Consider the following 50,775-nt stretch of genomic DNA (forward strand, 5'->3'; position numbering starts at 1 on the left):
GGGTGTTGGTTCGTTATGGGTGGCGCGACCTGGGTGCGCGTCCGTTGTTCTTTCCAGCGCTGAGCCTCTTGCTCGGCGCCCTTTGGCCAACCGGAACAGAGAGCTTCGCCGGGGTATTTCTCCTCTGCGCGCTTTGTCTGGGAGGGCTGGGCATGGCGCTCGGTCCGCTGCCTGGAGCGCACCTGGCGGTGCTGGGCGCGCTGGCCCTGACGGGCGCGGGGCTTTCCGGTCTTGAAGCGCGGGTCGACGTGCCGCCCTCTCTGAGGGAGGGCGGCGGCGCGGTGCTCGAGGGAGAGTTGGAGCGCGTGGAGCGCTTCGACGGAGCCGTCCGCCTGCGGCTCGCGGTGGCCCGGGCAGGGTCCATTCCAGACTCCCTGGTCGCGGCCCGCTTTCGTGCCAGCCTTTCCGGGCGGGGTGAAGGTCTGGAATTGCAACCCGGGCAGCGCGTGCGGGTGGAGGCGCGGCTCGCACCGGATGCCCCGCCTTCGAATCCGGGCGAGCGGGACTTCGCGTCGTCGCGGCGGCGGCAGGGCGTGGCCTTCACGGGCGGGTTCGTTCCGGGGCGCGTGCTGGTGCTCTCCCCTGCCCCTTCGTGGCGGCTCGCGCTGGAGGACGTGCGGGGACGGCTGACGACGGCGGTGCACGCGGTGGCGCCTTCACCCGACGCGGCGGCGCTGTTCCTCACGCTGGCCGCCGGACAGCGCGCGGACCTGGACGCGGCCTGGGAGGATGCGTTCTCGCGGGCGGGGCTCGCGCACGTGCTCAGCGTCAGCGGGCTGCATGTGGCGGCGCTCGCGCTGATGACGCTCGCGTTGCTGCGGCGGGGCCTGGTGCGGCTGGGCGGGAGATGGCGGACGCGGGAGGCGCGGCGGTGGGCGGCTCCGGCGGCGGTGCCCTTCGTCTGGGCCTACGTGGTCTTCACGGGCAACCAGGCGCCCGCGGTGCGCTCGGCGGTGATGGCCACGGCGGTGCTGCTGGGCCTGGCGCTGTGGCGGCGCGCGGATGGGCTCAATGGGCTGTCGCTCGCGGCGCTGGTGCTGGTGGCCTGGGCGCCTTCCAGCGTCGTGGACCTGTCACTGCGCCTGTCATTCCTCGCGGTGCTGGGGCTGGTGCTGCTGTCGCCCGCGCTGCGCGAGGCCCTGCCCCTCGCCCCGCCGGATCCCTCCGAACCGCGCCGGCTCAAACGGTGGGCCGCCCAGGCGCGCGAGACGGTGGCGCAGACCCTGTGCGCCAGCGCGGCGGCGACGCTCGTGGGGTTGCCCGTGGTGGCGGCGGCCTTCGGCCGGGTGAGCCTGGCGGGGCTCGTGTCCAACATCGTGGCCCTGCCCCTGTGCGGCGTGCTCACCGGGCTCGCGGCGGGCGGTGCGGCGCTCTTCGTCGGGGTCCCCGTGGTGGCGACCCCGGTGCTGTGGGCGGGGGCCTGGGCATCGGAGCTGCTGCTCATGCTGACGCGGGGCTTCGCGGCCGTGCCCTTCGCGGCGGTAGAGGTGCCTGGCCTGGGACCGTGGCTTGGCGGGGCGTACGCGGTGGGGCTGGGAGGCTGGGCGCTGGGAGTGGGACGCTGGCGTTGGCTGGGCGTGCTCGTTCCGGGCACGGTGCTGGGCGCCTTGCTGCTGCCCGTGCTCGCTCCGGAGCCCGCGCTGCGCATCACCTTCCTTTCGGTGGGCCAGGGAGACGCGGTGGTGCTGCGCTCCCAGGGGCACCATGCGCTGGTGGACGCGGGTGGCGTTCCAGAAGGCGCGGACACCGGGGAGCGTTTCGTCCTGCCCTTCCTCAAGGCGCAGGGCGTGTCACGGCTGGACCTCGCGGTGCTCTCCCATCCGCATCCGGACCATGCGCTCGGGCTGGTGTCGACACTGGGCCAGGTGCCCACCGAACGCCTGTGGCTTTCAGCGGGAAGCACGGACGGCCCGCTGTCCCGGCGCATCGTCGCGGCCGCGAAGGGAGCCCAGGTAGAGGAGGTGCAGGTGGGGCATCCCGCGTTCGTCCTGGGCGAGGCGACCCTGGAGGTGCTGGGGCCGCCCGTGGACCGGGAACTGATGGAGGGCGCGAACGACCGGAGCGTGGTGCTGCGCGTGCGCCATGGTGACGTCACCGTCCTGCTGGCGGGCGACGTGGAGGCGGACGGCGAGGCCGCGCTCGAGGAGGCGCTGGGGCCGGTGACGGTATTGAAGGTGCCACACCATGGCTCGCGCACGTCGTCCACCGCGTCGCTGCTGGAGCGCACGCGGCCGCGTCACGCGGTGTTCTGCGTGGGCCGGCGCAACCGCTACGGCTTTCCCCATCCCGAGGTGGAGGCGCGCTACCGCGCCCTGGGCACCGAGTGCTGGCGCACCGACCAGGACGGCGCCATCACCCTGGAGAGCGACGGTCAGGACGTCCGCCTGGTGTCCTTCCTGCCGCGCGTGAATGCCAGTCCCCTCCCCGTTGCCGGAAGCGAGGAGCGGGCCCAGCTTGAGAGGTGATGATCTCCGATGACCTTGATCTGCGGCAACTCACCGCTGACCTGAAGGCCCGACTTGGACCGGGCGAGCCCGTGGGCTATCTGCGCGGCAAGTCCCTCATGCGCGACCTGCTCCTCGACATGCGGACCAACCGGTTCTCCGAGCTGGAAGCCGAGGAGCTCGTCGACACGCTGGAGTCCCGGGGCTTCGTGCGCTTCCTGGGCGACCCGGCGGAGCGCTCCGTCGCGGACGCACCGTGGGACATCACGCCCCACGCGTAGCGCGTCCTCCTACTGGAAGACGAGCCACGCGAAGCGCGGCAGGGCGTGGAAATCACCAATGAAGAGGGGGGAGAAGGCCTGGCCTTCCACCTGCCTGCGGTCGTGGTGCTCCAACCGGTAGAGGTTGAAGCGCCAGCGCTCGCCCGGCTGGGGCGGGACGTGCGGCACCTCCGCGAGCCGGTTGAACGGGATGGCCATCTCCACCGTCCAGCCCTCGTCGCGGTCGGACGCGTCGTCCAGCGTGCCGCGCACCTTCACCGCCGTCTTCATTCCTGAGTCCCACGACAGGTCCATGCCCTGGCGCCGCGCGGGGAAGTACGCGTCGAAGATGACGTTGTGCGGGGACACCTGCAGCTCGTTGTACGTGCGCCCGTCCGCGTTGGCGTCCAGGAAGACCTCCACGACCTCCTGCTCGTAGATGGAGTCGTCGCGGTTGCGCAGCGTGCCCCAGATGTCCGGGTCCTCCACGTCGAAGGCCACGTACAGGTTCGCGTCGTCGTAGACCATGCGCGCCTGGGTGCGCAGCCGCAAAGGCCGGCCATCGAAGCTGCCCACGAGCGTCACCGGCTTCGCGCCCTTCCACGCCTCGTCGTCCAGCGCGCCGTCAACGACCGGTGCCTTCTTCACGCGCGTGACGGTGTACTCGGGCAGCGCGGGGGGCTCGCCGCCCAGGAGCGGGCCGCGCACGCGGTTGTCGCCCAGTTGCTGGCGCGGATCATCCACCGTGAGCCGCTCGTCGTCGCTCCAGAAGCCCAGCACCACACGGGCGGGAGCGGCCGGCATGGCGACGGTGTGCACGTCCTCCAGCACCTTGCCCACGGGCCAGGTCTCCAGCGGCGCGGCCCCGTCCTGGAACTCGTGATCCGCGTTGGCCAGCATCTGGCCGCTCTCCGGATCCACCACGTGCGCGAAGAAGTGGAACCCTCGCGGCGGCGGGCGCACGGCCTGGAAGTAGTGGGCCATGCGCACCGGCTGCCCCGGCGCGGGCCGCTCCGGCGTCACGCGTGAGCCCAGGTAGACGACGGCGCCGCCCGCGAACGTGGCGCCGCTGCGGAAGGTGAGCCCCTCCGGAGCCGCGTCGAGCGTGCGCAGCGTCATGGGCGCGGGCAGCTTGGGTGCGCGGTGGGCAGGGCCCGCCTGCTCATCCCGGCATGCGCCGGTGGTGAACAGGAAGGACGACAGCAGCGGGACGAGGGCAAGGGAGCGGAGGCGCATCGAAGTCGCGGAGTCTACCCCTCCCCGTCCTCCGGGAAGCGTTCTTCCTCACGTGGGGCAGCGCGCTTCCCATGCATGGGCTACCCGTCCGCAAGGGAGGGCAGCCGAGCCTGCGGCCCCTCGAGGCCCGGTTGGCATGGACGAAAGGGCACCCCACTTTTCGGTCCAACACAGGGAGGGGACCACATGAGCAAGGGATTGTTGGCCGGTGCGGCGGCGGTAGCGGTGTTGGCGGCGGGCTCCGCTCAGGCGGCTTCGACGGAGCTGCGCAGGTCCGCGGACATGCGGGGCCTGACGTTCCTCGTGGGCGGCGGTGTGGAAGGCTACACCAGCGGGCTCCGCGACCAGATTGATCCAGGCCTGGCCTACGGCGTGACCATCGCCATCAAGCCGACGAACGTGCTGGGCCTGGAGTTGGGCTACACGGGCGCCATGAGCGAGTTCAACACCGGCAGCGTGCTGGCGACGAACGCCAACGGGCCGGACATCGTGCGCAACGGCGCGCAGGCTGCGGTGACGCTGGGCCTGTCAGCCACGCCCATCCAGCCGTACATCATGGGCGGCGTGGGCCTGAGCCGCTACAACGTGCGCGCGTTCGCTCCGGGCTTCCAGGACGACACGGTGGGCAACCTGCCGGTGGGTGCGGGCCTGCGCCTGCACCTGGGCAAGTTCACCGCGGACGCGCGCGTGAACTACAACTTCCTGTTCGACCAGGAGTTCGCCCTCACCGTGCCGCCGTCCGACGTGGACCTGGGCGGCGATGAGACGTTCAGCAGCGGCGGCCGCTACATGGGCACCATCAACGTGGGCGCCACCTTCTAAACGGAAGGCCATGGCCCCAGCCGTCCCGGCCTCCGGACATGGGAGGCCGGGGATGGATGGGGCCTGGGGGGCAACCTCGCGAAAACGCGACGTCCGGTGGCAGGCGTGACGCTTGCTGCCGGACGTTCGCATGCGCTTCGAATTCGAGCACCTGGGCACCCCCACCCCGTTCGAGCTGACCGAGGGCCACCACCTGCTGGGCGGCGGCCCCGATGACCATGTCCACCTGGAGGGCCTGCCTCCGGGACTGCTGACGCTGCGCATCGGCTCCGGGCGCCTCATGGTGGAGGCGGTGCGCAGCTTCACCGTGAACGCGGTGCGCGTGCTGCCCGGCGTGTCGCGCCTGGTGGTGCCCGGCGAGGTGCTGGGCCTGCCGGACGGGATGTGCCTGCGCGTGCTCGCCGAGCCGAGCGCCCCACCGCGCGCCGTGGGCACCGTCGCGGTGCTCAAGGGCCTGTTGACGGATGCGGAAGCCCCTCCGTCCCGCGCCGCCACCCTCACCTGCCTTACCGGACTGGACGTGGGCCGCTGTCACGCGCTCGCGGAGGCGTGCACGGACATCGGCCGGGGCGATGCCATGGCCCTGCGGCTGCGCGACCGGGCCGTGTCCCGGATGCACGCGCGGATCCGCCGCGAAGGCACTGGCTTCGTGCTGGAGGACCTGGGGACGCCCAACGGCGTGTTCCTCAATGGCGTGCGGCTGGAGGCCCCAGGGCCGCTGGCGGACGGGGACGTCGTGGAGCTGGGGCGCTCGCTGCTCCGCTTCCAGGCGGCGTTCGATGAGGGTTCTGGAGAGGCCCTGCCCGTGCCCCAGCCGGTGGCCGCCACGGAGGCGCTGGCTGAAACGGAGATGCCGCGGCCTCCGGAAGGGAAGCCACGGCGCCTGGAGGGGTGGATCATCGCTGGGGCCGTCGCGCTGGCCCTGGGAGCCCTGCTCGCCGCGTCCTGGGTGGCGGCGGCAGGCTGACCCGAGTGCCCTACGCCGGCAGCGGCGAGAGGCCCGCGCGTTCCACCAGGAGCCGGGCCAGGTACTGGTGGTGCCGGAAGAAGCTGGTGAAGTGCACGAAGCCCTGGCTGCCCCGGATGGCGTAGACCGTCACCGGCCCGGGGAGGATGTCCACCTTGCGGATGTCCGCGAAGGAGAAGCGCCGGGTGCGCACCATGCCCCGGCAGGTGATGCCCCGGGCGTCCACCTCGATGCGGGTGCGGCCGTAGTAGGCGAGGGCCACCGCGAAGAAGACGACGAAGAAGGCCGCGGACAGGAACGTCTGCAACGGCACTCCGTCGAAGTGGAACAGCCAGGCGAAGACGCCCAGCCAGAGCAAGCCTGCCGCCGCCATCAACGCGGCGAGCACCTTGCGAGGGCGAAAGACCTGGTGCGGCTGCTTCCCCTCCACCGTCCGATCGCGTCCGTCCATGCCCTTTAAAATAGTGGGCCGGACAGCCCCTCCAGAGGTGCCCGTCTGCACACCAGGCAGGCGGTCAGCGCAGGCGCTCGGCCTTCTGGCGGGACTCCTCTTTCAGCTCGGGGCGCACGTCCGCGGCGGTGGAGCGCGCGTAGCGCTCGTAGAGGTCACGGGCCTCCAGGTTGCGGCCCAGCGCGCGGTACGCCTCCGCGAGGCCGTACAGCGGCGAGGCCGACTCCGGCTCCAGCTTCAGCGCGAACTGGTAGTCCGCCGCGGCCTCCGCGTAGCGCCGGAGCCCGATGTTGGCGCTGCCCCGCGCGATGTACGCCACGGTCAGGAGCGGTTCCTGCTGCAGGGCCTGCGTCAGCGTCTGGAGCGCGGGCGCGTAGGCGCGCTGGCTGATGTGCTGGACGCCCTGCTCGTAGGCGCGGCGCGCCTGGGCCCGCGTCGTGTCCGCCACCGGCCCTGAACCGGGCAGCTGCCCCACGGCCTGCGGCGACGCGCCGGCCTCCGCCTGCTTCGTGCGCGCCCGGGTGATGTTGTCCTGCGCGCTCTGGCGGATGGCCGCGTCCTGGGTGAGGCGCGACGCGGCCTCCCACTCGTCGATGGCGCGCGCGTAGTAACCGAGCACCGCCAGCGCGTTGCCCAGCTTGAAGCGGGCCTCCACGTGATCCGGAGCCGCGTGCTCCGCGTCGAGGAAGGCGAAGGCCGCCTCGCGGTAGCGGCGCTCGCGCATCAGCGCGTCCCCGTCGCGGATCCGCGTGGCCGCCAGCACGGCCTGCGACGTGCGCTGGGCCGGAGCCTCCGCGGGGCCGGGCTTCGTGTCGGTGGCAGGGGCCGGCGCGCGCGCGGCCGGAGCAGCGGGCTTCGCCGCCGAAGCCGGGGGCTGAGCACTCGTCCCCTGCGCCCAGGCCGGCACCGCCATCGTGCCGAGCCACACCACCGCCGAGATGCCGAGCTGGAAGCTGCGCGTGCGAACCATGTCCCTCTCCCGTCCTGGCCCCCGGCGGGCCAGGACCACTTCGGCCTGCGTCCTTCCTAGCTGCGGAAGGGGTTCTGCAGGAGCACCGTCTCGCCGCGGTCGGCGCCAACGGAGACGCACACCACGGGCACGCCGCTGACCTCTTCCACGCGGCGCACGTAGCGCTTGGCGGCTTCCGGCAGCTCGTCGAAGGTGCGCACGCCGGCGATCTTCTCATCCCAGCCGGGCAGCGACTCGTAGATGGGCTTCACGCGCGCCAGGTCCTCGTAGTCGCCGGGCAGCTCCGTGACGCGCTGGCCGTCCAGTTCGTACGCGTTGCAGATGCTGAGCGTCTTGATGCCGCTGAGCACGTCCAGCTTGGTGAGCGCCAGGCCCCACAGTCCGTTGACGCGCACCGCGTAGCGCAGCACCACGCCGTCCAGCCAGCCGCAGCGGCGCGGGCGGCCCGTGGTGGCGCCGAACTCGTCGCCCACCTTGCGCAGCCGGTCCCCCAGCTCGTCGCTCAGCTCCGTGGGGAACGGGCCTCCGCCGACGCGCGTGGTGTACGCCTTGCTGATGCCCATCACCTTGTCGATGGCCGTGGGCCCCAGGCCCGAGCCCACCGCGGCGTTACCCGCCACGCAGTTGGAGCTGGTGACGAACGGATAGGTGCCGTGGTCCACGTCCAGCAGCGTGCCCTGCGCGCCCTCGAAGAGGATGCGGGCGCCGCGGCGGACCTGCTCGGAGAGGAAGAGGGACACGTCGTGCACGTAGGGGCGCAGCCGCTCGCCCAGGGCGGAGAACTCCGCCAGGATCTGCGGCGTCTCCAGGCGCGGCACGTCCACGCCCGCCTGGGCGCAGAGGTCCTTCAGCTCCTCCAGCGCGGCGGGGAGGCGCTCGTCGATGCGACGGCGCAGGCGCTCCGGGTGGAGCAGGTCGCGCACGCGGATGCCCCGGCGGGCCACCTTGTCTTCGTACGCCGGACCGATGCCCCGCCCCGTGGTGCCGATGGCGCTGCCGCCACGGGCCTTCTCCCGGAAGCTGTCCAGCAGCTTGTGCCACGGGAAGATGACGTGGGCGTTGTCGGAGATGAGCAGCTGCGCGTCATCCTTGAGGAAGCCGCGCGGCTTGAGCGCGTCGATCTCCCCGACGAGGACGGCGGGATCCACCACCACTCCGTTGCCAATGACACACGTCTTGCCCGGGTGAAGGATGCCGGACGGAATCAGGTGCAGGACGGTCTTCTGTCCCCCCACCACGAGCGTGTGGCCCGCGTTGTTGCCGCCCTGGAAACGGACGACCACCTGGGCGTGCTCGGTGAGAAGGTCAACGACCTTGCCCTTCCCCTCATCTCCCCACTGCGCTCCGATGACGACGACATTCGGCATGGTGCCCGCCGCTTAGCACGCGGGAGGGGCCGGGTGACAGTGTTCCGCGAAGCCGCAGTGAAGGGCCTGGCAGGCTGCCTTGTCCCACCCCGGCCATGATCCTGAACATTCGGCCTGGACCAGGGCCCGGACGCCCTCGGCCAACCGGCGCACGGCCCCGGCGTCAGCGGATCCGGCCGGGAGGAATTCCGGTTCCGGGGACGCGTCCCCCAGGAAGGCCACGCCCACCCGCACCGGCACCCCTTCGCGAACCATGCGCGAAGACGCCAGGGACAGGGCCGTCAGCTCATGGACACACGCGGCAGGGCCCCGGGGGGGACGGGCGCCCGGGCGCAGGAGCACCGCCACGGCCTCGCCGTCCGGCGATTCCCAGAGCAGGTCCACCGCCCCTTCCACGCTGGCGCCGTCGTCCAGGTCCAGCACGAAGTCCAGGCCCCGGTGGATGGAGGATGCGGGCGCCGCCGCGAGCTGGCGGGCGAAGACCGTGCCCAGGAAACGCTCCGCGGTGTCGAGCACGCCGCCCAGGTCGTCCTCCTCCGGATCCCGGCCCGCGCTCCGCAGCAGGTTCTCCAGGTGCGCGCGCCGCTCGGAGGCCTCCGCGTCCGGGCCCGCGAGCGACAGGTCCACCTCCCGCAACAACCGCGTCACTAGCTGGTCCGGCCGCTCCACGGGCAGCCAGCCCTCGGACTCAACGAAGAGGGGCGCGGCCCGCGCGGGGGCCTCCCAGGGTTCGGATCCGACGGCGAGCCCCAGCCGGTGGAGCTGGTGGTAGCGGCGCGGACACGAGAGGAAGTCCTGGACCGCGCGCACGGAGGCGACCGCCCGGGCGTCGGTGAAGCGCTCTTCAGACGCTTCATCGAGGGACAGCCGCTCCAGGGCGGACTCGATGCGGATCCGTGCCTGTTCCCGCTGCGCCTCCGTGGGCGGCTCCGGATCCGCGGGCGGAGGCAGCTGCTCCACGTCCACGTCGTTGGCCAGTGCACGCAGGTCCGGATCCACGTCCAACCGGCGGTCCACGCGGTGCCACCACGTGTCGGTGCCCGCGCGCTTCTCCTCCCCGCCCGACAGCACCAGCAGGTCCTTGGCGCGCGTGAGGGCCACGTAGAGCAGGCGCAGGTATTCGGCGTCCTCGCGGGCCTTCAGCTCGGCGCGCACGGACTCGAAGCGTTCGGAGGTGAAGGTGTCCAGCGAGTCCGGCATCCAGGGCCGCAGGGCCAGGCCGAAGGACCGCTCGAAGTACGCGCGGGCGGACGTGGTGCGGCGGCGTCCGCCCATCCCGGGCACCACGACCACCGGCCACTCCAGGCCCTTGGCGCGGTGGATGGTGAGCAGTTGCACGGCGCGAGGGTCGCCCTCGTCCAACAGGTCCGCCTGCGCCTCGTTGGGGTCGGAGTCCGCCAGCTGGCGCAGCTCTCGCGCGAAGGCCACGCAGCCTCCCGTGCCGCGTTCGTCCCGCCGCGCCGCCAGTGACAGGAGCTTCTCCACGTTGGCGCTCGCCTGCTCCGCGTAGGGCGAGCCCGCCAGCGCTTCGCGGTACCCCGTCGCCTCCAGCGCGGCTTGCAGCAGGGCATGCACGCCCAGCCGGTCGCGCTCCTTGCGCAGCACGGGGATGAGCTCAAGGAAGCGCGCCAGCCGCGACTGCTCACGCGCGGACATGGCGGCGCGGACCTCCGGGTCCTCCAGCCGGGGCGAACCGAGCGACAGCGGCAGGTCCCCCGCCAGCCGGAACAGCGACGCGTCCGACAAGCCCACCAGTGGCGAGCGCAACACCGCCGCGAACGCCAGCGCGTCGTCCGCGTCCGCGAGCAGCGCCAGCAACGAGGCGAGGTCGCGGACCTCCTGCGCTCCGTAGAAGCCCCGGCCGCGCAGCACCCGGTGCGGCACGCCGTGGCGGATCAACGCCTGCCGGTACTCCTCCAGGTGCGTGAAGGTCCGGAAGAGCATGGCCACGTCGCCGCCGCGCGCGGGACGCAGGCCCTTCTTGTCCTCCGCCATCACCGTCGGCGGAGCATCCGGCGCGAGCATCACCCGCAGCCTGCGGGCCACCGCGTCCGCTTCGTACTCGCGAAGCTCCGGCGCCGTGTCGGCCTCCGGCAACGTGAGCCGCTCCACCACGGGTCCCTCGGCCAGCTCCGGGCGCGTGGGGGACAGGTCGTCCGTCTCGGGCTCGTAGACGACCTCGAAGGGCCGGGGCGTCTCCTCCTTCGCCACGAGCAGTCCGGCGAACGCGCGGTTGAAGAAGGACAGGACGCCCGGCAGCGAGCGGTAGTTGTTCTGGAGGAAGCCGCGCATGCCGCCCTCGGCTTCGATCTTGTCCGCCAGGACCTTGAAGACGGACACGTCCGCGCCGCGGAACTCGTAGATGGACTGCTTGCGGTCACCCACCGCGCACAGGAACGCGGGCTCCAGCGGCAGCGAGGCCACGAGGTCCGCGTCCGGCGCCAGCTCGCGCGGGCCCCCTTCGCGCTGCTCCGACAACAGCAGCACCAGCTCCAATTGCAGCCGGTTGGTGTCCTGGAACTCGTCCACCAGCAGCGCGCCCTGCCGCTCCTGCACCTGCTGCCGGAACTCCGGATGGTCGCGCAGGAGGTCGCGCGCCTTCACCAGCAGCGAGGTGAAGTCGAACACGTTGCGCCGGGCCAGCTCCGCGTCGTGCCGCGTCTCCACCTGACCCAGCAGGTCGCGGAAGGTCGCCTCGAACGGGGCCGTGCGCCACGCGGCATAGGCATCCTCCAGCCGCCGCACGGAGCCGTCGCTCTTGCCCTTCACCTTCCAGAGCAGTTCCTTCAAGCACGCGCCCGCGCCCTTGCGCAGGTTGACGAGGTTGCGCGGCTCCGACAGCAACACGGACCGGAGCAGCGGGAAGTGGCCCGGCTGCATGAACGTGTCCGGCGTCATCCCCTTCAACGCGGGCTCGCACGCGTTCAGGAGGCCGCTCCACTCGCCCTTCGTGTCCTGCGCTCGCGCCTCCAGGCACAGGCGGCGGCAATCCTCGATGAGCGCTTCGAGCTGTGCCTTGTCCGCGACGCCGTCACCCACGCGCGCCGTGGCGGCCTTGAGGCCCTCCTCGCGCAGCGTGCCGTAGACGTCCATCAGCGCGGCCACGAGCCCGTCGGAGAACCCGGAGCCGGAGAAGCCCAGCTCCGCGCACAGCTCGCGCACGCGCGCGTCGCCGCCCTCCAGCGCGTCCAGGACCACGCGCTCGGTGACGTCCTCCAGCAGGCCCGCGGCCTCCAGTTCGTCCAGCACCTCGAAGGCGGGATCGATGCCCACCGCGGGCGGTGCGCGGCGCAGCAGCTGACCGCAGAGCGAGTGGAACGTGCCCACCGTCGCGGCGCCCAGCTCTTCACGCACCTTGCGCCACGCGTCCTGCGTGGGGAACGGACGGTCCAGCCTCGCGAGTGACGCGCGCAGGTCCTTCTCCGCGTCCTGCGGCACGTCCCCCTGGGCCAGCGCGTCCAGCCGCTCACGGACGCGCTTGCGCATCTCCGCGGCGGCCTTGTCCGTGAACGTGAGCATGCACAGCCGGGAGGGACGCAGCGGCTCTGCCTGCCGCGCTCCCGCGAACAGGTGCAGCGTCATCGTCACCAGGCTGTACGTCTTGCCCGCGCCGGCACCCGCCATCAGGGCCAGGTTCTTCTCCAGCGCGAGCATGTGGGGCGCGGTGTCGCTCATCCGCTCCCCTCGTCCGAGATGCGGCGCTCGGTGATGCGGCACACCGCGCGGTAGCCGCACTTGCCGCAGTCATTGGGCCGCGCCGGGAAGTCTCCCTTGCGCAAGCGGCGCACCAGGTCCTCCACCGCGTTGGGCAGGTTGAGCCCGGCGGCGTCCGCCACGCGCTGGCGCACCTCCGGATCCGTGGACAGCAGGTCCTCCAGCTCCGCGGGCGGCAGCACGGCGGACAGGTGGATGGCGTCGCCGGTGCGCAGCGAGAACCACGCCGCGTTCTTCGCGCCCACGTGGCCCGCCACGCGCGCGGCGTAGAGGTACAGCGGGAGCTGGAAGTCCGAGCGCAGCAGGTTCTCCTTCAGCGTGCGCTTGTCCAGGCGGCCCGTCTTGTAGTCGATGACGCCCACTTCCCCGGAGGCCGTGTCCAGCCGGTCGATCTGCCCCTCGAAGACGATGGCGTCCTCCGCCACCATCAGCTTCACGTCGCTCCAGCGCTTGTCGTCGGCCGCGGGGCCGAAGCGCAGCTCGAAGCCTTCGGGCACCATCGGATCAAAGGGCAGGCCGCGCCGCGGATCCGCGAGGATGCGCCGGGCCATCGCGTGGGCCTTCTCTCCCGCGAGCTTCCACAGCTCGTGGTGGCCCACGTGGTTGAGCTCCGCGAAGTGCCGGCTGGCCTTCTTGACCGCCTTCTCCAGCACGTCGTCGGGGATGTCCTCCGGCGCCTGGCCCAGGAGCTTCTTCTCCTTCAGCGCCTGGAACACCTCCTCCATCACGCGGTGCCAGAAGGTGCCGCGGCCCCGGGCGTCGAACTCCTCGCTGGCCACCACGGGCTCGGCCACCTTCAGGCCGTACGCGATGAAGCCCTGGAAGCCGCAGTTGCCGAACTTCGACAGGGCGCTCGCGGACAGCGGGCGCTCCAGGCCGAAGTGGAACGTCTCGCGCAGCTTCTGCTCCAGCGCCGGGCCCTGCACGCCGCCGGTGAACTCGCCGGGCAGTTCGTCCTCGCGGCCGAAGAAGCGCAGGCGCGCGGCCTCCATGTGGGCCAGCTCGCGCGCGGTGCGGAACCAGTCGTCCGTGCCGAAGCGGTCCTTGAGCAGCTGCCCCGCGGGGTCGGGCTCCGTGACGCGCAGGTTCGGGAACGACAGGCCCGCCAGTGCCTCCAGCGCCACGGTGCGCCGCAGCTCCGGCAGCGTGAGCACCTCGTCCAGCGGCAACACCGGCGGCAGCGTGCGCGTGGCCCACTTGTGGCCGGTGAGCCTGCGCACCTCCTCCAGGAACGCGGACGGCACCTGCTCCTGTCCACCCGCGGCCTTCACCGCGAACGACAGGCTCAGCGTGCCCTCCGCCGCCGCGAGCGCGCTGGCGAAGAGCAGCCGGTCCTCCGTGAGGCGCCAGGGTGCGCGGTCGTCGAACTCGCCTCCGGTGAGGCGGAACACGTCGCGGGTCAGGTGCTGGTTGAGCGCCACCCGCTCCGCGTCCCCCAGCAGCGGCGACGGTGGATCGCGCCCGGGCAGGCGGCCCTCCGTGAGCCCGGCGACGAAGAGGTGACGGAAGGTGCGGCCCGGCACCTCCGCCAGGTCCAGCACCTCCACCGCGCCCGTGGACGGGCCTCGCGCGGGCAGGTGCACGTCGCGCAGCGCGTCCGTCAGCCAGCGGCCCAGCACGCGCCGGGTGATGCGGGGACCTCCGCCCACGGCCTGGAGCGAGCGCAGCAGCGCCTCCATCCGCTGGCGGAACGCCGCGAGCGCCGCGTCGTCCCGGGCCCTCGCGTCCTCGATGCGCGCGCCCAGCGCCCCGGCCTCGTGGGACTCCCTGGGCCCCGCCGAGTCCAGCAGGCCCAGCCGCTCCACCACCTTCCACCACGCGGCGACCGATTCCGCGGCCGGGGCCTCCTGCGGGATGTGGCGGCATTCGTCGATGAGCCGCATCACGCGGTCGCGCAGGGCGCGCACGGCCATCACCTTGACCGCGTCCTCCTTGCGCCTGCCGCCCTGCGCGGCCATCCGGCGCGCGAGCCCGTCCAGGCGCACGTCGTAGGCGCCCTTGCCTCGCGTCGCGCCCAGGCGGTCGTCGCGCGCGGCGGCGAGCGCGAAGAGGGTCGCGGGCGCATCCGGTCCTCCGCGCGACAGCGAGGGCACGTAGCGGCTGGAGACGAGCTCCGCCACGCGCTCCGCCGGGAAGCCGTCCTCCGTCAGCACCGGCAGCTCCAGCGCCAGGCGCACCGGCCCCGCGAGCGCCAGCGGCTCACCCCAGGGCAGGCGCGCCGGCACGCCCAGGTCCCCCAGCGCCTCCGCGAGCCAGCCCGCCTCCGGGCCCAGGTCGCGGTACGCGATGGCGATGTCGCCCGGCGCGCTGCCCGCGTCGATGAGGCGGCGCACGTCGCGGGCCACCACGCGGGCCTCCTCGCGCGCGGACGTCGCGTTCCACACGGACAGCCCGTCCACCGCGTCCTTCAGCACGTCGCGCGCGGCGCGGGGCGAGAACAGGTGCCGGCCCAGGTCCGTGAAGGGACGGCCCTCGAAGGTGACGTCCGCCTTGAAGAGGTCCACGTGGGGCATGGTTTCGCCCCGGTTCTCGAAGGCGCGGAACAGCGCCGCGAGCGCCGCGTCCGCCACGGGCGAGCCACCCACCGGCGTCTCCACGCGCAGCGACACGCGCCGGGCCTCGCACGCCGCAGCCAGGCCCATCAGCAGCTCCAGCTTCGACGGGCGCACGTCGTAGACGCCGTGGAGCACCAGCCCCGTCACGCCGTCCCAGCCCGTGGGCCACGCGCCACGGTCCAGCGCCTCGCGCGCGCCCCGGAGCACGTCCTCCCGGTCCGCGAGCCCCAGCTCCGCGAGCCGCTGTTCGTACAGGTGATAGAGCCGCGCCAGGACCCTCGCGCGGGTGCGGCGCTCCGGCGGCAGCACCTCCGCGGCGTCCTGGAGCTCGCGCGGGGAGAGCCGGCCCGCCTTCAGGTCCAGCAGCACGTCCGCCGCGGCGCGCGCGAAGGCAGGCTCGCGCACGTAGTCGCCAAACGGCGTGGTGCCCAGCGTGCCGCCCAGGCCGGACACCACGGCCCGCGCCGTCATCGCGGGACAGGGCCGACGGTTGAGCTCGCGCGCCCCACCCAGCGCGTGGACGAAGTCGTCCCACGTGAGCAGGTGGGTCCCCACGGCGATGCCCCGCGCACGCCGCTCCGCCCGCAGGGCAGCCTGGCGGCGCGCGGCATCAGGGAAGACGTGGAGTGTGCGGCCAGGGCGGGGCATGCGGGGCGAGGACTCTAGAACGGCCAGGGGCGCCGTTTTCATGCTCCTTTCAGCGCATTCCCACACCCTGGCCCGTTGTCCGCCCGCCTGCTGCCCTCGGAACCCGGGAAGTCCGAGGGCGCGCGCCTTCTACCCGACCCGGGACAGCGACGTTCAACCCGGAGGCGCTTACGGCTCCGGACCCGAAGCCGGGCGTGCCGGCCCCACGTCACGGATTGCGGCAAAAGCGTGGAGCGCCCTTATGCTCTGCCGCCCCATGCCTGCCTCCTACCGGACCTTCGTCACCTTCTGCCTGCTCCTGCTGGCGCCGCTGTCCCCTGCCCTCGCGCAGGACGCCTCCGACGCGCCGCGCGCGCTGCGCTTCAACTGGACCCGGGACGGCATCATCACCGGCACGGCGGGCGTGCTGTGGATCTCCAGCGAGACGGTGTTCAAGGACAACCTGGCCCCTGCGCAGTGCCGCTGGTGCGACCGCGCTCCGGATGGCACCGACCGGCTCAACCGCCTGGACCGCTGGGGCCGCGGCATCGCGGGCAACACCGAAGCGTCGCGCAAGCGCGCGGACACCTGGAGCAACATCGTGGGCTTCGCGGGCCTGCCGCTGGCGCTGATGGGCACCCAGTACGCCGTGGGGCACAGCAGCGGCGCCCCCACGGAGTTCTTCGCACAGGACGCCACCATCATGGTGCAGAGCGCCGTCCTCGCCTCCGTCGCCAACCAGGCGGTGAAGTTCGCCGTGGGCCGCGAGCGCCCCTTCGTCCATGTCCTGCCGGACGCGGACAAGGGCCTCACCGCGCACCCCACCGACAACAACCTGTCCTTCTACAGCGGCCACACCAACCTGGCCTTCTCCCTGGCCGTGTCCGCCGGCACCGTGGCCTCGATGCGCGGCTACAAGCACCAGGCCATCGTCTGGGGCGTGGGCCTGCCGCTCGCCGCGTCCGTGGGCCTGCTGCGCATGGGCGCGGACAAGCACTACCTCTCCGACGTGCTCACCGGCGCCCTGCTGGGCACCGCGTTCGGCGTCGCCGTGCCCCTGCTCCTGCACGGCCGCGTGGACGACACGCCCTCCCCCACCACGCGAGCGTCCACGGTGTCGGTCAACCCGATGCTCGGGACGCAGATGGTGGGCCTGTCGGGCGCCTTCTAGGCACGCCCGCCGCCGGGCGCGCACCAGACGACACTTCAGCGCCGCGCTGGGATTGTTCACGGCGTCGCTTTGTCACAAGGGGTTCCTGGGCATGGGGACCCGCGAGTCCCTACGCTTCTCCGCAGACGAGGCCGCGTTAGCGCCAGAGGCCTCCGCCGCTCATGCCCACTTCGCGCCAGCCTTCCGCGTCACCGCCCGCGAACCGCGTCGACGCCATCGTCGTGGGGACGTCCGCGGGCGGAGTGGACGCGCTGTCGCACCTCCTGCCCACCCTGCCCCGCGACTTCCGGCCCGCGCTGCTCGTCGTCGTTCACATCCCGCGCGACCGGCCCAGCCTGCTGGTGGACGTGTTCTCCCCCCGATGCGCACTGTCCGTGCATGAAGCGGCGGACAAGCAGCCCATCCAGCCCGGGACGCTCTACTTCGCGCCCCCGGACTCCCACCTGCTCGTGGTGGACCGGGATGCGCACGGCCCCTCGCTCGCCCTGTCCGCGGACGCCCCCGTGCACTTCTCCCGGCCCTCCATCGACGTGCTCTTCGAGTCCGCGGCGGCCGTCTACGGCGCGCGCCTGGGCGGCGTCCTCCTGACGGGCGCCAACGCGGACGGGGCCCTGGGGCTCCAGGCGGTGCGACGGCGGGGCGGCGTCACGCTGGTGCAGACACCCGCTTCCGCGAAGGCGTCCACCATGCCCCGGGCGGCGCTCGCGGCGGGGCCCGTGGACTTCGTGCTTCCTCTTGAACAGATGCCCGCCGTCCTGCGGGCGTGGGGAGAAGGCGGTGCTATCTGACCTGTCTGTTCTCAGCAAGGAGCCCCAGTCCGTGGCCCTCCGGGTGAAGTGCCTGCTCGTCGATGACCTGGAGGAGAACCTCCTGGCGCTGTCCGCCGTGCTGCGGCGCGACGACGTGGAGGTGCACTGTGCCCACTCCGGCGCGGAGGCCCTGGAGTTGCTGTTGCAACACGAGTTCGCGCTCGCGCTCGTGGACGTGCAGATGCCGGAGATGGACGGCTTCGAACTGGCGGAGCTGATGCGCGGCTCCGAGCGCACCCGCGACGTGCCCATCATGTTCGTCACCGCGGGCACGGGTGACCCCCGGCACACCTTCAAGGGCTACGAGGCGGGCGCGGTGGACTTCCTCTACAAGCCGGTGGAGGCGCGCGCGCTGCGCAGCAAGGCGGAGGTCTTCTTCCAGATGCACCGCCAGAAGCAGCAGCTGGCGCAGCATCTGGACACGCTCGCGGAGACCCTGCGCCTCAACGAGATGTTCACCGCGGTGCTGGGCCACGACCTGAGAAACCCCCTCTCCGCCATCCTCACCGCGGCGGAGCTGCTCCAGCGCCGCTCGGACGACGAGGCCGTGAAGAGGACGGCCCTGCGGATGACGGCCGCCGGCAAGCGCATGGGCCGGATGATTGAGGACGTGCTGGACCTGGCGCGCGCGCGGCTGGCGGGTGGCATCCCGCTGCGCCGGGGAGAGACGGACTTCGGGCAGCTGCTCCAGCGCATGGTGCAGGAGCACCAGGCGGCGTGGCCGCGCCACCGCATCGAGGTGCAGCAGGACGGCGACCTCGTGGGGGACTGGGACGCGGACCGGCTGGCGCAGGTGGCCTCCAACCTCATCGGCAACGCGCTCCAGCACGGCGCCGACTCGGAGCCGGTGCGCATCCGCGTGGACGGCACGCACGACGACGCCCTGCGCTTCACCATCACCAACGTGGGCGTCATCCCGCCCCACCTCCTGCCCTTCCTCTTCGACCCGTTCCGCGGCGGCAATCAGCGCCGGGGCCGGGGCGAGGGTCTGGGCCTGGGGCTCTACATCGTCCAGCAGATCATCCACGCGCATCAGGGCGGCGTGGAGGTGCTCTCCGGAAGTGGGCCCTACACGGAGTTCCGCGTGGAGCTGCCGCGCAAGGGCGTGGAGGTCGTCAAGCTGTAGCGCCGTTGTCCGCGGGCACGCTGCCCGGCGGCCCGTCCGGCTCCAGCGGCGGCAGCGTGTGCAGCCCCCAGCGCTGTCCCGCCTGCCACGCGGGGACACCGGATACGCCCCAGCCGGCGCGCTGGGCCTCGCGACCCTCGAACTCCAGCCAGAAGACAGCCGTGTCCGGCCGGGCCGCCTGGTCCAGGCACGCCACGCGCGACAGCGTGCGCCCGTGCGACTCCAGCGCCACGGCGAAGGGCTTGTGCGAGTGGCCGCAGAGCACCCACTTCGGGTGCACCGTGTCCACCAGCTTGCGAGTCACCGGGTTGCCAATCCACGGCGAGGGCAGCGGCCGCGTGGGGGCCAGCCGCTCCTCGCGGGCCCGCTGCACGATGCCCCGGGGCCACTCGTGCACCAGCAGCAGGTCCACGTCGCGCAGGGCGGACACCTGATCCACCTCCTGCGCGCGGAAGTAGCCCGCCTGCTTCGCGGTGTCCAACGACGTGGGCCGCTTCAGCGGCTGGCCGATGAAGCGCGGCGCGTGGATGCCGGACAGGTACGCCACGCGCAAGCCACCCAGGGTGCGCAGGCCCGCGCGGCCCAGGTAGTGGACGTCCGGGGCCAGCTCCCCGCCTTCGGGCAGGTCGTGCAGCGCCACGAAGTCCTCGTTGTTGCCGCCAATGAAGTACAGCGGCCGCTTCAGCTTGCGGATGCCGTCCGCGTACTCGGCGAACTCCGCGGGCATGGAGCGCTTGGCGGCCTTGCGCCGGTGGTCGTCCGCGTGGCGGAAGGCCTCCACGTCGCCCACCGCCACCACGAAGTCCACCCGCCGGCCGCGCGCCTGCTCCAGCGCGTCCAGCCACGCCTCCACCCGGTGGAAGCGGCCATGGATGTCACCCAGCGCGGCGACAAGGAGGGAGTCCTGCGGCATGCCCTTTACTCAAAGCCTCCCGCCCCGCCCTGTCGAGTCGTCCCCCCTCGCCACTTTCCGGTGACGGACGAATGGCCGCCCGGGCTACGGGCAGCCCAGCGGGTAGGTCACCTCCACCACGGCGCCCGCGGCCGGGGCGCGCATCCGCTCGAAGACGATGGCGTTGGCGCGCGCGTCATACGTCCAGCCGTCCGTCACGGGCACGCCGTCCACCCGGACGGTGATGGCGCCCGGGTCCTCGGGCAGCTCCGTCAGGGGGAAGGTGCGGTTGGGGCCGAAGGCGCTCTCCGACAGCTTCTCCAGCGACGTGGCCCAGTTGGGCGTGCAGATGCTGTCCACCACCCCGTTGAGCTTCCGGGCCAGCTCCATGTAGCGGCTGCCGGAGCTGCTGGACGTGGTGCAGGTGGACAGGTCCTCCGGGCCCACCACGGCGTTGAAGCTCACCTTGGCGGCGTCGTTGCCCTTCAGCGCCAGGAGGTAGGTTTCGTAGAAGGACACGGGCTGCGCGCTGAAGTCCTCCTCGTCCGACAGCACGATGACGGCCAGCTTCGCGTCCTCGCGCAGGAAGCCGCCGTTGCCGTCGGCGGACTCGGGCGTGCGCGGGTCGTCCAAGTCGTAGAGCAGCGGATCCGACAGGGCGCGGTGCGTGGCATCCAGGCCCTGCTCGTTCCAGTGGCACACGCCCACGTGCGTGTTGGTGGCGAAGACGTCCGCCGCGTTGGGCGTCTCCGGCGTGATGATGCGCGGGCTGGAGCCGTCCACGGGGAACAGGCGCCCGTTCTCACCGCCCAGCGCGCCGCCGGGGCACTCGGCCCAGCCGCCGGGGGACGGGTCCAGGCCGGTGGTGGTGACGCCGATGCGGTAGTCCACCTGCGCGGCGGTGGCCTGCGACAGGAAGGCCGCGAAGTTCTCCCCCAGGCTCTGCTGCTCCTCCATCATGGAGCCCGAGTTGTCGATGACGAAGAGCACGTCCACGCGCGCCTCCGCCTGCTGGACGAAGCGGTCCGTCTGGTCCGTCTTGTCCATCCCCCGCCCCACGAGCCCCGCGTTGTAGACGGCGCCGTCCTTCAGCGTGAAGCGCACCGTCGCCGCGTCCTCCCTCTCCTCGCCGGGCGCGTACTTCGCGGTGAGCTTCACGCGCCCGCCCGCCGGAATCGTGGCCGGCAGCGCTCCGGACACCGCGAACTCCTGGCCGGTCTGCTCCAGCTTCATGCCCGTCACCTTCACGTCCCCGGGGCAGTCGTTGTAGGCCATGAACTCGCGGGTGCGCGCGCCGCACGCCAGCCGGCTGACGCCGAAGTCCACCGTGGTGGGCTGCACGGAGAAGCACCCCTGCACGCCCCGGCCCACCAGGTTCACCAGCGGGTGGCCGCGCGTGGGGTGGCTCACCCAGCCCTCCGCGAGCCCCTGGAACTCCCCTTCCGTGGACGGCTGGAAGCGCACGATGAGCGTCGCCTTCTTGCCGGGCGCCAGCACGCTGTTGGGCACCGTCGCGGCGCGGAAGGCGGGGTCCGACCCCGACGCCAGCTGGAGCGCCGACAGGAAGCACGCCTCCGTGCCGGTGTTGCGCAGCGTCACCCCCAGCGCCACCTCCGAGCCCACCGGCACCTGGCCGAAGTCCAGCACCGAGGGCAGCGCGTACTCGCACGGCGCGAAGGCGCGGCCCTCGCCCGACAGCGTCACGCCGTCCGTGGCGCTGGAGCCTCGCTGGGTGGAGGTGACGGCCAGTTGCCCGCTGCTCGCGCTGCCCACGCCCGCGCGAGGGCTGAAGGTGACGCCCACCTTCAGGGTGCCGCCGGGCGCCACCGGCTGGCTCGACGGCGGCTGCGCGAGCGTGAAGTAGCCGCCCGCCTGCGTGGTGAGGTGGAGCCCGGCGACGGACGTCTCCTCGCGGCAGTGGTTGTTCACGGTGACGTCGCGCGTGGCCGTCATGCCGAAGGCCACCGGCCCGAAGTCCAGGTGCGCGGGCGTCACCTCCACGCACGACGCGCCGCCCTCGCCCGTCAGCGTCACCTTGGGGCCGGGCGACGTCGTCTTGGGCTTGCGCACGGCCACCTCCACGCGGCCGTTGCGCACCCGGCCGTTGGCCAGCGGGGTGAAGGCCACGCGCAGCTCCACCACCGCGCCCGGCGCCAGCACGTCGTTGGGGAGCGCGGGCGCGCTCACCACCTTGAACACGCCGGACGGATCCTCCAGCAGCGACGCGCCCTTGTAGCTGAGCGGCTCGTTGCCCAGGTTGCGCACGGTGATGCGCTCCTCGGCGGTGGCGCCCACCGCCACCCGGCCGAAGTCCACGCGCAGCGGCGTCACCTCCAGCGCGCCGGCGACGCCCATCCCCGTCAGCACCACCACCGCGGGCTCGCAGCCGTCACAGACGGCCACGTGCAGGGCCGCCTCCGCGTTGCCCAGCCGCACGGGGCTGAAGGCCACCGGCACCTTGCGCGTCTCATGCGGCGCCAGCGTGGACGGCAGGCCCGCGCCGGCGGAGAACTGATCCGCGTCCGCGCCCTCCACCGACAGCATCAGCGGGCTCTCCACGTCGGAGGGGTTGCGCACCGTCACCTCGCGCATCTCCACCAGCCCCAGGTTCACGTTGCCGAAGTCGAGCGCCGACTCCGGCACCTCCACCAGCGCCTTCACGCCGCGCCCGCTGACGGGCACCTGCGTCGCCGCGCCGCCGGAGGCGTCCGTGAACACCTCCAGCTGTCCCTGCACCGCGCCCTCCACGTCGGGCGCGAAGCGCACCTCAATCTCGTGCTCCGCGCCGGCCGTCAGCGTGAAGGCCTCGAACGCGGGGATGCTGACGTTGGGCAGCGACGAGCGCGCCCCCTCCACGCGGTACGGCGCGCGCCCCTGGTTCGCCAGCCGCAGCTTCATGGTCTTGGTGCGGCCCACCGCGGCGGGGCCGAACTCCAGGAGCTCCGGCCGCGCGGCGAAGCCCGTGCGTGCTTGCTGTGAAGTGGGCCGCTCACACGCCGTCACCGCCGCCACCACCACCGCCAACACCAGCCATCGGAGTCCACGCATACAGAGTCCCGTCCTTCCTACACGCGGCACCGGTGTCCCCCCACACAGCCCTGCTCGTGGATCCGGTCGTCATGGAAAGGTGCAACCCTGGTGCCTGGACGTCCCAACGAGGCGCCGTCGCGCTGCCAACACGGCAAACGGGCACCCACACAGGGGCGCGGCGGTTAACCGGGAAAGCAGGAGATTCCACGTTTCGTGGAAGCGGCTGCAAAAGCTTCAAAAACGGTCGGTGGCACACCGACTCCCTGCCCTCGGAGGCCGTGAGACTTCCAGCCGGTATGAGTGGAGCGCGCAGGACGGCCGGATGTCCGTCTGGTTGGGGGATGCGGGCGGGCGTCCCGCGTGTTTCTCAAGAACCGCTCCGGGCGTGCGTCTTTGCATGCACCGGAACACCCTTTCAGTGATAAAGCGCGCCCCCATGTCCGAGCCCGACGTCATCTCCATCCGTGGTGCCAGGGAACACAACCTCAAGACCGTCTCCCTGGACATCCCGAAGAAGAAGCTCGTGGTGTTCACCGGCGTGTCGGGCTCCGGCAAGAGCTCGCTCGCGTTCGACACGCTCTACGCGGAGGGCCAGCGCCGCTACGTCGAAAGCCTCTCCTCCTATGCGCGCCAGTTCCTGGGGCAGATGGAGAAGCCCCGCTACGACACGCTGCGCGGCCTGTCGCCCACCATCTCCATCGAGCAGAAGGCGGCCAGCAACAACCCGCGCTCCACGGTGGGCACCGTCACGGAGGTGCACGACTACCTGCGCGTGCTCTACGCCTCCATTGGTGTGCAGCACTGCCCCCAATGCGGCCGCAAGGTGGGCAAGCAGAGCGCGCAGCAGATCGTGGATGAGATCATGAAGCTGCCCGCGGGCACCAAGCTCCAGGTGCTGGCGCCCATCGTCACCAACCGCAAGGGTGAGCACAAGGACCTGCTGGCGGAGGCGCAGAAGCGCGGCTTCTCCCGCGCGCGCGTGGACGGGAAGGTGCGCGAACTGGAGGAGCGCATCGAGCTGGACAAGAAGTCCAAGCACGACATCGCGCTCATCATCGACCGTCTGGTGTTGAAGCCGGACCTGCGCACGCGCCTGACGGACTCCGTGGAGACCGCGCTGCGCGAGGGCAAGGGCACGCTCATCATCACGGATGAGAAGGGAACGCTCGCGTCCGACCGCGTGATGAGCGAACTGAACGCGTGCCCCGCGTGCGGTCTGTCCTTCGGGGACCTCACGCCCGCGTCGTTCTCCTTCAACAACCCGCTGGGCATGTGCACGGACTGCAACGGCCTGGGCACCCGTCCGGAGATGGACGCGGACCTGCTGGTGCCGGACCAGAGCCGCAGCATCCGCGACGGCGCGATTGAACCGTGGGCCAGCGGCATGAACCGCGGCGAGGGCTGGACGGCGGACTTCGTGGAGAGCCTGGCGTCCGCGTTCAAGATTGATCTGGACGTGCCGTACGCGAAGCTGTCCAAGCGGGAGAAGGACGTCCTGATGAACGGGGTGAAGGGCAAGTCCTTCACCGTGCAGTGGGGCGACAACGGCCAGTACAACATGGAGTGGGAGGGCCTGCTCGCCCGCACCATGCGCAACTTCAAGACCACGACGTCGGAGGCGCGCAAGGCGGAGCTCCAGAAGTACTTCAGCGACAAGCCCTGCCCGTCCTGCAAGGGCGAGCGCCTGCGCCCGGAGAGCCGCGCGGTGAAGGTGCATGAGCGCACGCTCGTGAACCTGAGCCAGATGACCATCACGGAGGCGCGCACCTTCCTCACGCAGATGGGCCTGAGCGCGCAGGAGGAGAAGATTGCCCAGGAGCTGCTCAAGGAGATCCGCAGCCGCCTGTCCTTCCTGGTGGACGTGGGCCTGGGCTACCTCACGCTGGACCGCACCGCGTCCACGCTGTCCGGCGGTGAGAGCCAGCGCATCCGGCTGGCGTCGCAGATGGGCAGCGAGCTGACGGGCGTCATCTACATCCTGGACGAGCCCTCCATCGGCCTGCACCAGCGCGACAACGGCAAGCTGCTGACCACGCTCAAGCGGCTGCGCGACCTGGGCAACTCCGTCATCGTCGTGGAGCACGACGAGGAGACGATGGAGGAGGCGGACTACCTGGTGGACTTCGGCCCCGGCGCGGGCGAGCTGGGCGGGCAGGTGGTGTCCCAGGGCACGCCCAAGCAGGTGATGGCGGACGAGGGCAGCATCACCGGCGCGTACCTGTCCGGACGCCAGGAGATTGAAATCCCGGAGACGCGCCGCAAGCCCAATCCCAAGCATCAGATCTCCATCGTGGGCGCGACGGAGAATAACCTGCGCAACGTGGACGCGGACATCCCGCTGGGCATCTTCACGGCGGTGACGGGCGTGTCCGGCGCGGGCAAGTCCACGCTGATCAACGAAATCCTGTACCCGGCCCTGGCGCGCGCGCTCTACGACAGCCGCGAGCCCATGGGGAAGCACAAGTCCATCAAGGGCCTGGAGCACCTGGACAAGGTCATCGACATCGACCAGCGGCCCATTGGCCGCACGCCGCGCAGCAACCCGGCCACGTACACCAAGGTGTTCGACGCCATCCGGGAAGTGTTCGCGATGACGGCGGAGGCGCGCACGTTCGGCTACGGCCCGGGCCGCTTCAGCTTCAACATCAAGGGCGGCCGCTGCGAGGCGTGCGAGGGCGACGGCGTGAAGCTGGTGGAGATGCACTTCCTGGCGGACGTCTACGTCCCCTGCGAGGTGTGCAACGGCAAGCGCTTCAACGAAGCCACGCTGCGCGTGCGCTACAAGGGCAAGAACATCGCGGAGACGCTGGACCTGAGCGTGCGCGAAGCGGTGGACCACTTCGGCGCGCACAAGGACATCATGCGCGTGCTCACCACGCTCACCGACGTGGGCCTGGGCTACCTGCGGCTGGGGCAGCCGTCCCCCACCCTGTCCGGCGGGGAGGCGCAGCGCATCAAGCTGGCGCGAGAGCTGGCGCGCGTGGCCACCGGCCGCACGCTCTACATCCTGGACGAGCCCACCACGGGCCTGCACTTCGAGGACATCCGCAAGCTCCTGTCCGTGCTCAACCGGCTGGTGGAGGCGGGCAACAGCGTGCTCGTCATCGAGCACAACCTGGACGTCATCAAGAGCGCGGACTGGCTCATCGACCTGGGGCCCGAGGGCGGCTCGGGCGGCGGGCAGATATTGGCCACCGGCACTCCGGAAGAGGTCGCGAAGGTGGAGGCCAGCCACACCGGCCGCTACCTCAAGCACGTGCTGGGCAAGGCGCGCCGGGCCCGGGTTGGCAAGCGCGTGGACGCGGCCTGAGGGGCCCCGGTAGGGTGGGGGCATGGCCGAAACCTCGACCGCCCCCACCGACCAGCGCTTCCCGCCCCAGATTCCCTACATCATCGGGAACGAGGCCTGTGAGCGCTTCAGCTTCTACGGGATGCGGAACATCCTCACGGTGTTCTTCATCGACTACCTCTTGCGCACGCAGGTGCCGGAGACAGGGCTGCGGGAGGCGCAGGCGAAGGGCCTGTTCCACCTGTTCATGGCGGGGGTGTACTTCTTCCCGCTCATTGGCGGTTACCTGGCGGACCGCTTCTTCGGGAAGTTCCACACCATCTTCGTGCTGAGCCTCGTGTACTGCGGCGGGCACGCGTGTCTGGCGCTCTTCGAGGACAACGCGACGGGCTTCTACACGGGCCTGACGCTCATCGCGATAGGCAGCGGCGGCATCAAGCCGTGCGTCTCCGCGATGGTGGGCGACCAGTTCACCCACAGCAACCGCCACCTGGTGAAGAAGGTCTACGCCATCTTCTACTGGACCATCAACTTCGGTTCGTTCTTCGCGTCGCTGTTCGTGCCGCTGTTGATGACGAAGTTCGGGCCGGCGGTGGCCTTCGGCGTGCCGGGCATCCTGATGTTCCTGGCGACGGTCATCTTCTGGGCCGGCCGCAAGCACTACGTGATGGTGCCGCCCACGGGCCCCAACCCGCACTCGTTCCTCAAGGTGGTGTTCAGCGCGTTCAAGGGTGACGCCCCGAAGGGCGCCCACTGGTTGGACAAGGCCAAGGCCGCGCACCCGCCCGAGGCGGTGGAGGGCGTGAAGGCCGTGTTCCGGGTGGCCGGGCTGATGCTGCCCTTCGTCCCCTTCTTCTGGATGTTGTTCGACCAGAAGGCGTCCACCTGGGTGGTGCAGGCGCGCGCCATGGATCCGCACGTGGGCAGCGTCGTGTTCCAGCCCAGCCAGATGCAGTTCATCAACCCGGCGCTGGTGATGGTGCTGATTCCGTTCCTCACCGTCATCATCTACCCGGCCTTCCAGCGCCTGGGCTGGGAGCTGACGCCGCTCAGGCGCATGCCCATGGGGCTGGTGTTTGGCGCGGTGTCGTTCGTCATCGCCGGCTTCTTCCAGGTGGTGATGGAGGGCGGCACGACGCTGAACATCGCCTGGCAGCTGCTGCCGTACATCGTGCTGACGCTGGGGGAGATCCTCATGTCCACCACGGGCCTGGAGTTCGCGTACACGCAGGCGCCCCGCGAGATGAAGGGCACCGTGCAGAGCGTGTGGCTGGTGACGAACACGCTGGCGAACGTGGCGGTGGCCATCGCCGCGGCGCTCAACGTCTTCACGGGCGCCGCCCAGTTCTTCTTCTACGCGGCCCTGGCGTCCGCGGCCGCCGTGGGCATGGCGCTGGTGGCCCGCAAATACGTCGTGCGCGACTACTACCAGACGGACGCGCAGGCCCCCATGGACGGCCGCAACCCCTCGGTGGAGCCGAAGCCGGCTTAAGGCCCCTCTTGCACGGCCGGGTCCACCGCGGGAGACGCGGTGGGCCCCCGGCGCGGAAGCTCCACCGTGAAGGTGGCGCCCTGCCCCGTCTCGCTTTCGACGCGGACCGAGCCCCCCAGCCTTTCAACAAGCTGGTTCACGATGTGGAGGCCCAGTCCCAGCCCACCGTAGTGGCGCGAGGACACCGCGCGCTCGAAGGCCCGGAAGATGCGCGCGTGCCGCTCCGCCGGGATGCCAATGCCTTGATCCTGGACCTCCAGGCGGGCCATCACGGCGTCCCCCTCCACGCGAAGCTCGATGGGCCTTCCTTCGCCATACTTGATGGCATTGGAGAGCAGGTTGGTGACGATCTGATCCAACCGCGACCGGTCCCACACGCCCGGGACTGGCGTGTCCGCGTGGACCAGGAGCCGGGTCCCCGACGTGGCCAGCTCGGGCGCGAAGCGCGCCGCGACGTCCCGCACCAGCGCGGCGAGGTCCACCTCCTCGAACTCCAGCTCCAGCCGCCCGGCATGGATGCGCGAGACGTCCAGCAGGGTGTTCACGAGCTTCGCCATCCGCTTCGCCTGACGCTCGATGACCTCCAGGGAGTGGGTCACGGCCTCCACTGACGCGGTCCGCAGCGCGCCAGTCCGGCCCAGGCGCATCAGCCCCTGCACCGACAACTGGAGCGAGGTGACGGGGGTCTTCAGCTCATGCGAGGCGATGGAGAGGAACTCATCCCGGAGGCCCACCGCCAGCTGGGCCTGCTGATAGAGGCGGGCGTTGTCCAGGGCCATCGCCGCGCGGCGGGCCAGCTCCTGCGCGAGCGCGAAATCCGCCGGGCCATACGGGCCACTGCCCTCCAGCCGGGCGAGCGTGAGCGCGCCGAGCGCATGGTCCCGCGCGAGCAGCGGCACGGAAATCCACGACTGGAACTCGACGACCTCGGTCAGCGCCTGTCCGTTCCGGACGCACCCCAGTGACATGGCGGCGCACCCCTCCGGGCAGAACTCCGGTTCGCCCAGGCGGAGCACCCTCCCCGGGCCGTGCGCGGCGTTCAGGTCCGGCAGCGCGCACTGCATCCGCGCGGGCGAGGTTGCGCGCAGCGCTTCGGAGCGGGCCTCGGTGATCCGCTGACAGGCATGACTCCCGCCCAGCAGGTCGACCGCGCACCAGTCCGCGAACCGCTGGACGGTCAGCGCGGCCACGCTCCGCAGCGCGTCCTCGGGCGCGAGCGAGCCCGTGAGCAGCCCGGAGGCTTCCGCCAGGAGCGCGGAGCGTCCCTCCTGCTCCTCGGCCCGGGCACGCGCCTGCTGCTCCCGCTGGAAGGTCTGGTCGCGCTCCTGCTCGGCCCGGCGGTGATCGGTGATGTCGATGCCGGTGCCGATGACGTACTCGATGGCTCCCGACTCGCCTCGCAGGACGTTGCTGGACCAGGAGATGAGGCGGCGCTCTCCCCCGCGGGTCAGCCAGTGATTCTCGGCCTGCTCGAACCCCCGCCCCTCCGCGAGCACGGCGAAGTTCCGCGCCACCCGCGCCGCCTCTTCCGGCGGCTGGAGCCGCGTCCAGAAATACGCGCCGCGCAGCTCCTCGAAGGAGTAGCCCGTCATCTCCTGGCACGCCCGGTTGAAGCGGACGATGCGGCCTTCCGGATCCAGGACGATGACCAGGGCGCGGGCCGTGTCCAGGACGGCCGAGCTGAAGTCCCGCTCGTGCTGGAGCGCGCGCTCGCTCTCCAGGGTCCGCGCGAAGAGCTGCCGGTGGATGAGCGCGGTGCGGAGCACGCCGCCGAGCCGCTCCACCATGCCCCGGTATTGCCGTGGCAGGTGCGGCTCGCGGTCGAAGTACAGCAGCAGCACGCTGGATGCAGGCCCGGCGGCCTCGATAGGCACGGACCAGCGCACGAGCCCCGGCGAGGCCAGCTCCGGATAGGACAGGCTGTCCTGGGTCAGTCCCCCCAGCGGGAGTTGGCGGGAGGCCGCGGACAGTCCGCTCGACCCCTGGAGACAGACCTGGCCCCGCGCATCCGACTGGAGCCAGAGGGCCACCGCGCACCCCAGCCGCTCCGCGACGCGGTCCAGGAAGTCGTCCGCGGGCTTGTTTGGATCCAGGAGGTCGAGCGCCGCGACGGTGAGCTCCTGGAGCACGCTCAGCAGCGCGAGGCGCTCCTCGGTGAGCTTGTGCTCCGCGTCCGCGCCGTGTTCCCCCATGCGCCACCTCGTCCCCTCACCCAGGCAGGGCGACCACCACCGCCGTCTTGTTGTGGAACTGGGGGACCCCACCGCCCATGGCCCCCACCTCGCCAAGGGTCAGGCAGCCCACGACCGGGACGCCCGCTCCGAGCGCGTTCTGGAACCTCGACAGCTCGTCCTGGACGCCCTCTTCCAGGAGGAGGTACCGGGAGACGCAATCGAACACCACCGCGCCACCCAGCGCGCCAGGGGTGGCTTGCCGGGCCAGGGTGGCGGCGCCCGCCGCGGCGTCGAGCAGGTCCGTGCGCTTGCCCTCCATCACGCGGACCAGGGAGCCGTCCGGAATCTCGGCGACGAAGCGGACCGAACCATCGGGGTCGACGGACAGGGGGTCGCGGATCACGAACTCGCCGTTGGCCTGGGGAATCCCCAGCGGATGGGTCATCGCGAAGCGGGCGAAGCTCTGCGCATCCAGGGCGTCCCCCCGGCTCGCGGCCGTGCGCTGGTAGACATCAAAGGCGCTCTCGTAGTCGAGCTCGACGGCGGTCGCGCCCCGGGCCTTCGTGACCTGGGAGGGGGGGCCATACGGCGACCAGCCGTGCTGGATGCCGACGCCGAACGGCTCCCGGGCATCGAAGGCAATCACCACCACCTGGTCCTGGTAGGCACGCCCTTGCGTGAACTGGGCCGTCTTCACGAACCGGAGGTTGTTGCCCGCTCCGCCTCCTGCCCAACGGATGCCCGCGCCCGCTTCCTGCTGGGCCCCGCGCACGACCTCCGTCGGATTGCCGCTCAGCGCGTCCGGCAGGATGAGCAGCGCACGCCGGTGTCCCGGCGGCTTGGGAGGCAGCTGGCTGACGGCCTCTGCCACCGCCGCGCGTCCGGCCGCTCTGGGGCGCTCACTGACCGGCCCGCCCATTCCCACGCCGACGCGGAAGTCGTCGCCGAGGAAGAGCGCGATGACCAGCCCCTGGAGCAGCAGCTCGGTTCCCGCGAAGACCCCCGCCGCGCTGCACCCGGCCCAGGGAATGTCCCCCAGCTGTTCACGGACCGCGGACGCCAACGCCACCGCGTCGTACTGGTCCGTGCACAGGACCAGCGCGAAGGTGGCGGCGTCCGCTCCGCGCAGCGCCTCCTGGCTCGCTTCCCGCGCGGCCGCTGTGCAGTCCGGCGAGCGGCTCTTTCCAATGTGAATCCACATGGGCTCCTTGAATCGATACTCACGCGAGAGCGGGCGTGCAGGGACGCCAGGGCCCATGAAAAACGCCGGAGCACCCAGGGGGCGCTCCGGCGTTCGTGCTTCAGCAGGCCGCTCCTGGCTCAGGTGGCCGGTGGACCAGGCCCTGCCAGGCGGTGGGCACGGCACCCGGGCCATTGTCCCTGCATCCACCTGGGGTCAGGCCTCGACGTTGAGTTCAACAGCGTCACCCTCGATCTCGATCACGTCTCCGCTCTGAACCTCGATCTCCAGTCGCTTCCGTCCATCCCGTAGGGAGAGGAGGCGGACTTCATTGATCGACACGCTGGGGCCCCAGGGTTGTTCGCGGGGACAGCGAAGCAGCTTCGTTCCCGTGACATGGACTCCGGCACCGCGCGCGGCCTCCTCGCTCAGCCGCACCCGGACGCGGGTCTCACCCGACGCCCACTCCGTGGTCACGGCAACCAGCGTTGCATCGTGGAGACGGTCCCATCCGATGTTCCCGAGCTGCATGGCGATCACCTACGGAAGCCTGATGTTCGGATGCGATTGCGACGCTCATCAGGGCCGTTTCATGACGAACCCGGCGTGGATGTGCCGTGCCTCGATGACACCGCCATCCCTTGAATCGGGCGCTGCCGCCCTGTCGTCATACGGGTCGAGCGAGAGGTAGGCCGAACCCGACTCCAGGATGAAGGCCGTGTAGCCCGGGACGAAATAGAACGCGGAGCCCTCGTCCCAGGCCAGGTCGAACCGGGTCACGCCGCTGAGTCGCAGGTGGAGTTCCGCCACGGGGCTCTCCGGTCGCGGGACACAGGTGATGTCGATGACAACCCCTGCCCCCTCCCGCGTCTGGACCGCGAACGCACGAAGCGTCCCGTCGTGGAGGGCCCAATGCTCCGCGATCTCATCCAGCGCCTGTCTGCCTTCGGAGGTGTTCATTCCAGGCCCAAAGAAAACGCCGGAGCACCCAGGGGCGCTCCGGCGTGGGTGTTTCAGGGAGACCGCCCCTGGCTCAGGTGGCCGGGTGGATGCTGCCCTGCTGGGCCGTGGGCGCCGGAGCCGGCGTCACTTCGTCCGTGCCGTGCATCATCCGCTTCAGCATGGGGGCGAGGAACAGCAGGATGACGCCCGCCAGGGCCGCGCCGACGACGATGGTGAGGAACACGCTGAACTCACCCATCTTCTCCGAGTAGCCGCCCAGCACGCCGGACAGCTTGTTGGCCACCGCGTTCGCCAGGAACCACACGCCCATCATCGCGGAGACGACGCGCTGGGGCGCCACCTTGCTGACCATGGAGAGGCCCACCGGGGACAGGCACAGCTCGCCCATGGTGTGGAAGAGGTACGCCATGATGACCCACCACGCCGCCGCCTTGCCGTCCGCCGCGCTCTCCTTGGAGGCGCCCAGCATGAAGGCGAAGCCGACCGACAGGAAGATGAGCCCCAGGGACATCTTCACCGGGATGCTCAGGTCCTTGCCCTTCGCCGCCAGCGAGCTCCACACCATCGCGAACACCGGCGCCAGCGCCACGATGAACACGGAGTTGAAGTTCTGGAACCACGTCGTGGGCACCGTCCAGCCGAACATGGAGCGGTCCACCTTCTGGTCCGTGTAGAGGTTCATCAGGCCGCCCGCCTGCTCGAAGCCCGTCCAGAACGCGACCACGAACAGCGCGATGATGAAGATGACGATGATGCGGTCCCACTCCTGGCGGCTGAAGGCGTGGCGCTTGCCGTCCGCCGTCGTCGTCTGCGCCACGGTGGGGCGCGGCGCGGGCGCCAGGCCCACGTTGCCCAGCAGCCGCCCGGACAGGGCCACGAAGATGATGACGCCCAGGGGCATGCCCACGCCGGCGGAGCCGAAGCCCCAGTGCCAGCCCACGCGCTCACCCAGCGTGCCGCAGATGAAGTTGCCCAGCACCGCGCCCAGGTTGATGCCCATGTAGAAGATGGTGAAGGCACCGTCGCGCCGGCCGTCACCCGCGGGGTACAGCCCGCCCACCATGGTGGAGATGTTCGGCTTGAAGAAGCCGTTGCCGATGATGAGGAAGCCCAGGCCCGCGTAGAAGATGGAGATGCCGGGTAGCGCCAGGAGCAGGTGGCCGATGATCATCAGCACACCGCCCAGCAGCACCGCCTTGCGCTGGCCGATGAAGCGGTCCGCGATGTAGCCGCCCAGGATGGGCGTCAGGTACACGAGGCCGGTGTACGTGCCGTAAAGGCCCAGCGCATCCGCCGTGGACCAGCCAAAGCCACCCCGAATCTTGTCGGTGAGGAAGAGCACCAGCAGGCCGCGCATGCCGTAATAGGACATGCGCTCCCACATCTCGGTGGCGAACAACAAATACAGGCCCGGGGGATGCCCCTTGCGGGCCTCGCCCGCGGCGACGGTGCTTTGCATGCCGTGAGTTCCTCGAACGGATGTCTGTGAGGGGGAACGAAAAAGTCGCGCGACTGTAACAGGAGTCACGCGATCAGCGAGGACAGAGGACACCGCGCGTCCTTGGGAATTCCCGCTCCCTGCGCGAGCGGCCCGTTGAGCCCCCGCGCCCCTTCCGTTCGTGGCCGGCCGCGTCAGCCCATGCGCCGCGACCAGCGGCCCCGACTCGCACCCGTGGTGGGGGTGGAGGCCAGGGGCTCCGCGTGCGCCGGGCGCAGGGGCAGCCGGACCTCTACCCGGGTGCCCTTCCCCATCTGGCTGGTGATGCCGATGCGGCCGCCGTGCTGCAGGACGATGCGGCGGCTGAGCGCCAGCCCCAGCCCCGTGCCCTCCCCCGCTGCGCGGGTGGAGAAGAACGGCTGGAAGAGCCGCTCCAGGTCCTCCGGGCGGATGCCCACGCCGGTGTCCTTGATGGTGACGATGGCCTCATCGCCCTGCTGCGCCGTCTCCACCTGCACGCGGCCGGTGTCGCCCACCGCGCGCAAGGCATTGTCCAGGAGGTTCAGCCACACCTGGTTGAGGGTGCCGGGGTCTCCCCAGATGGGGTCCGCGCACTGGTAGGTGCGCTCCACCACGACGCCGGACGGGATGCGCCAGCCCAGCACGTTGAGCGTGGAGTCGAGCGCCGTGTCCAACCGCACCGCCACGGGCTTCTCCGCCGTGCGCACGAAGGACAGGAGTGACTCCGCCAGGTGGCGGATGCGCTGGCCGCACTCCTCCATCACCTCCAGCATGGCGGGGCCCAGGTTGGGGTCGCCGCCGGTCTGCTTGCCCTGGACCACCTCCTTCAGCGGGATGAGCGCGTTCATCAGCCCGTTGAGGGGGTTTCGCACCTCGTGCGCGAAGCCGGAGGTGAGCAGGCCGATGGCCGCCAGCCGCTCGTTCTCCGCCGCGCGCACGGCCGCCTCGCGCAGGCGCAGCTGCGTCTCCACGCGCGCCAGGAGCTCGCGCGGGCTGAAGGGCTTGCCCAGGTAGTCGTTGGCGCCCGCGCCCAGGGCCTCCACCTTGGCGGAGACCTCCTGCCGTGCGGTGAGCAGGATGACGGGCAGGTCCACCGTCTGCGCGTGGGCGCGCAGCTGCACCAGGAGGTTCAGGCCGGACAGCACCGGCATCATCACGTCGGACACCACCAGGTCCGGCCGCTCCTCCAGCGCTCGGCGCACGCCCTCCTCGCCGTTGGTGGCCTCCAGCACGCGGTAGCCCGGCGCGAGGATGTCCGCGATGAAGGCGCGGATCTCCGCGTCGTCCTCCACCACCAGGATGCGCGGGGCCTTCGCGTCCGCGCGCGTGTGGTCCTGCGGCTCCGTGGGGCGCTGCGCCCCGGCGACGGTGGCGGCCAGCACGGTGGCGAAGCGTCCGGAGCTGCGGCGCTCGCGGCGCGTGGGCAGGTCCGTGGCGCGGCGCTCGCGCAGGTCCTCGCGCAGGTGCTGGGTGCCCTTGGGCAGACGCACGCGGAAGCTGGAGCCCTGCCCCGGCGTGCTCGACACCTCGATGTCGCCCGAGTGCAGCTCCAGCGTCTCCTTCACCAGCGCCAGACCAATGCCACTGCCGCCGAAGCGCCGCGTGCCGGACGTGTCCGCCTGGGCGAACCGGTCGAAGATGACGGCCAGGTCCGCGGGCGCCATGCCCTGCCCCGTGTCCACCACCTCCACGTGCACGTCCGTGGCGTCCTCGCGCAGGCGCACCGCGATGCTGCCGCCCGCCGGGGTGAACTTGAGCGCGTTGGACACCAGGTTGTGGAACACGCCCTCGATGCGCTCCGCGTCCACGTGCACCGGAGACACCGGGCCGCCCTCCAGCGTGAGGGTGAGCCCCTGCTTCTCCGCCACGGTGCGGAAGGGCAACAGCTGCGAGGACAGGAACGCGTGCAGCTCCAGCGGCTGGTAGCGCAGGCGCACCTTGCCCGCCTCCAGCTGGGCCAGGTTGAGCAGGTTGTCGATGAGCCGCAGAAGCCGCTGCGTGCTCCGGTCCAGCGTCACCAGGTGCTGCCGCACCACCGTGGGCAGCGACTCCGGCTCCTTCTGGAGCGCGTCCAGCGACAGCAGGATGAGCGTGAGCGGCGTGCGCAGCTCGTGGCTCACGTTGTCGAAGAACTCCGTCTTCAACCGGTCCTGCTCCCGCTGCTTGACGAGCGCCGCCTCCAGCTTCGCGTTGGCCTCCGACAGCTCTCGCGTGCGCGCCGTGACGCGGTCCTCCAGGGCCACGTTGCTGCCAAACACCTCGTCGTAGCGCTGCTGCAATTCGCGCAAGGAGCCCATGTTCGCCTGGGCCTGCGCCGCGAGCAGTTCGTCCTTGCGCTTGATTTCGCGCCGCCGGTCCAGCCAGCCGCCCAGCGCGAAGCCGCCCACGCCCAGCGACATCACGGAGAAGAGCGCGTCCCCCCACCCCACGTGCGTGGCCAGGAGGCCGCACACCATGCCCAGCAGCAGGCCCAGGTAGTGGCCCCACATCGTGGGCGGATCCGTCCACGTGAGGTGGTAGCGGCACGCCTCGCCGCCCAGCACCTGGCACTCCGTCTCCCGCACCTCCGCGGGCGCCAGGCCCCAGATGGTGGGGAAGGACGCGAACTGGCCCATGCGCAGCTCGCAGACGTTGCGGTTCTGCTCCGGGATGCTGCTGCGGTAGGACAGCTTCAGCCGCTTGTGCTCCAGCAGGTCCACCATGAACGTCCCCACCCGGTTGTAGCTGGGGGAGAAGTCGATGGTCTGCTTGTAGCAGGCCTTGGGCGAACCAAAGGCACGCAGCATGTAGAAGACGAAGCCCAGCGCCTGCGGCGACGCGGTGAACAGGCCCGCCTCGCGCATGAAGCGCGAGTCGCCGGACTCCTGTCGCAGCGCCGCCGCCGCGCGCTCCAGGAAGCGCAGCGAGACGTAGTTCGTGGGCTGGCGCATGTAGTCCAGCCCCAGGGTGAACCCGTGCTCGCGCCACACCTTGGCCAGCCGCTCCGCGCCGTAGCGGTGCTCGAAGTAGAGCAGCAGCGTGGACGTGGCGCGGACGCTCACCTCGGGGGCGTTGTCCGGTGACACGTCCTGCACCTTCACCGCCGGAAGGCGTTGGGTCACGGTTTCGTTCCTTCGGTGACCAGTGTCACCGCGTACTTCAGTCCCTCCGGGTCCGCGAGCATCGCCAGGAAGTCGTCGCAGTGCGACTGGTAGGCCTCCTGCGAGCCGAAGACGGCCGCGCCCACGGGGGCCAGCGCCTCGAAGCGCGTCTTCCAATCCCGCACGAGCCGGTCCTCCGCGGCGCCCGCGGCGAGGTAGAAGGGCACCAGGTGCACGCGCACGTTGGCGAGCCCCGCGCGGCGGAAGTCGGAGAACACCTTGCGGCCGACGTGCAGGTCGAACCCGCGCGACGCCAGGGCTTCCACCATGCGCTGCATGCCCGCGTGCAGGCGCTCCGGGAAGGGCCAGTTCTGGAAGCCCAGCCCGTCGATGTCGGACACCACCACCCGCCCCCCGGGCCGCGTCACGCGGATGAGCTCCGCGAGCGCGGCATGCCGGTCCGGCAGGTACTCGAAGACGTACTGGCTCCAGGCGTAGTCGAACGCGTCCGGGGGCAGCCCCGTGGTGCGCACGTCCCCCTGGAAGAACGTCAGGTGCGGGCGGTGGGCGTTGCGCGCCTTCGCCTCCGCGACGCGGCCCTCGTGCAGGTCCACGCCGGTGACGTGGCCGCCCTCCCCCACCAGCTCCGCCATCAACTCGGCGATGCCGCCGGGGCCGCAACCCGCGTCGAGCACGCGGTCCCCCGGCTTGAGGCCCGTGCGGCGGAGGACGGCGCGCGTGTCCTGGGACTGCTCCTGCTCCCAGAGCCGGCGGGACTCACCCTCGGATTCCATGAGGTACATCACCGCGCCTCCTGGTTCTGGGCCGGAGCCGATGCGGCCCGGAGCTTCGTGCGCCGCATGGGCAGCTGCCGTTCGAAGAGCGAGCGCCAGGCCTCGCACCAGCGGCGCACCATGGAGCGGTGGAAGGTCCACTCGGAGAAGCGGCCCTGGTCCACGAAGCCCCGCTCGCACAGGGTCGGCACGTCCAGCGCATCCACCATGCCCAGCGCCGAGCGCCGGCCCCGCTCGCCCGCGTGGGCCATGCACCGCAGCGTCAGCGCCGCCACCGCGTCCTTCACGCGCGGGTGCTCCCGGTCCGCCACCACCAGGTTGAAGCCGTTGGTGACCTCGATGAGGCTCAGGCCCGGCGTGGCCTCATCCTGGAGCGCCAGCGCCAGCGGGCCTGCGTCCCCGTCCACCACGAACATCCGCCGCTCGCGGTGCAGCCCCGCCGCACGGAAGCGCTCGCCCAGGGCCCCTTCCGGGCCGGGGTCCGCGCGCAGGTCCTCGCTGAGCAGGCGCACCAGTTCCCCCCGGCGGCGCAGGTACGACTCCAGCCACTGGCGGTCCTCCGGGCCCGCGTCGCGCACGGCGGGCAGCGTCCTGGCGTCCACGGCGGGCATCAGTGCCAGGTCCGCGCGCAGGTAGTGGAACTGGCGCAGGTGGCACAGCCCCTGGCCCTCCAGCACGCGCGCCAGCCACGTGCCCAGCCGGTGTGGCCAGCGGTTGTCGGTGCGCCACATGTAGCGGATGAACTCCACGTCCTCCATCGCCTCGCCCACCTCCACCGCGAGCGACGTGAGCTCGCTGGAGATCTGCTCGCTGCGGCGGAAGCCCGGCATCACGGCCAGGTGCTGCACCAGCCACGTGCTGGAGTACATGCGCAGGCCGTTGACGTGCCCCAGGAGCCGGTGCGCGTCCGAGAAGACGAGCGAGCGTCCCAGCTCCCGCGCGCGGCCCAGGAGCTCGTGCGTCACCTCCAGCACGGGCAGGACGCGCGACTCTTCTCCGAAGGGATGATCCGGGTGGAAGGTGTAGCGGGCGTCCTCCATCATCCGCCAGAGGTCCGGGAAGCGGAACACCGCGCCGTCGCGCACCTGGGGCGCCCTGGCGGACACGAACGCGTCCACGATGGCGTCGCGCACCGCGCGCGGCATGTCCAGGATGCGCACGCCGCAGCGGTAGGGCCTGAGGCGCTGATCCTGCCGGGACTCGAAGGGGACGACGTCCACCGAGCGCACCTCCACCCGGCACGCCACCTCCGAGCCGTCTGGCAGCAGCAGCGTGGTGTCCAGGTGCGAGCCCACCGGCAGCACCTCGCACGACGCGTCGATGGGGAAGGCGAACCCGCGCGCGCCCAGGTCCAGCACCGCGCGGGTGATGCGCTGGCCGCTGAACGGAGACGTGAAGCGCACGAGGAAGCGGTGCTGCGCGCTGGGGCGGAAGCGCTGCTGCCCGCGCCGGTTCTCCACCGCCAGCGACCGGGGCATGCCCAGCACCACGCCGTCATGCCCCACGTGGAGCATGCTGGTGACGCCCCGGTAGCGCTGGCCGCCCATCTCGAAGGAGAGGTGGACCACCTCCCCCACGCTCGCGGGCAGCCCCTGGGACACCTGCCCGCGCAGGAGGCCCCGCTCGTCGCTCGCCTCCACCGTGGCGGACTCCAGCCGGAAGTGCACCGTCTGGCTGTCGGGCGGATGCAGCCACACGGGCAGCTCGCGCCGCAGCGCCTTGCGCAGCGCGGCCTGCACCGCCACCGCGTCGCGCAGCGTGCGAGGCGGGGCGGCCGTGGCCTCGTCGGAGGCGGGCCGCCAGGAGATGCCCACGCGCAGGAACGCGCGCGTCCCCTGCTGGATGGGGGTGGCGTGGCGCACGTAGGCGCGGCCCACGTGGAGCACGGGCCGGCCGTCGCGCACCATGGACAGCGAGTCCAGGGGCGTGCCCGGCAGGAAGGCCGCCAGCGACGCGTCCATGGGCACCTGGAGCGCGGCGCCGAAGTGGCCCAGGTCCTGGCACTCGGCGGTGAAGGGCTGGCCGCGCAGCATGAAGTCCACGCGCATGCCCGCGTCCAGCGACACGCGCGTGGAGGCGCGCAGCTGGAGGATGTCGCGCAGGCGCGTGCGCAGCTCCCCTTCCGTCAGCGCGTCGTCCACCGTGCTGAAGACGTGCCCCTCCGCGGCCGTCTCCACCAGCTCCTCCAGCCCGTGCTGATCCGACCGCGCGCAGACGAACACGCAGACGGCCTCTGGCGCCGCGCGGTCCACGTGGCGCAGGAAGCGGCGCGCGTTGTCCGCGGGCGCGATGATCAGCGTGGGCACGGACGCCTCCATGCGCCGTGTGGCCTCCAGCTGTGAGCCCACCACCGAGACCCGGTGCGCGCCCAACGCGACCCGGAGCGCGTTGCGGCGCATCTCGTTGGGGTGGACGATGAGGACTTCGTGAGTCGGCACGCTCATGGATTTTTCCCGACGCGCAAGAGCCACACCCGGCGCCCGTGCATGGCGCCATTCCCGTCGACGCGGGGCTCGCACGCGCCCCGTTCCCGCCATCCACACGCCTTGAGTGTCCGAGCCTGGTGCTCTCTCTTGGTGCCAGCGGGGCTCTCGCTGTGACGCCACCCCGGTGAGCCGCCGGCGAACAACCAGCGCGTACTTTACCTGCTCCCACGGATTAGGTGATGTACGCGGGGGTGAGAGGACTTTTCGGAATAGGTTAAAGGCGCGCGGTCTGGCAGGACCCCTTGGTGGGTAGGACCGCACGGGCGGGGCATGGTGGAGCGCGCTGGCCCCGGGCTCCGGACGCCGTTACAGAATGCGCGGGCGACGAGGAGGCCCCCCATGGGCGAGACGGTGGATTACGAGGCCGGAATCCGGGAGCTGAAGCGCTCCATGAACGCGGTCATCCTGGCGCACTACTACCAGGAGAGCGAAGTGCAGGACGTGGCCGACTTCGTCGGTGACAGCCTGGCCCTGGCGCAGGCCGCGGCGCGGACCGAAGCGGATGTGATTGTTTTCTGCGGTGTGCACTTCATGGCGGAGACCGCCAAGATTTTGAATCCCAGCCGACAGGTGTTGCTTCCGGACCTCAAGGCCGGGTGCTCACTGTCGGACCGCTGCCCGCCCGCGGCCTTCAAGGCCTTCAAGGACAAGCACCCGGACGCCTTCGTGGTGTCCTACGTGAACAGCTCCGCCGCGGTGAAGGCGATGAGCGACGTCATCTGCACGTCGTCCAACGCCGTGCGCATCGTGAACCAGATTCCGAAGGACCGCCCCATCCTCTTCGCGCCGGATCAGCACCTGGGCCGGCACGTGATGAAGGAGACGGGCCGCGACATGGTGCTGTGGCCGGGCAGCTGCATCGTCCACGAAATCTTCAGTGAGAAGAAGCTCGTGGGGCTGAAGGTGGAGCACCCGGACGCGGAGGTGGTGGCCCACCCGGAGTGCGAGCAGCAGGTCTTGCGGCACGCGGACTTCATCGGCTCCACCAAGGCCATTTTGGATTACGTGGTGAAGAGCCCGAAGCGGAAGTTCATCGTGGTGACGGAGGCGGGCATCCTCCACCAGATGAAGAAGTCCGCGCCGGACAAGACGTACATCCCGGCGCCGCCGGACAACGGGTGCGCGTGCAACGAGTGCCCGTACATGCGGCTCAACACGCTGGAGAAGCTCTACCGGTGCATGAGGGACCGGACCCCGGAGCTGGTGCTGCCCCCGGACCTGCAGCACGCGGCGCTGGCACCGCTGCAGCGGATGCTGGAGTGGTCCGCCTGAAGAAGGGGGGAAGCGGACTGTCGCTCGCGTCCTACGAATGCCAACTCGCGTCTTGCGGATGGCGGGCCCAAGTGCCATGGAAGAGACGTGGCCTTCCGATTTCTCGCACTTCCCGCCCACCGGCTGGTGGACTTCCCCAAGACCCTGCCGGACGACGAGCGCCTCGAGCCGGACCTGCCTCCGGTGATGGAGGCCGTGGAGCGCGCCCTCGCTGGCGCCGAGTTCCGCGACCTGAAAGCCCGGGACCGCCTGCGGGCCCTGCTCCAGGGGGACCGTCCCCCGGCCCTGGGTTCGCCGGGCAAGGGCTTTGGCCCCAGCGCCATCTTCGCCCAGCCGCCCCAGGACCTGCCGGCGCTCCTGCGCATGGCGGATGAGCTGGAGCAGCTGGCGCGCCGGGAGGCGGGCGAGCGCGCGCTGGTGTGGAAGTGCGGCGAGTGCAGTGCCCGCTACGCGGTGCCGGTGGCCCTGGTGCGCCAGGTGTCCATCCGCTGCGAGCGCTGCGGCCACCCGGTGCAGCTGTCCTCGCAGCAGAGCCTGGGCGAGGAGGCCCTCATCGACCCGTTCCAGGGCGCGGTGAACACCAGCCGGCATGAGCTGGCGGTCTTCTTCCGGGAAGCCATGGCGCGCGGCTGGCCCGTGCTCGTGTCCGAGGGCGGCAACCCTGCCCCGCGCGCGCGTCAGTCCAGCCCGCAGGCCTGAGCCACGGCCGGGAGTCGCAGCGGGGGCCTTCCCAGGCCCCCTTCCCGCTTCAGATGAAGATGCCGGCGGAGGCGTCGTTGCGCGCCTCCTGGAGCTCCTGCGTCGCCGGACGGCCGCGCAGCGCATCCATCACCTGGCGCGGCGCATGGCGGCCCGAGCACTTGGAGCACTCGCACTTGCCGCGCTTGCAGGTGCAGTCCGCCTTGCTGCCGCAGGAGCACTTCGCCGTCAGCAGCTGATCCAGCTCCTCCAGCGGGCGCGGGGCGTCGTCCTTCTTCGCCTCCGGGGCCTGCTGCGCGTCACCCTTGGAGGCGGCCGCCTTCGCGTGGGCCTCGCAGGCGTGGGCGCTGACGGGGACCAGCCAGAGGCCTCCCAGCAGCAATCCCGCGGTCATCAACGTCGCGCTGCGTGCCATGTCGCTCTCCCTGGCGAGGCCCATGAAGACTGGGGGAGGCACCCGCCGGTCCGGCCTATAGCGCAGGGCATTCCCCCTGCCAAGGCATTCGCACGCACCTTTGCCTACCCATCAACAGAGCGCACGGTGCGCTCGCCCGGCGCGGGGGCGCGCGCGTACAGTCCGCGCCCTCCTGCCCGTGACGAACCGAACCGCTCGCATCGCCTTCGCCGCCGCGCTCGTCCTGGGGGCGCTCCCGCTCTGGGTGTCGCGCCTGCTGCCCATGGTGGACCTGCCGCAGCACCTGTACCTCATCTCGGTGCTGCACCGGCTGGACGACCCGACGACGCTGTACCCCACGCTGTTCGCGGCGCGGCACGAGCTGACGCCCTACCTGGGCTACTACTACCTCGTCAGCGCGCTCAACTGGCTGTTGCCGCTGGAGCTGGCCAACCGCGTCTTCCTCACCGCGTACGTGGTGGGGATGCCGCTGGGCATGGCGTTCCTCCTGCGCAGCCTGGGGCGGCCGTCGTGGCCCGCGCTGCTCACGCTGCCGCTCGCGTACGGGGACAGCTTCGGCTGGGGCTTCATCAACTACCTGGCGGCCCTGCCGCTGACGCTGCTGTGCTGCGGCCTCTTCGTGCGGACGCTGACGGACGCGCCGCGCCGCCCGCGCTGGGGCGTGGGGCTGGCGGTGTGCCTGGTGGCGGTGCTGCTCTTCCACGTGCAGGCCTTCGGGTTCCTGGCGTTCGGGCTGCCGTGGCTGCTCCTCACCACGCCGGTGCCGGAGGACGCGGCGGCGAAGGGGGTCGCGGCCCGGCTGCGGCCGCGCGTGCCGGCGCTGCTGGGCGTGGTGCCGGGTGTGGCGCTGTTCCTGTCCTGGGTGGTGCTCCGGTTCGGCAACCCGCCGGACATCCAGCCGGGCGCGCCGTGGAAGGCGTGGGGGCCCACGTTCTCGCCGCAGAACCTGGCGTGGAAGGGCTTCGAGCAGAACCGCGCCGAGTTCTTCCAGGTGCTCGCCAACACGTTCCATGACGGTTCGGACCGGTGGCCGCTGTACGCGGTGGGCGCGGTCGCGGTGGCGGGCTGGGTGCTGGGCGTCATGGGGCCGGGGACGCGGCGCGAGGGTCCGGTGGCGCGCTGGCGGCTCTTGGGGCTGGGGGTGCTGGCGCTGGCGCTCTACTTCCTCCTGCCCTTCGACATCCGGGGCTACGTCTACTACCTCAACACGCGCTACGCGCACCTGGCCGCGGCGCTGCTGGTGGCGAGCATGCCGGCCGCGCGCGCGGAATGGCGGCGGCCGTTGGGGATGGCGGCGGCGGCGAGCGCGTTGCTGCTGGCCTTCGTGATGGGGCGCGGCTTCCAGCGCTTCTCCGGGGAGGCCCATGAGCTGGAGGTGCTGTCCGGCTTCGCCGCGAACCGGCCGAAGGTGATGGGGCTGGTGTTCGACCCGCGCTCCAGCGTGGTGCGCTTCCCGGTCTTCATCCACGCGGCGGCGGTGGTGGCGCGCGAGCGCGGCGGGGTGCCCAACTTCACCTTCGCCACGACGCCGCACTCGCCGCTGCGCTACCGGGGGGAGGTGCCGCCCACCTTCCCGTCCGAGTGGCGGCCCCAGGAGCTGGACCAGGCGACGCAGGGGAGCTGGTACGACCACTTCCTCGTGCGCGGGGTGCATCCGTCGCGTGTCTTCGGCGGACGGTTGCAGTCGGAACTGGTCATCGTGGGACAGGCCGGGGGGAGCTGGCTGGTGCGGCGGCGGTAGCGCGTGAAGTAGAAACACGGCGCATGAGCCCTGCCTCCACCGAGCCCCGTCCCCTGCTGGATGCGCTGCGCGCCGGCACGCCCCTGCCCGCCTTCCCGGAGGCGGACGTCGAGCAGGCCCGGAAGCTGGCGGGCGACGTGGGCTCCGCGTCCGCCGCGAGCGTGGAGGCGCTGCCCGAGGCCCTGGCGGGCGCGGTGCTGGAGGCCGCCGTGCTGGCGGGCCATGTGGCGCTGCCGGAGACCCTGTCCGCATCGCCGGTGAAGCCGCTGGCCAAGGCCGCGAAGAAGGCGCTCTACCGGCTGCGCTCGCGCGGCGTCACCCCGCCGGAGGCCCCCAAGCCAGCGCCTCCGGCTCCAGCCCCGGAGACGCTGCCCACGCTGGTGACCCTGGTGTCGTCGGCGGGGCAGTACGGCCTGCTGCTCACGCGCGTGGTGCGCGGCGGCGTGGAGCTGCTCCAGGTCATCGCGTCGGATGAGCAGGGTGTGCTGGAGCTCAACCGCACGGAGCAGAGCCGGGGGGACATCCGCCGCATCCTCAAGCACGGGCTGCAGAACGGCTTCGGCATGGAGGTCTCCCGCGAGGAGGGGGCCCGGCTGCTCGCGGAGGCTGCGGCCCTCAACCTGCGCACCCGCACGCCCTTCCCGCCGGACCTGGAGGCCGCGCTGCGCCACCACGGCGTGCAGCCCGTCCATGAGCCGGAGCCCCTCCCCTCCCCCGAGCCTGACGATGTGCGTCGTGCCCTGGAGGGCGATCAGCTCCACGCGACGCCGGAGCTCGCGGAGTGGATGCCGCCCGACGCGGAGGTGCGCGCGCTGATGGAGCAGGTGCAGGCGCTGGCCTCGAGCCCCCTGGCGTTGAGCGGTGCGCAGCGCCAGGAGCAGGTGCGGCAGCGGGTGCTGGACGCGGCGCGGGCCTTCTTCACCCCGGAGGTGCGCCAGCGCTACGCGCGCCGCCTGTGGCGCATGGCTGCCTTCTTCGACGCCACCGGGCGGGCCCTCCAGGCGGACATCGCGAGGGGCGAGGCACGGCGCCTCTTCCACGGACTCGACGAGCCCTTCTCACGCTTCGCGGAGACGCTCTTCGCCAAGGTCGTGGTCCTGGCCGCGGCCGGAGCCCAGGCGCAGGCCGCGCAGGCCGCCACGGCCCCCGGAGAGCCACCGGAGGGCCCCACGAACGAGCGGCGCAGCCCCGGCGGCCTCATCCTCCCCTGACGGCGCAGGGCCCGCGTCCCCAAGCGCCTTGAGAGCGCCCCGGGAGCGGGCCCACTTCACGTCAGAGCTGTTCCGTGCGGGCGCACAGGAGCAGGTCCAGGTTCTCCCGCTCCCACGCGAGCGCCCGCTGGTAGTCGTGGAAGCGCTTCTCGTGCTCCATCAGCTCCGGCGGGTGGATGCAGCGCCGGCCGTCCTCGCCCCGGCGGGCGCGGTAGACGTGGTGCAGCATCTCGTGGAAGACGATCCACTCCACGAAGTACCGGGGCACCAGCGGCTGGTCCAACGCCGGGTGGATGCGGATGACCTTCGAGTCCGCCGAGTACGAGCCCATCTTGATGCTCTTGCGCGGACCCTTCACCCGGGGCGCCGGCCCGTAGGTGATGGCCGCGTCGATGCGGCTCTGGAAGTAGCGCTCGTTGAGCCGCTCATAGATGCGCCCCAGGTCGTGGTAGCGCCCCACCGGCGTCATCCGCAGCCGCTTGCGCATCTGCGCCGGGGACAGCCGCCGGATGAAGATGCGGTTGCGCTCGATGTAGCGGTCCAGCAGCGCGCTGGCGTCCGCGTCCCCCTTGCGCACGAAGCTGGCGAGCGCCTGGAGCACGTCGTCCGGCGCGGCCAGGAACATGTGGTGCAGCCGCAGCCGCCACAGCGCCCGCTGACGCTGGAACGTCAGCATCGTGTGGGTGTTGTCATGAATCTCCACCGCCACCTTCCCCCGCAGCCGCGTGCGCAGCCGGCGCTCCAACACGCGCCGCCACACCTTCACCAGTCGGTTGGGCTCCGGGGCGACCGGGAGCTGCCGGGCCACCCTCCCCGCGGGGTAGGTCCTCTGTCGGTTGATGTTCTTCCGCTTGTTCGCGCGAGCCATAGAGGGGCCGGAGTCTACGGACCCCTCTGACATGTGTAAACGCGCTCGCTTGGTGGAAAGCCAAGGAATTCCAACGACTTAAGGGCACTCAAGCTTACCCGGTCCTACGTGTCCTCCGGGGGGGGCCGATGCCGCATACGCGTAAGTCGCCGTGCCAATTAGCGTCGCCTGCGGCATGGGACCCGGAGCGTCTGGAGTTCCCCGGTTACAGGTCGGATGTTGTAGGTCTCAATACCCCGAGGTGCCCGCTTTCCGGGGCAGGTGTACTGGACGCGAAGCGGGCCGGGAGCCAGGGCGACCACCTGGTTGATGGGAAGCTTCCCGCCCCCCGGCCGGCCAAGCACGGTGCGCACCGGAGCGTCGAAGCGGACATCCACGGTGGCGGGGGCCTGAGGCTCGGCGCGCTCGGCGGGTCTGGCGGGCTCGGCCGACGCCACCGTTTCCACGGCGGGCGGTGCCGCGGTTTCAGTTCCCGTCGCGGCCACCGCGAGCCCCGCGTCCGGCGTCTGGGCCGTTTCCGCGAGGACGGGCTGCGTGGGCTTCGGCGGCGCGACCTCCGCGGGAACAGGCGCGGGCGCCTTCACCGGGGCCGTGCCCTGGGGGCCGGGCCGCACCGGGCCTCCCGCGGGGGGCCGCTTCATGGGCACCGGAGGAGCCTGCGCCTCGGGGCTGAAGAGGCCCATCATCCACGCGGCGCCCAGCCCCAGCACGGCGACGAGCAACACGCCCACCACCACCAGCGCGGCCCTGCGCGAGCGCGTCAGCGAGCCAGAGGAGTCGAGTGTGTCGGGCCCCACGTCGTCGGAGCCCTCGTCCACGGCGACGGGGGCGCGCACGGCCCGCCGGGGGGGCGGCCGGCGCGGCGCATGGAACCCGATGGTGGACTCGTCGTCGTCCGGATCTCCGATGGTCACGGGCGTCGGCCCCGTGAGGCTCATCCCGGAGGCTCCCGGGTCGGTGGCGAAGCGCTCGTCGTCCGCAGGGGACGGCCGCGGTGGTGGGCGGACGTTGCGGGCCCCGGGGTTTCCGGGCGGCGCGGAGCGGTTCGCGTCGCTGGTCGGCGAGGCTCCCCGGCGAGGGCCCGGAGGCTGCGACACGCGCCCGTCGTCCCCCATGCGCCGGGGACCGGACGACAGCGGCTCCGAGCGGCCATCGTCGGCGGGCGCAATGCCCGACCGGCGCGGGGCCGGAGGCGGCGTCGAGGCGCGATCCGCGGGCGCGTGCGGCGGCGTGCGGCGCGGGGTGGGCGCGAAGGGATCATCCGACGCACCAGTCCCCCGCGGCATGGCCACGCCGGACGACGGGCGCCGTGTACGGTCCGGGGCCCTCCGCTCACCCGGCGGTCCGGAGCGCGCGGTGGGCTCTGGAGGGCCGCCCCGCCGCGCCGGTGCGGGTGGGGCGGGCCGGGGACGGCGCGCGCGCAGCGGCACGGTGGAGTCGGCGTCCTCGTCCTCCTCCTGCGCCTCCTCGTCCCAGGCCTCCGCCTCGAACACGGGCTCCAGGTGGCGGCGCGGCGTGGGCGCACCGGGCATCGTCCCGACGGCGGTGGACTCGCCGTCGTCGTCCTCGTCGTCTTCGTGCCCCGTGGGCAGCTCGCGCGGCCGCGCCATCTGCGTCTCGGGCTCGCGCTCCTCCGCGTCCCAGGCACGCAGCGCGGCGGCCTCCGCCGTGGGCCGGCGCGCGGGAGGAGGCCGGGCCACCAGCCCCGCCGGTGTCAGCGCCGAGGCCCCCCGGGGTTGCGACGCCGTGCCTCCCAGCGGCAGCGTGCGCGCCGCCGTGTCCTCGTCTCCCGTCAGCGGCAGGGTGCGCGCCGCCGTGTCCTCGGTGAGCGGCAGCGTGCGCGCGGCGGTGTCCTCCTCCGCGTCCGCCAGGGGCAGCGTGCGCGCGGCGGTGTCCTCCGGCAGGTCCGGCACCGGGGGCGGCAGCGGCGTGCGCAGCGACGGCAGCGGCAGGGTGGCCTCGTGCCGGCCCGCGCGCTTCGTCGGGGGGATGTGGAGCACGGTGCGCTCCTCCTTCGCCCCCAACAGCCGCGCGATGTACCCCGTCACGTCCAGGCTCTGCTTGAGCACGCCGGAGGCCAGGAAGGCCTCCAGGTCGTGGCGCACGTCGGAGGCCCGCTGGTAGCGCTGCGTGCGGTCCTTCACCAGGCACCGCATCACGATGCGCGACAGGTCCTCCGGGTAGTCCGGGCGCACCAGGTGCGGCGGCGTCGCCTCCTCGTAGCGGATGGCGTAGAGGATGCCCTCCGTGGTGGCACGGTGGAAGGGCTGCTTGCCGGTGGTGATTTCGTAGAGCATCACCCCCAGCGCGTAGATGTCCGCCCGGTGGTCCAGCCGCTCCTGCATGATCTGCTCGGGCGACAGGTAGAGGAACTTCCCCTTGATGACGCCCGGCTTGCTGCGCTCCATGAACGCGCCGGCCTTGGCGATGCCGAAGTCCACGAGCTTCACGCGCCCGTCGTAGGCCAGCATCACGTTCTGCGGAGAGACGTCCCGGTGGATCAGCTCCAGGGGGCGCCCATCCACGCCGCGGCTGAAGTGCGCGTGGTCCAGGCCCGCGGCGATGGCCGCGCAGATCTTCGCCGCGACGCCGTACGGCATGGAAGCGCCGAACTTGTGCTCCTCCATGAGCACGCGGCGCAGGTCGACGCCCTCCACGTACTCCATGCAGATGAAGATGTTGTCCCCCTCCTTCCCCAGCTCGTGCACCTGCACGATGTTGGGGTGGTGGAGCTGGGCGGCGATGCGCGCCTCGTCCAGGAACATCTGGACGAACTCCGGCTCCTCGGAGAGGTACGGGAGGATCCGCTTGATGACCACCAGCGTGGGGTCCGGCGGCCTGTGCGCCAGGAACAGCTCCGCCATCCCACCCAGCGCGAGGCGCTTGATGAGCAGGTACTTTCCGAACGGGGTGGCCGTCTGGGGCGAGCTCAAGGACGTGGAGGGTGCGGGCCGCGGGTGGAACTTTGAACCGTGTCCGGAGCCTACCTGCATTCCCGCCCCGGGGGGAGCCGTCGGACCCGCCCGGGGCGGACTCTAGGCAGGCCCGGCGAACCGCGCGAACTTTCGGGCCCCGGCCCCTGAAACACGACCGCCCCCCAGGGCGAGCAGGCCCTGGGAGGCGGAAGTTGGAAAAGCGTCAGGCGGAAGGGACTACTCGATGACCGCGCCCGCGACCTCGCCCGGCAGGTCTTCGCAGCCCTGCGGGATGAGGGTGTAGGTGTAGCGCTGGTTGGTGCCCGGCACGCCGCTGTCCCGGTCATTGCCGCTGCCGCCGCAGCTGGTGATGTTGGAGCTGCCGTTGAGGCAGCCCGCGAAGGTGTAGGTATCCCAGACACCCGTGATGCCGTTGGGGAACGTCACCGAGCCGCCATCCAGGGCCGCCTTCTGGTAGTCGCAGCCCGAAACGCCGCCGTCGGACCGGTCACGCGTCTTGTCGTGGTAGACGAGGATGCCGCCGGTGACCTCGAAGCCGTAGAAGAGGGTGCCCGCGTCCTCGTTGTCCAGGCGCTGGAGCTGGGAGGGCTGCGGGTTGGTCAGCGTGAGCGGACCCGCCAGGTGCACGCGCGTTCCCAGGTATGCCGCGCTGTTCTGGGCCGCCGCGAGCGACGCCGTCAGCTGCTCCACCGTCACCTCGTTGGCCGGGGGCAGGTTCGCCGTACCCGCGTCCGTGAGCTTGGGCGTGATGGCCAGGGGCACCGGAGGAGTCTGCTGATTGGCCAGGTGGTGGCGGCGGCCGCTGAACGGCGCGTTGTTCGGCTCCGTGCCGAAGTAGCCCTCGACGTCCACCGTATCGCCGACCTGCGGGTGATACGTGTTCGGCTTGTCCGAGTAGAACTTGTGGATGAAGAGGCCCTCCTTGGGAGCGGCCGGATCCGTCACCCAGAAGTACGAGCGCCACTCCGCGCTGGTGCCCAGCTTCTCGTAGTGGACCCCCGAGATGACCACGTCGCGCAGCGTCGACTTGGCGCCGAACGACAGCTTGCGCGTCGCGGCGATCTGGTTGGCCGTGCCCGCGTCGCCGGTACCCGCGTCCGTGTTCGTGCCCGCGTCCGTTCCCGCGTCCGTCCCCGCGTCCGTGCTGCACACGCCCGTACAGCCGGCGTCCGGGGTGGGCGTGGGGTTGTCATCGTCACGACCGCCACAGCCGGCCGCCGTGGCCATTGCCGCGGCAGCCAGGAGGGCCGCAGCGCCCAGCTTCTTGCGCAGTTCCATTCGTATCTCTCCGGGGGGGTGAGGGGCGCCGCGTTCTTGAAGTCCGACGCCGGTCGGGCTGAGGATTCAGGCCCTTATACCGGCCGCTTACGGGGGCCGGCAAGGAACGGACCGGGCCCCTGTCCGAGACATCGCAGTCAATTCAGGAATAGGTGGATCAATGCTGCCGCGTGACACGTTTTTGCAGGGTCTGAAGCCCACGCTGCACATCGCGCACCGCGGCGGAGCGCTGGTCGCGCCGGAGAACACGCTGGAGGCCTTCCAGCGCGCTGTCCACACGCACCGCACGGACATGCTTGAACTGGATGTGCACCTATCGCGCGACGGCGAGGTCATCGTCGCGCACGACGACACGCTGGAGCGCTGCACCGACGGAGAAGGCCCCCTCGCGGCGCTCACGCTGGCGCAACTGAAGAAGCTGGACGCGGGCCACCGCTTCACGCCGGACGAGGGCCGCACGTTCCCCTTCCGGGGCCAGGGCGTGCGCCTGCCCACGCTGCGCGAGGTGCTGCGCGCCTTTCCGTCCCTGCGCCTCAACGTGGAGCTCAAGCCGGACGTGCCCGGCGCGGAGGACGTGCTCGCCCGCTTGCTGACCGGGGAAGGGGCCCTGGGCCGCGTGTGCCTGGGCAGCGAGCAGGACGTCATCGCGGAGCGGCTCCACGAAAAGCTGCCTGACGCGTGCCACTTCTATCCGCGCGACGCTTTGGCCGCGTTCATCCTGGCGCTCAAGGCAGGCGAGACGCCGCCGGAGGATGCGCGCTTCAGCGTGCTCGACATGCCGCTGTACTTTGGCGAGGTGCGGCTGGTGGACGACGTGCTGCTGAAGGCCGTGGCCGAGCGGGGCAAGTGGATCAACGTGTGGACCGTGGATGATCCGGCGGAGATGGACCGGCTCATCGCGGAGGGAATCGGCGGCATCATGACCGACCGGCCCGACCTCCTCCGCCAGCGAATGGACGCCCCTGGAAAGCCGGGTTAAGCCTTTGGGCTCCATGCC

General features: G+C 71.5%; 34 protein-coding genes. 14 read left to right on the top strand and 20 right to left on the bottom strand.

Annotated elements, in window-relative coordinates:
• Window positions 1–152 precede the first annotated feature (152 nt).
• Entirely contained in the window at window positions 153–2,465 is a 2,313-nt protein-coding gene (locus tag D7W81_RS06145; RefSeq protein WP_158621464.1) for a DNA internalization-related competence protein ComEC/Rec2, read from the top strand.
• Entirely contained in the window at window positions 2,465–2,725 is a 261-nt protein-coding gene (locus D7W81_RS06150; protein ID WP_120554383.1) for a hypothetical protein, read from the top strand. Before D7W81_RS06145 ends, D7W81_RS06150 begins: the two co-directional genes overlap by 1 nt.
• A 9-nt stretch (window positions 2,726–2,734) precedes the next feature.
• Here the strand turns inward: D7W81_RS06150 and D7W81_RS06155 are convergent, their stop codons facing one another.
• Entirely contained in the window at window positions 2,735–3,940 is a 1,206-nt protein-coding gene (locus tag D7W81_RS06155; protein WP_120554384.1) for a carbohydrate-binding family 9-like protein, read from the bottom strand.
• Window positions 3,941–4,126: 186 nt separating this feature from the next.
• Here D7W81_RS06155 and D7W81_RS06160 point away from each other — a divergent pair, with 186 nt between their 5' ends.
• Entirely contained in the window at window positions 4,127–4,762 is a 636-nt protein-coding gene (locus tag D7W81_RS06160) for an outer membrane beta-barrel protein (protein ID WP_120554385.1), read from the top strand.
• A gap of 130 nt (window positions 4,763–4,892) precedes the next feature.
• On the top strand, window positions 4,893–5,729 hold the full coding sequence (locus D7W81_RS06165) for an FHA domain-containing protein (RefSeq protein ID WP_120554386.1): 837 nt from the start codon (window positions 4,893–4,895) through the stop codon (window positions 5,727–5,729).
• A gap of 10 nt (window positions 5,730–5,739) precedes the next feature.
• Here D7W81_RS06165 and D7W81_RS06170 read toward each other — a convergent pair whose 3' ends face one another.
• From D7W81_RS06170 to D7W81_RS06190, 5 genes are all read right to left on the bottom strand, one after another.
• Complete coding sequence (locus D7W81_RS06170; protein WP_120554387.1) at window positions 5,740–6,180, bottom strand: PH domain-containing protein; 441 nt, start codon at window positions 6,178–6,180, stop codon at window positions 5,740–5,742.
• Window positions 6,181–6,244: 64 nt separating this feature from the next.
• Window positions 6,245–7,150: a tetratricopeptide repeat protein gene (locus tag D7W81_RS06175; RefSeq protein ID WP_120554388.1), complete on the bottom strand. Its 906-nt coding sequence runs from the start codon at window positions 7,148–7,150 to the stop codon at window positions 6,245–6,247.
• Between the two features lie 56 nt (window positions 7,151–7,206).
• Entirely contained in the window at window positions 7,207–8,517 is a 1,311-nt protein-coding gene (locus tag D7W81_RS06180; protein ID WP_120554389.1) for an adenylosuccinate synthase, read from the bottom strand.
• A gap of 12 nt (window positions 8,518–8,529) precedes the next feature.
• Window positions 8,530–12,192 carry a UvrD-helicase domain-containing protein gene (locus tag D7W81_RS06185; protein WP_120554390.1) on the bottom strand — a complete coding sequence of 1,221 codons (3,663 nt, stop codon included), beginning with the start codon at window positions 12,190–12,192 and terminating at the stop codon, window positions 8,530–8,532.
• The gene (locus D7W81_RS06190) at window positions 12,189–15,434 is read right to left on the bottom strand and encodes a PD-(D/E)XK nuclease family protein (protein ID WP_120554391.1); all 3,246 of its coding nucleotides are present in this window, start codon (window positions 15,432–15,434) and stop codon (window positions 12,189–12,191) included. Before D7W81_RS06190 ends, D7W81_RS06185 begins: the two co-directional genes overlap by 4 nt.
• A gap of 256 nt (window positions 15,435–15,690) precedes the next feature.
• Between D7W81_RS06190 and D7W81_RS06195 the strand changes: the two genes are divergently transcribed.
• The 3 genes from D7W81_RS06195 to D7W81_RS06210 all read left to right on the top strand — a co-directional run bounded on the left by D7W81_RS06195 (window position 15,691) and on the right by D7W81_RS06210 (window position 18,519).
• A complete protein-coding gene (locus D7W81_RS06195; RefSeq protein ID WP_120554413.1) occupies window positions 15,691–16,584 on the top strand; it encodes a phosphatase PAP2 family protein in 894 nt (297 codons plus the stop codon).
• A gap of 161 nt (window positions 16,585–16,745) precedes the next feature.
• A complete protein-coding gene (locus tag D7W81_RS06205) occupies window positions 16,746–17,372 on the top strand; it encodes a chemotaxis protein CheB (RefSeq protein WP_120554392.1) in 627 nt (208 codons plus the stop codon).
• Between the two features lie 31 nt (window positions 17,373–17,403).
• A complete protein-coding gene (locus D7W81_RS06210) occupies window positions 17,404–18,519 on the top strand; it encodes a hybrid sensor histidine kinase/response regulator (RefSeq protein ID WP_208721189.1) in 1,116 nt (371 codons plus the stop codon).
• Here D7W81_RS06210 and D7W81_RS06215 read toward each other — a convergent pair.
• The gene (locus D7W81_RS06215; RefSeq protein ID WP_120554393.1) at window positions 18,509–19,432 is read right to left on the bottom strand and encodes a metallophosphoesterase; all 924 of its coding nucleotides are present in this window, start codon (window positions 19,430–19,432) and stop codon (window positions 18,509–18,511) included. The genes D7W81_RS06210 and D7W81_RS06215 overlap by 11 nt on opposite strands.
• Window positions 19,433–19,516: 84 nt before the next feature.
• Window positions 19,517–22,459, bottom strand: a complete 2,943-nt coding sequence (locus D7W81_RS06220) for a choice-of-anchor D domain-containing protein (RefSeq protein WP_120554394.1) — start codon at window positions 22,457–22,459, stop codon at window positions 19,517–19,519.
• A gap of 418 nt (window positions 22,460–22,877) precedes the next feature.
• On the opposite strand from D7W81_RS06220, the gene uvrA reads away from it, so the two are divergent.
• Window positions 22,878–25,751, top strand: a complete 2,874-nt coding sequence (uvrA, locus tag D7W81_RS06225; RefSeq protein ID WP_120554395.1) for an excinuclease ABC subunit UvrA — start codon at window positions 22,878–22,880, stop codon at window positions 25,749–25,751.
• A gap of 22 nt (window positions 25,752–25,773) precedes the next feature.
• On the top strand, window positions 25,774–27,222 hold the full coding sequence (locus D7W81_RS06230; RefSeq protein WP_120554396.1) for a POT family MFS transporter: 1,449 nt from the start codon (window positions 25,774–25,776) through the stop codon (window positions 27,220–27,222).
• Here D7W81_RS06230 and D7W81_RS06235 read toward each other — a convergent pair.
• The 8 genes from D7W81_RS06235 to D7W81_RS06270 all read right to left on the bottom strand — a co-directional run bounded on the left by D7W81_RS06235 (window position 27,219) and on the right by D7W81_RS06270 (window position 39,316).
• The gene (locus D7W81_RS06235) at window positions 27,219–29,414 is read right to left on the bottom strand and encodes a sensor histidine kinase (protein WP_120554397.1); all 2,196 of its coding nucleotides are present in this window, start codon (window positions 29,412–29,414) and stop codon (window positions 27,219–27,221) included. The genes D7W81_RS06230 and D7W81_RS06235 overlap by 4 nt on opposite strands.
• A gap of 16 nt (window positions 29,415–29,430) precedes the next feature.
• Window positions 29,431–30,597: an FIST signal transduction protein gene (locus D7W81_RS06240; RefSeq protein ID WP_120554398.1), complete on the bottom strand. Its 1,167-nt coding sequence runs from the start codon at window positions 30,595–30,597 to the stop codon at window positions 29,431–29,433.
• Window positions 30,598–30,792: 195 nt separating this feature from the next.
• A complete protein-coding gene (locus D7W81_RS06245; protein WP_147445361.1) occupies window positions 30,793–31,107 on the bottom strand; it encodes a hypothetical protein in 315 nt (104 codons plus the stop codon).
• A 48-nt stretch (window positions 31,108–31,155) separates the two neighbouring features.
• Entirely contained in the window at window positions 31,156–31,536 is a 381-nt protein-coding gene (locus tag D7W81_RS06250) for a hypothetical protein (RefSeq protein ID WP_120554400.1), read from the bottom strand.
• 73 nt (window positions 31,537–31,609) lie between these two features.
• A complete protein-coding gene (locus D7W81_RS06255) occupies window positions 31,610–32,998 on the bottom strand; it encodes a peptide MFS transporter (protein ID WP_120554401.1) in 1,389 nt (462 codons plus the stop codon).
• Window positions 32,999–33,171: 173 nt separating this feature from the next.
• A complete protein-coding gene (locus D7W81_RS06260; RefSeq protein WP_120554402.1) occupies window positions 33,172–36,099 on the bottom strand; it encodes an ATP-binding protein in 2,928 nt (975 codons plus the stop codon).
• Window positions 36,096–36,881: a methyltransferase domain-containing protein gene (locus D7W81_RS06265; protein WP_208721190.1), complete on the bottom strand. Its 786-nt coding sequence runs from the start codon at window positions 36,879–36,881 to the stop codon at window positions 36,096–36,098. The genes D7W81_RS06260 and D7W81_RS06265 overlap by 4 nt, the downstream gene beginning before the upstream one ends.
• The gene (locus D7W81_RS06270; RefSeq protein ID WP_120554403.1) at window positions 36,881–39,316 is read right to left on the bottom strand and encodes a PilZ domain-containing protein; all 2,436 of its coding nucleotides are present in this window, start codon (window positions 39,314–39,316) and stop codon (window positions 36,881–36,883) included. The genes D7W81_RS06265 and D7W81_RS06270 overlap by 1 nt, the downstream gene beginning before the upstream one ends.
• A 381-nt stretch (window positions 39,317–39,697) precedes the next feature.
• Between D7W81_RS06270 and nadA the strand changes: the two genes are divergently transcribed.
• Together nadA and D7W81_RS06280 are read left to right on the top strand one after the other, a co-directional pair.
• Window positions 39,698–40,630 (top strand): quinolinate synthase NadA, encoded by a 933-nt coding sequence (gene nadA / locus D7W81_RS06275; protein ID WP_120554404.1) that lies wholly within the window; start codon window positions 39,698–39,700, stop codon window positions 40,628–40,630.
• A gap of 87 nt (window positions 40,631–40,717) precedes the next feature.
• Window positions 40,718–41,329: a zinc ribbon domain-containing protein gene (locus D7W81_RS06280; RefSeq protein ID WP_120554405.1), complete on the top strand. Its 612-nt coding sequence runs from the start codon at window positions 40,718–40,720 to the stop codon at window positions 41,327–41,329.
• 49 nt (window positions 41,330–41,378) lie between these two features.
• Here the strand turns inward: D7W81_RS06280 and D7W81_RS06285 are convergent, their stop codons facing one another.
• Entirely contained in the window at window positions 41,379–41,744 is a 366-nt protein-coding gene (locus D7W81_RS06285; RefSeq protein WP_120554406.1) for a metallothionein, read from the bottom strand.
• A gap of 178 nt (window positions 41,745–41,922) precedes the next feature.
• Here D7W81_RS06285 and D7W81_RS06290 point away from each other — a divergent pair, with 178 nt between their 5' ends.
• Together D7W81_RS06290 and D7W81_RS06295 are read left to right on the top strand one after the other, a co-directional pair.
• Entirely contained in the window at window positions 41,923–43,485 is a 1,563-nt protein-coding gene (locus D7W81_RS06290) for a hypothetical protein (protein WP_208721192.1), read from the top strand.
• Window positions 43,486–43,508: 23 nt separating this feature from the next.
• Window positions 43,509–44,696 carry a hypothetical protein gene (locus D7W81_RS06295; protein WP_120554408.1) on the top strand — a complete coding sequence of 396 codons (1,188 nt, stop codon included), beginning with the start codon at window positions 43,509–43,511 and terminating at the stop codon, window positions 44,694–44,696.
• 61 nt (window positions 44,697–44,757) lie between these two features.
• On the opposite strand, the gene D7W81_RS06300 is transcribed toward D7W81_RS06295, so the two are convergent.
• The 3 genes from D7W81_RS06300 to D7W81_RS06310 all read right to left on the bottom strand — a co-directional run bounded on the left by D7W81_RS06300 (window position 44,758) and on the right by D7W81_RS06310 (window position 49,778).
• On the bottom strand, window positions 44,758–45,564 hold the full coding sequence (locus D7W81_RS06300; RefSeq protein ID WP_244227004.1) for a hypothetical protein: 807 nt from the start codon (window positions 45,562–45,564) through the stop codon (window positions 44,758–44,760).
• A gap of 158 nt (window positions 45,565–45,722) precedes the next feature.
• A complete protein-coding gene (locus D7W81_RS44025; protein ID WP_120554409.1) occupies window positions 45,723–48,497 on the bottom strand; it encodes a serine/threonine protein kinase in 2,775 nt (924 codons plus the stop codon).
• A 219-nt stretch (window positions 48,498–48,716) separates the two neighbouring features.
• Window positions 48,717–49,778: a hypothetical protein gene (locus tag D7W81_RS06310; RefSeq protein WP_120554410.1), complete on the bottom strand. Its 1,062-nt coding sequence runs from the start codon at window positions 49,776–49,778 to the stop codon at window positions 48,717–48,719.
• Window positions 49,779–49,938: 160 nt separating this feature from the next.
• On the opposite strand from D7W81_RS06310, the gene D7W81_RS06315 reads away from it, so the two are divergent.
• Entirely contained in the window at window positions 49,939–50,757 is an 819-nt protein-coding gene (locus D7W81_RS06315; RefSeq protein WP_120554411.1) for a glycerophosphodiester phosphodiesterase family protein, read from the top strand.
• Window positions 50,758–50,775 lie beyond the last annotated feature (18 nt).

The organism is Corallococcus aberystwythensis, assembly GCF_003612165.1.
In the GTDB taxonomy this organism is placed as follows: Bacteria; Myxococcota; Myxococcia; order Myxococcales; family Myxococcaceae; genus Corallococcus; species Corallococcus aberystwythensis.

What these genes read in the sequence shown, in the direction of transcription:
- D7W81_RS06155 (WP_120554384.1), bottom strand. Translation starts at nt 3,940, where the DNA reads ATGCGCCTCCGCTCCCTTGCCCTCGTCCCGCTGCTGTCGTCCTTCCTG.
- D7W81_RS06185 (WP_120554390.1), bottom strand. Translation starts at nt 12,192, where the DNA reads ATGAGCGACACCGCGCCCCACATGCTCGCGCTGGAGAAGAACCTGGCC.
- D7W81_RS06300 (WP_244227004.1), bottom strand. Translation starts at nt 45,564, where the DNA reads ATGGCTCGCGCGAACAAGCGGAAGAACATCAACCGACAGAGGACCTAC.
- D7W81_RS06310 (WP_120554410.1), bottom strand. Translation starts at nt 49,778, where the DNA reads ATGGAACTGCGCAAGAAGCTGGGCGCTGCGGCCCTCCTGGCTGCCGCG.
- D7W81_RS06180 (WP_120554389.1), bottom strand. Translation starts at nt 8,517, where the DNA reads ATGCCGAATGTCGTCGTCATCGGAGCGCAGTGGGGAGATGAGGGGAAG.
- D7W81_RS06220 (WP_120554394.1), bottom strand. Translation starts at nt 22,459, where the DNA reads ATGCGTGGACTCCGATGGCTGGTGTTGGCGGTGGTGGTGGCGGCGGTG.
- D7W81_RS06165 (WP_120554386.1), top strand. Translation starts at nt 4,893, where the DNA reads ATGCGCTTCGAATTCGAGCACCTGGGCACCCCCACCCCGTTCGAGCTG.
- D7W81_RS06245 (WP_147445361.1), bottom strand. Translation starts at nt 31,107, where the DNA reads ATGCAGCTCGGGAACATCGGATGGGACCGTCTCCACGATGCAACGCTG.
- D7W81_RS06295 (WP_120554408.1), top strand. Translation starts at nt 43,509, where the DNA reads ATGAGCCCTGCCTCCACCGAGCCCCGTCCCCTGCTGGATGCGCTGCGC.
- D7W81_RS06175 (WP_120554388.1), bottom strand. Translation starts at nt 7,150, where the DNA reads ATGGTTCGCACGCGCAGCTTCCAGCTCGGCATCTCGGCGGTGGTGTGG.
- D7W81_RS06145 (WP_158621464.1), top strand. Translation starts at nt 153, where the DNA reads ATGGCGCTCGGTCCGCTGCCTGGAGCGCACCTGGCGGTGCTGGGCGCG.
- uvrA (WP_120554395.1), top strand. Translation starts at nt 22,878, where the DNA reads ATGTCCGAGCCCGACGTCATCTCCATCCGTGGTGCCAGGGAACACAAC.
- D7W81_RS06215 (WP_120554393.1), bottom strand. Translation starts at nt 19,432, where the DNA reads ATGCCGCAGGACTCCCTCCTTGTCGCCGCGCTGGGTGACATCCATGGC.
- D7W81_RS06170 (WP_120554387.1), bottom strand. Translation starts at nt 6,180, where the DNA reads ATGGACGGACGCGATCGGACGGTGGAGGGGAAGCAGCCGCACCAGGTC.
- D7W81_RS06315 (WP_120554411.1), top strand. Translation starts at nt 49,939, where the DNA reads ATGCTGCCGCGTGACACGTTTTTGCAGGGTCTGAAGCCCACGCTGCAC.
- D7W81_RS06285 (WP_120554406.1), bottom strand. Translation starts at nt 41,744, where the DNA reads ATGGCACGCAGCGCGACGTTGATGACCGCGGGATTGCTGCTGGGAGGC.
- D7W81_RS06195 (WP_120554413.1), top strand. Translation starts at nt 15,691, where the DNA reads ATGCCTGCCTCCTACCGGACCTTCGTCACCTTCTGCCTGCTCCTGCTG.
- D7W81_RS06150 (WP_120554383.1), top strand. Translation starts at nt 2,465, where the DNA reads ATGATCTCCGATGACCTTGATCTGCGGCAACTCACCGCTGACCTGAAG.
- D7W81_RS06235 (WP_120554397.1), bottom strand. Translation starts at nt 29,414, where the DNA reads ATGGGGGAACACGGCGCGGACGCGGAGCACAAGCTCACCGAGGAGCGC.
- D7W81_RS06190 (WP_120554391.1), bottom strand. Translation starts at nt 15,434, where the DNA reads ATGCCCCGCCCTGGCCGCACACTCCACGTCTTCCCTGATGCCGCGCGC.
- D7W81_RS06230 (WP_120554396.1), top strand. Translation starts at nt 25,774, where the DNA reads ATGGCCGAAACCTCGACCGCCCCCACCGACCAGCGCTTCCCGCCCCAG.
- D7W81_RS06160 (WP_120554385.1), top strand. Translation starts at nt 4,127, where the DNA reads ATGAGCAAGGGATTGTTGGCCGGTGCGGCGGCGGTAGCGGTGTTGGCG.
- D7W81_RS06240 (WP_120554398.1), bottom strand. Translation starts at nt 30,597, where the DNA reads ATGTGGATTCACATTGGAAAGAGCCGCTCGCCGGACTGCACAGCGGCC.
- D7W81_RS06270 (WP_120554403.1), bottom strand. Translation starts at nt 39,316, where the DNA reads ATGAGCGTGCCGACTCACGAAGTCCTCATCGTCCACCCCAACGAGATG.
- D7W81_RS06265 (WP_208721190.1), bottom strand. Translation starts at nt 36,881, where the DNA reads ATGTACCTCATGGAATCCGAGGGTGAGTCCCGCCGGCTCTGGGAGCAG.
- nadA (WP_120554404.1), top strand. Translation starts at nt 39,698, where the DNA reads ATGGGCGAGACGGTGGATTACGAGGCCGGAATCCGGGAGCTGAAGCGC.
- D7W81_RS06255 (WP_120554401.1), bottom strand. Translation starts at nt 32,998, where the DNA reads ATGCAAAGCACCGTCGCCGCGGGCGAGGCCCGCAAGGGGCATCCCCCG.
- D7W81_RS06250 (WP_120554400.1), bottom strand. Translation starts at nt 31,536, where the DNA reads ATGAACACCTCCGAAGGCAGACAGGCGCTGGATGAGATCGCGGAGCAT.
- D7W81_RS06205 (WP_120554392.1), top strand. Translation starts at nt 16,746, where the DNA reads ATGCCCACTTCGCGCCAGCCTTCCGCGTCACCGCCCGCGAACCGCGTC.